This is a genomic window from Brevibacillus fluminis (assembly GCF_052072235.1).
In the GTDB taxonomy this organism is placed as follows: domain Bacteria; phylum Bacillota; class Bacilli; order Brevibacillales; family Brevibacillaceae; genus Brevibacillus_D; species Brevibacillus_D fluminis_A.
Genome location: NZ_CM125436.1, coordinates 17,501 through 75,171, shown reverse-complemented (window position 1 = coordinate 75,171; position 57,671 = coordinate 17,501). Strand labels below are relative to the sequence as shown.

At 51.6% G+C, this 57,671-nt stretch carries 55 protein-coding genes, 2 tRNA genes, 1 other RNA gene, 1 pseudogene and 2 other annotated features (1 of these 61 cut by a window edge); of the genes and pseudogenes, 8 read left to right on the top strand and 51 right to left on the bottom strand.

From position 1 onward, the window contains the following. The 5 genes from rsmA to metG all read right to left on the bottom strand — a co-directional run. Positions 1–278, bottom strand: partial view of a 16S rRNA (adenine(1518)-N(6)/adenine(1519)-N(6))-dimethyltransferase RsmA gene (gene rsmA / locus ACTID9_RS00360; protein ID WP_441069181.1) — the beginning only. 619 nt of this gene lie to the left of the window's left edge; 278 of the gene's 897 nt are visible here — the first part of the coding sequence; it begins with the start codon at positions 276–278; its stop codon lies off the left edge, out of view. Beyond that, positions 275–832, bottom strand: a complete 558-nt coding sequence (rnmV, locus tag ACTID9_RS00355) for a ribonuclease M5 (RefSeq protein WP_441069179.1) — start codon at positions 830–832, stop codon at positions 275–277. Before rnmV ends, rsmA begins: the two co-directional genes overlap by 4 nt. A 157-nt stretch (positions 833–989) precedes the next feature. Beyond that, entirely contained in the window at positions 990–2,036 is a 1,047-nt protein-coding gene (locus ACTID9_RS00350) for a ubiquitin-like domain-containing protein (RefSeq protein WP_441069177.1), read from the bottom strand. Positions 2,037–2,393: 357 nt separating this feature from the next. Beyond that, positions 2,394–3,161 (bottom strand): TatD family hydrolase, encoded by a 768-nt coding sequence (locus ACTID9_RS00345; RefSeq protein WP_441069175.1) that lies wholly within the window; start codon positions 3,159–3,161, stop codon positions 2,394–2,396. A 19-nt stretch (positions 3,162–3,180) separates the two neighbouring features. Further along, a complete protein-coding gene (metG, locus tag ACTID9_RS00340; RefSeq protein WP_441069173.1) occupies positions 3,181–5,211 on the bottom strand; it encodes a methionine--tRNA ligase in 2,031 nt (676 codons plus the stop codon). A gap of 50 nt (positions 5,212–5,261) precedes the next feature. Further along, positions 5,262–5,524: a binding site (T-box leader), on the bottom strand. Between the two features lie 429 nt (positions 5,525–5,953). Here metG and ACTID9_RS00335 point away from each other — a divergent pair. After that, a complete protein-coding gene (locus ACTID9_RS00335) occupies positions 5,954–6,220 on the top strand; it encodes an AbrB/MazE/SpoVT family DNA-binding domain-containing protein (RefSeq protein ID WP_122920236.1) in 267 nt (88 codons plus the stop codon). Positions 6,221–6,284: 64 nt separating this feature from the next. On the opposite strand, the gene rsmI is transcribed toward ACTID9_RS00335, so the two are convergent. From rsmI to ACTID9_RS00260, 15 genes are all read right to left on the bottom strand, one after another. After that, positions 6,285–7,166 (bottom strand): 16S rRNA (cytidine(1402)-2'-O)-methyltransferase, encoded by an 882-nt coding sequence (gene rsmI / locus ACTID9_RS00330; protein WP_441069171.1) that lies wholly within the window; start codon positions 7,164–7,166, stop codon positions 6,285–6,287. Beyond that, positions 7,144–7,491, bottom strand: coding sequence for a GIY-YIG nuclease family protein (locus ACTID9_RS00325; protein ID WP_441069169.1), 348 nt, complete (start codon positions 7,489–7,491; stop codon positions 7,144–7,146). Before ACTID9_RS00325 ends, rsmI begins: the two co-directional genes overlap by 23 nt. Continuing rightward, positions 7,421–8,188 carry a tRNA1(Val) (adenine(37)-N6)-methyltransferase gene (locus ACTID9_RS00320; protein WP_441069167.1) on the bottom strand — a complete coding sequence of 256 codons (768 nt, stop codon included), beginning with the start codon at positions 8,186–8,188 and terminating at the stop codon, positions 7,421–7,423. Before ACTID9_RS00320 ends, ACTID9_RS00325 begins: the two co-directional genes overlap by 71 nt. 90 nt (positions 8,189–8,278) lie before the next feature. After that, positions 8,279–8,674, bottom strand: coding sequence for a DNA replication initiation control protein YabA (gene yabA, locus ACTID9_RS00315; RefSeq protein WP_441069165.1), 396 nt, complete (start codon positions 8,672–8,674; stop codon positions 8,279–8,281). A 41-nt stretch (positions 8,675–8,715) separates the two neighbouring features. Beyond that, complete coding sequence (locus tag ACTID9_RS00310) at positions 8,716–9,528, bottom strand: PSP1 domain-containing protein (RefSeq protein ID WP_122920232.1); 813 nt, start codon at positions 9,526–9,528, stop codon at positions 8,716–8,718. Between the two features lie 2 nt (positions 9,529–9,530). Continuing rightward, positions 9,531–10,511 carry a DNA polymerase III subunit delta' gene (gene holB / locus ACTID9_RS00305; RefSeq protein WP_441069162.1) on the bottom strand — a complete coding sequence of 327 codons (981 nt, stop codon included), beginning with the start codon at positions 10,509–10,511 and terminating at the stop codon, positions 9,531–9,533. A gap of 19 nt (positions 10,512–10,530) precedes the next feature. Continuing rightward, the gene (locus ACTID9_RS00300; RefSeq protein WP_122920230.1) at positions 10,531–10,860 is read right to left on the bottom strand and encodes a cyclic-di-AMP receptor; all 330 of its coding nucleotides are present in this window, start codon (positions 10,858–10,860) and stop codon (positions 10,531–10,533) included. Between the two features lie 6 nt (positions 10,861–10,866). Then, positions 10,867–11,520 carry a dTMP kinase gene (tmk, locus tag ACTID9_RS00295; protein WP_441069160.1) on the bottom strand — a complete coding sequence of 218 codons (654 nt, stop codon included), beginning with the start codon at positions 11,518–11,520 and terminating at the stop codon, positions 10,867–10,869. A 14-nt stretch (positions 11,521–11,534) separates the two neighbouring features. Next, positions 11,535–13,007, bottom strand: coding sequence for an aminotransferase class I/II-fold pyridoxal phosphate-dependent enzyme (locus ACTID9_RS00290; protein ID WP_441069158.1), 1,473 nt, complete (start codon positions 13,005–13,007; stop codon positions 11,535–11,537). Positions 13,008–13,109: 102 nt separating this feature from the next. After that, entirely contained in the window at positions 13,110–13,292 is a 183-nt protein-coding gene (locus ACTID9_RS00285; protein WP_122920333.1) for a sigma factor G inhibitor Gin, read from the bottom strand. A 36-nt stretch (positions 13,293–13,328) separates the two neighbouring features. Then, complete coding sequence (locus ACTID9_RS00280) at positions 13,329–14,384, bottom strand: hypothetical protein (protein ID WP_441069155.1); 1,056 nt, start codon at positions 14,382–14,384, stop codon at positions 13,329–13,331. Then, the gene (locus ACTID9_RS00275) at positions 14,326–15,123 is read right to left on the bottom strand and encodes a glycosyltransferase family 2 protein (RefSeq protein ID WP_441069153.1); all 798 of its coding nucleotides are present in this window, start codon (positions 15,121–15,123) and stop codon (positions 14,326–14,328) included. The genes ACTID9_RS00280 and ACTID9_RS00275 overlap by 59 nt, the downstream gene beginning before the upstream one ends. Then, the gene (locus tag ACTID9_RS00270) at positions 15,083–16,597 is read right to left on the bottom strand and encodes an alkaline phosphatase family protein (protein WP_441069151.1); all 1,515 of its coding nucleotides are present in this window, start codon (positions 16,595–16,597) and stop codon (positions 15,083–15,085) included. The genes ACTID9_RS00275 and ACTID9_RS00270 overlap by 41 nt, the downstream gene beginning before the upstream one ends. Beyond that, positions 16,594–17,562, bottom strand: a complete 969-nt coding sequence (locus tag ACTID9_RS00265; protein ID WP_441069149.1) for a lysylphosphatidylglycerol synthase transmembrane domain-containing protein — start codon at positions 17,560–17,562, stop codon at positions 16,594–16,596. The genes ACTID9_RS00270 and ACTID9_RS00265 overlap by 4 nt, the downstream gene beginning before the upstream one ends. After that, positions 17,559–18,509 (bottom strand): NAD-dependent epimerase/dehydratase family protein, encoded by a 951-nt coding sequence (locus tag ACTID9_RS00260; RefSeq protein ID WP_441069147.1) that lies wholly within the window; start codon positions 18,507–18,509, stop codon positions 17,559–17,561. Before ACTID9_RS00260 ends, ACTID9_RS00265 begins: the two co-directional genes overlap by 4 nt. Before the next feature lie 204 nt (positions 18,510–18,713). Here ACTID9_RS00260 and ACTID9_RS00255 point away from each other — a divergent pair, with 204 nt between their 5' ends. Continuing rightward, positions 18,714–19,232: a hypothetical protein gene (locus ACTID9_RS00255; protein ID WP_441069145.1), complete on the top strand. Its 519-nt coding sequence runs from the start codon at positions 18,714–18,716 to the stop codon at positions 19,230–19,232. Here ACTID9_RS00255 and ACTID9_RS00250 read toward each other — a convergent pair. The 16 genes and pseudogenes from ACTID9_RS00250 to ACTID9_RS00175 all read right to left on the bottom strand — a co-directional run bounded on the left by ACTID9_RS00250 (position 19,229) and on the right by ACTID9_RS00175 (position 33,963). Next, positions 19,229–19,495: a pro-sigmaK processing inhibitor BofA family protein gene (locus ACTID9_RS00250; protein ID WP_441069143.1), complete on the bottom strand. Its 267-nt coding sequence runs from the start codon at positions 19,493–19,495 to the stop codon at positions 19,229–19,231. The genes ACTID9_RS00255 and ACTID9_RS00250 overlap by 4 nt on opposite strands. Before the next feature lie 136 nt (positions 19,496–19,631). Continuing rightward, a complete protein-coding gene (locus ACTID9_RS00245; RefSeq protein ID WP_441069141.1) occupies positions 19,632–19,862 on the bottom strand; it encodes a DUF2508 family protein in 231 nt (76 codons plus the stop codon). A gap of 25 nt (positions 19,863–19,887) precedes the next feature. Then, positions 19,888–20,862: a lysostaphin resistance A-like protein gene (locus ACTID9_RS00240; protein WP_441069139.1), complete on the bottom strand. Its 975-nt coding sequence runs from the start codon at positions 20,860–20,862 to the stop codon at positions 19,888–19,890. Between the two features lie 220 nt (positions 20,863–21,082). Beyond that, positions 21,083–21,856: a phosphate ABC transporter ATP-binding protein PstB gene (pstB, locus tag ACTID9_RS00235; protein ID WP_441069137.1), complete on the bottom strand. Its 774-nt coding sequence runs from the start codon at positions 21,854–21,856 to the stop codon at positions 21,083–21,085. Between the two features lie 28 nt (positions 21,857–21,884). Beyond that, positions 21,885–22,772 carry a phosphate ABC transporter permease PstA gene (pstA, locus tag ACTID9_RS00230; protein ID WP_441069135.1) on the bottom strand — a complete coding sequence of 296 codons (888 nt, stop codon included), beginning with the start codon at positions 22,770–22,772 and terminating at the stop codon, positions 21,885–21,887. Further along, the gene (pstC, locus tag ACTID9_RS00225; RefSeq protein WP_441069133.1) at positions 22,769–23,761 is read right to left on the bottom strand and encodes a phosphate ABC transporter permease subunit PstC; all 993 of its coding nucleotides are present in this window, start codon (positions 23,759–23,761) and stop codon (positions 22,769–22,771) included. The genes pstA and pstC overlap by 4 nt, the downstream gene beginning before the upstream one ends. Before the next feature lie 80 nt (positions 23,762–23,841). Next, positions 23,842–24,777 carry a phosphate ABC transporter substrate-binding protein gene (locus tag ACTID9_RS00220; protein ID WP_441069131.1) on the bottom strand — a complete coding sequence of 312 codons (936 nt, stop codon included), beginning with the start codon at positions 24,775–24,777 and terminating at the stop codon, positions 23,842–23,844. Positions 24,778–24,949: 172 nt separating this feature from the next. Then, positions 24,950–25,549, bottom strand: a complete 600-nt coding sequence (recR, locus tag ACTID9_RS00215) for a recombination mediator RecR (protein WP_122920216.1) — start codon at positions 25,547–25,549, stop codon at positions 24,950–24,952. 10 nt (positions 25,550–25,559) lie between these two features. After that, positions 25,560–25,871, bottom strand: coding sequence for a YbaB/EbfC family nucleoid-associated protein (locus ACTID9_RS00210; RefSeq protein ID WP_441069128.1), 312 nt, complete (start codon positions 25,869–25,871; stop codon positions 25,560–25,562). A gap of 20 nt (positions 25,872–25,891) precedes the next feature. Beyond that, positions 25,892–27,619 (bottom strand): DNA polymerase III subunit gamma/tau, encoded by a 1,728-nt coding sequence (gene dnaX, locus ACTID9_RS00205; protein WP_441069126.1) that lies wholly within the window; start codon positions 27,617–27,619, stop codon positions 25,892–25,894. A gap of 164 nt (positions 27,620–27,783) precedes the next feature. Continuing rightward, positions 27,784–28,830, bottom strand: a pseudogene (locus ACTID9_RS00200) (ATP-binding protein); the annotation flags it as partial. 273 nt (positions 28,831–29,103) lie between these two features. Further along, positions 29,104–29,368, bottom strand: an RNA gene (ffs, locus tag ACTID9_RS00195) — signal recognition particle sRNA large type. A 137-nt stretch (positions 29,369–29,505) separates the two neighbouring features. Continuing rightward, complete coding sequence (locus ACTID9_RS00190) at positions 29,506–30,492, bottom strand: sensor histidine kinase (protein WP_441069124.1); 987 nt, start codon at positions 30,490–30,492, stop codon at positions 29,506–29,508. Next, positions 30,489–31,190 (bottom strand): response regulator transcription factor, encoded by a 702-nt coding sequence (locus ACTID9_RS00185; protein ID WP_441069122.1) that lies wholly within the window; start codon positions 31,188–31,190, stop codon positions 30,489–30,491. Before ACTID9_RS00185 ends, ACTID9_RS00190 begins: the two co-directional genes overlap by 4 nt. 138 nt (positions 31,191–31,328) lie before the next feature. After that, on the bottom strand, positions 31,329–33,218 hold the full coding sequence (locus tag ACTID9_RS00180; protein ID WP_441069120.1) for an ABC transporter permease: 1,890 nt from the start codon (positions 33,216–33,218) through the stop codon (positions 31,329–31,331). Further along, complete coding sequence (locus tag ACTID9_RS00175; RefSeq protein ID WP_441069118.1) at positions 33,193–33,963, bottom strand: ABC transporter ATP-binding protein; 771 nt, start codon at positions 33,961–33,963, stop codon at positions 33,193–33,195. Before ACTID9_RS00175 ends, ACTID9_RS00180 begins: the two co-directional genes overlap by 26 nt. A gap of 164 nt (positions 33,964–34,127) precedes the next feature. Between ACTID9_RS00175 and ACTID9_RS00170 the strand changes: the two genes are divergently transcribed. Further along, positions 34,128–35,534, top strand: coding sequence for a DUF1254 domain-containing protein (locus ACTID9_RS00170; RefSeq protein ID WP_441069116.1), 1,407 nt, complete (start codon positions 34,128–34,130; stop codon positions 35,532–35,534). A 113-nt stretch (positions 35,535–35,647) separates the two neighbouring features. Here the strand turns inward: ACTID9_RS00170 and ACTID9_RS00165 are convergent. Beyond that, positions 35,648–35,739, bottom strand: a tRNA-Ser gene (locus ACTID9_RS00165). 133 nt (positions 35,740–35,872) lie between these two features. Here ACTID9_RS00165 and ACTID9_RS00160 point away from each other — a divergent pair. Next, entirely contained in the window at positions 35,873–36,598 is a 726-nt protein-coding gene (locus ACTID9_RS00160; RefSeq protein ID WP_441069114.1) for a pseudouridine synthase, read from the top strand. On the opposite strand, the gene tadA is transcribed toward ACTID9_RS00160, so the two are convergent. The 5 genes from tadA to ACTID9_RS00135 form a co-directional block, all read right to left on the bottom strand. After that, positions 36,595–37,068, bottom strand: coding sequence for a tRNA adenosine(34) deaminase TadA (gene tadA / locus ACTID9_RS00155; RefSeq protein WP_441069112.1), 474 nt, complete (start codon positions 37,066–37,068; stop codon positions 36,595–36,597). The genes ACTID9_RS00160 and tadA overlap by 4 nt on opposite strands. Before the next feature lie 126 nt (positions 37,069–37,194). Then, on the bottom strand, positions 37,195–38,664 hold the full coding sequence (locus tag ACTID9_RS00150; RefSeq protein WP_441069110.1) for a methyl-accepting chemotaxis protein: 1,470 nt from the start codon (positions 38,662–38,664) through the stop codon (positions 37,195–37,197). An 87-nt stretch (positions 38,665–38,751) separates the two neighbouring features. Next, positions 38,752–39,342: an HD domain-containing protein gene (locus tag ACTID9_RS00145; RefSeq protein ID WP_441069108.1), complete on the bottom strand. Its 591-nt coding sequence runs from the start codon at positions 39,340–39,342 to the stop codon at positions 38,752–38,754. 34 nt (positions 39,343–39,376) lie between these two features. Beyond that, positions 39,377–41,728 (bottom strand): FdhF/YdeP family oxidoreductase, encoded by a 2,352-nt coding sequence (locus ACTID9_RS00140; protein ID WP_441069106.1) that lies wholly within the window; start codon positions 41,726–41,728, stop codon positions 39,377–39,379. Between the two features lie 30 nt (positions 41,729–41,758). Continuing rightward, positions 41,759–42,640, bottom strand: a complete 882-nt coding sequence (locus tag ACTID9_RS00135; protein ID WP_122920202.1) for a YitT family protein — start codon at positions 42,638–42,640, stop codon at positions 41,759–41,761. 162 nt (positions 42,641–42,802) lie between these two features. Between ACTID9_RS00135 and ACTID9_RS00130 the strand changes: the two genes are divergently transcribed. The 3 genes from ACTID9_RS00130 (at position 42,803) to ACTID9_RS00120 (ending at position 43,843) form a co-directional block, all read left to right on the top strand. Then, positions 42,803–43,120, top strand: coding sequence for a hypothetical protein (locus ACTID9_RS00130; protein ID WP_441069104.1), 318 nt, complete (start codon positions 42,803–42,805; stop codon positions 43,118–43,120). A 91-nt stretch (positions 43,121–43,211) separates the two neighbouring features. After that, positions 43,212–43,682 carry a DUF2231 domain-containing protein gene (locus ACTID9_RS00125; RefSeq protein ID WP_441069102.1) on the top strand — a complete coding sequence of 157 codons (471 nt, stop codon included), beginning with the start codon at positions 43,212–43,214 and terminating at the stop codon, positions 43,680–43,682. Positions 43,683–43,769: 87 nt separating this feature from the next. Beyond that, positions 43,770–43,843: transfer RNA gene (locus ACTID9_RS00120), tRNA-Arg, on the top strand. A gap of 110 nt (positions 43,844–43,953) precedes the next feature. Here the strand turns inward: ACTID9_RS00120 and ACTID9_RS00115 are convergent. The 8 genes from ACTID9_RS00115 to guaB all read right to left on the bottom strand — a co-directional run bounded on the left by ACTID9_RS00115 (position 43,954) and on the right by guaB (position 55,209). Then, the gene (locus tag ACTID9_RS00115; protein WP_441069100.1) at positions 43,954–45,177 is read right to left on the bottom strand and encodes a saccharopine dehydrogenase family protein; all 1,224 of its coding nucleotides are present in this window, start codon (positions 45,175–45,177) and stop codon (positions 43,954–43,956) included. 504 nt (positions 45,178–45,681) lie between these two features. Beyond that, complete coding sequence (aceA, locus tag ACTID9_RS00110) at positions 45,682–46,962, bottom strand: isocitrate lyase (protein ID WP_441072333.1); 1,281 nt, start codon at positions 46,960–46,962, stop codon at positions 45,682–45,684. 26 nt (positions 46,963–46,988) lie between these two features. Next, on the bottom strand, positions 46,989–48,596 hold the full coding sequence (aceB, locus tag ACTID9_RS00105) for a malate synthase A (protein WP_441069098.1): 1,608 nt from the start codon (positions 48,594–48,596) through the stop codon (positions 46,989–46,991). Between the two features lie 345 nt (positions 48,597–48,941). Further along, complete coding sequence (serS, locus tag ACTID9_RS00100) at positions 48,942–50,234, bottom strand: serine--tRNA ligase (protein ID WP_441069096.1); 1,293 nt, start codon at positions 50,232–50,234, stop codon at positions 48,942–48,944. A gap of 55 nt (positions 50,235–50,289) precedes the next feature. Beyond that, positions 50,290–50,523: a binding site (T-box leader), on the bottom strand. Positions 50,524–50,604: 81 nt separating this feature from the next. Next, on the bottom strand, positions 50,605–51,198 hold the full coding sequence (gene pdxT / locus ACTID9_RS00095) for a pyridoxal 5'-phosphate synthase glutaminase subunit PdxT (RefSeq protein ID WP_441072331.1): 594 nt from the start codon (positions 51,196–51,198) through the stop codon (positions 50,605–50,607). Positions 51,199–51,210: 12 nt separating this feature from the next. Further along, entirely contained in the window at positions 51,211–52,095 is an 885-nt protein-coding gene (gene pdxS, locus ACTID9_RS00090; RefSeq protein WP_441069094.1) for a pyridoxal 5'-phosphate synthase lyase subunit PdxS, read from the bottom strand. 161 nt (positions 52,096–52,256) lie between these two features. Continuing rightward, positions 52,257–53,564 (bottom strand): D-alanyl-D-alanine carboxypeptidase family protein, encoded by a 1,308-nt coding sequence (locus ACTID9_RS00085; RefSeq protein WP_441069092.1) that lies wholly within the window; start codon positions 53,562–53,564, stop codon positions 52,257–52,259. A 184-nt stretch (positions 53,565–53,748) separates the two neighbouring features. Continuing rightward, positions 53,749–55,209 carry an IMP dehydrogenase gene (gene guaB / locus ACTID9_RS00080; RefSeq protein WP_441069090.1) on the bottom strand — a complete coding sequence of 487 codons (1,461 nt, stop codon included), beginning with the start codon at positions 55,207–55,209 and terminating at the stop codon, positions 53,749–53,751. Between the two features lie 165 nt (positions 55,210–55,374). On the opposite strand from guaB, the gene ACTID9_RS00075 reads away from it, so the two are divergent. After that, positions 55,375–56,391 carry a YaaC family protein gene (locus ACTID9_RS00075; protein WP_441069088.1) on the top strand — a complete coding sequence of 339 codons (1,017 nt, stop codon included), beginning with the start codon at positions 55,375–55,377 and terminating at the stop codon, positions 56,389–56,391. Between the two features lie 26 nt (positions 56,392–56,417). Here the strand turns inward: ACTID9_RS00075 and ACTID9_RS00070 are convergent, their stop codons facing one another. Then, on the bottom strand, positions 56,418–57,620 hold the full coding sequence (locus tag ACTID9_RS00070; RefSeq protein ID WP_441069086.1) for a putative glycoside hydrolase: 1,203 nt from the start codon (positions 57,618–57,620) through the stop codon (positions 56,418–56,420). Between the last annotated feature and the right edge of the window lie 51 nt (positions 57,621–57,671).

Here is a 57,671-nt window from a genome sequence, read left to right as displayed (position 1 = left end):
AATGTATCGGCGAGGATCGGCAGCAAGCGCTGGTCGATCTCTACCGCCGTCACACGGCCTGCAGCGCGGCACAGCTGCTCGGTCAGCGCGCCGATGCCCGGGCCGATCTCCATCACCGCTTTGTCCGCGTCCAAATCAGCCGACTCTACAATGTTATGCAAAATATTGGTGTCGATGAGGAAATTTTGTCCCAGGCTCTTTTTGAAGGTGAACCCATGGTTCGTTAAAATCTCCCTGGTTCTGGTGGGTGTAGCGATATCTTTGAGCTTCTCTGTCATGGCCGATCTCCTTTTTCGCTGTTCAACGCGGCTACTGCCTGCAAAAAGTCTTCTTTGCTGATCTGAAAAGCATTCAGCCGCTTGTGCATCTGTTTGACGTTGGCATAGCCGATCCCAAGCAGTTCGCCGAGCTTCAGCCGGCGCGCTTTGGAATCCGGTCCTGAGGAAAGCCCCGCTTCCACCAGATCCTCGAGAGATATCTCTCCCTCCGATTCGGTCATTTCCGTTCGCAGCTCGCTTAACGCCTTGATGATCGTCGCAGGCGAGGCATTCTCCACCCCGATATCGCCGTTCTTGGTGCCGTCCTCTTGCGTAATAAACGCGTGCTTTATGCCCGGTACCGCCCGGCTGATGATTTTGCGAATGCGCTCTCCCTGATAATCCGGGTCGGTCAGGACGATCACGCCCCGCTTTTCCTGGGCCAGACGGATTTTTTTCAGCACCGTTTCATTGATCGCAGAACCGCCGGTCTCGATCGTATCGGCATTGACGGCACGCTTGATGGCGACGGTATCGTCTCTTCCTTCGACAACAATCATTTCTTTTATCTTCATGGACGCATTCTCCCGTAAGGTTTCTTCCAGTATTTTATCCAAAAAAGAATACCATATCGATTTCAAAAACAAAATGTTTTACTTGGAATCGCTTCGCCATTTCCGTTATGAATAAAAAAAGACAGGGGATCGCCCCCTGCCATTTGCACAGCATTCATTATTCCGGTTTCTTTGGTCCAATGATGTAGACGACTTTCCCCCGCTTCAAGCCAAAGCGCCTCGCTTCTGCTTCACTGCTCAGAAAAACGTCAATCTTATGACCATTTACCGAACCGCCTGTATCTTCGGCCCGGCGATAGCCGATGCCTTCAATGTACACCCACCAGCCCATCGGAATTACGCTTGGATCGACTGCAATGGTCCGCCCAGCCTCCGCTTTGTGCCCGGATGCGGTATGCGTTCCGACATCTGGCGAATACGCGGTCAACGTAACGCCTTTCAATACGCTGTGAGGTCTGAAATTCTTGCCTCCGCGCGATACGAGCGATGCCGCCACTACGGCCTGGCTCCGCGGCTCCGCGCTGGCAATCGTCGCTTTCATCGTCCCTACTGCGACAATCCTGTCTTTTTTCGGGGTAATCACGTCACGCTTGACGAAATCGCGTGATACTTCCTTGCCATCCTTTAAAACGACCTTATACTGAGAAATCGCTTTTCCTTCTTGCCCTTCTTGCATGACTCGTGTCTGCCCTTTTGCCAACGTGTCGTCGGCTTTGCGCATCTCCTGATAAGGGACGCGTTCTTCCGTCTGCACCATCTTTTCATCAATCCGGGTAATCTGAATGGGCGAATCTTTGGTTATGCTTGCTGATTGAGCAGGTTCTACCTGATCCTTTGGCCGAACAGTAATCCCAGCTTCCTGCAATACATCCGCAACTTTCCGCTTTAACGTATGTATCACTTTCGTTTGCCCATCAACGTGTACGGGCACATCCCAGCTCGTGTCTAGTTGTATCGTTAGCGCGTCTTTCAACTCTGTCGATATCGTAGGTGTCAATGAATCCTGATCCGTGTAGGATATGTGCTGCTCAGCGAGAAAATCCTGAACAGTTGCTGCGTGTGTTTCATACGTTTTCGTAACGCCATCTACCACAAGCGTTACTTGCTTTGGCTGGTTGCTTAGGATCACGAAGTAGCAAACGGCGGACAACACGACCAGACCCAGAGCACCGAAACCGGCTATTATTCGAGCCTTACGCGTCATCCAAAACCTGCCTAACTCCATTCCCCACACTCCTTTACAAAAAATATGAAACAAAGCAGGATTGATTTTATGCTACTTTAGTCTTTTTGTCAAATTGACATATGCTGACGATAAGCATATTGACAAGACATTGGGCAGCATTTTTGGGAGAATCTTGAAAAGTTAAGATACACCTTACCAAAGATTTTCGGAAAAAACTAGGCCCTTTCTGTCGACCATATTTGTCGATCCTCTCTTTTTGTTCGACAATTCCAACAATATGCAATGCATCTCACCGCTAGAACGGCGAATATACTAGTAGAGAGAAAAAAGGCACCTATCCCTGCTCGGAATAGATGCCTTTGTAGGTGTTTTCCCTTATGGCAACCGGAACAATCGCTTTGCATTTTCCGTCGTAATTGCCGCCATTTCCTCATAGCTTTTTTCGTGCAGACGGGCCATTTCTTCGCAAACGAGTCGGACGTATCCGGTTTCGTTCCGCTTTCCGCGATACGGATGCGGCGTCAGATACGGGCAATCCGTCTCGACCAGCAGACGGTCGAGCGGCACCTTCACCGCAACCTCTTTCGGTACCCGCGCATTTTTGAAGGTCAGTGGGCCGCCGAACGAAATGTAAAAGTTCATGTCCAACGCCATTTTTGCCGTTTCCCAGCTGCCAGAGAAGCAGTGCATGATGCCACCCACTTCTTCCGCCTTTTCCTCACGCAGGATCGTGATGATGTCCTGGTGGGCATCGCGGTTATGGATCACGATCGGCAGCTGCAGCTTGCGGGCCAAGCGAATCTGCTTGCGGAACACCTCAGCCTGGACATCTTTCGGCGAGGTGTCCCAATAATAATCCAGCCCCATCTCACCCAATCCGACCACTTTCGGGTGGCGGCTCAGCTCTTCCAGCCAATCGAGATGCTCGTCGCGGAAGTCTTTGGCGTCCTGGGGATGCCAGCCGACAACACCATAGATGAAATCGTACTTTTCCACCAGCTCCATGCACGTCGGAATCGTCTCTGCATTGAAGCCGATGTTGACGATCGTGCTGACGCCGTTTTCGCGGGCCCGCGCAATCACCTCGTCCTGATCCTCGGCGAATTCAGGCGCATTCAAGTGCGCATGCGTATCAATAAGCACAGCTTTGCCCTTCCTTTCCTTACTTCACGATCGCTCCGTTCGGCATGCTTGGATCAACCGTGCTCAATGTCAGTTGATCGCCGACAGATGCTGCCAAAATCATTCCTTGCGACATTTCGCCGCGCAGTTTGACAGGCTTCAGATTCGCCACCACGATCACTTTTTTGCCGACCATTTCTTCCGGTGTGTAGTATTTGGCGATTCCCGACACGACCTGGCGCTGCTCATAGCCGAGATCGAGTTGAAGCACAAGCAGTTTGTCTGCGTTCGGATGCTTCGCGCAAGCGGTGACTTCAGCTACCCGCAGCTCAACTTTACCGAAATCGTCGATGCTGATTTCTTCTTTTGCATCCTCCGGTTTGGCTGCAGCCTTTGGTGCCTCAGGCGCGCTTTCCGGAGCCTTTCCTGCGGCCAACGCTTCCTGCTTCTTCTTGTTCTCTTCCGCCTGTTTGCGCGCTTCTGCCGTCGAAGCGTCGATGAACTCCAATTCCTTCTCCACATCATATCGCGGGAACAGCACTTCATCGCGGATCACGCGGCTGCCTGCAGGCAGGGCGCCCCAGTCAGCTGCCGATTCCCAACTGTGGACTTGCGTTTGATCGGCGATGCCCAGCTGACGCCAAATTTTTGCCGGCGCCTTGGTCAAGTATGGCTGCAGCAGGACGGACACGATCCGGATGCTTTCCGCCAGGTTGTACATCACCGTGCCGAGGCGTTCGCGGTTTTCTTCAGATTTGGCCAGGTTCCACGGCTGCGTCTCGTCTATGTATTTGTTTGTACGGCTGACCAGCTCCCACAAATGGGTGAGCGCATTGCTGAAACGCATTTCTTCCATATGCTCCTCAACGAGCGGTTTGGTCTTGCGAGCCAGCTCGATTAACGAATCGTCGAATTCGCCCGGCTGTGTCGGCTGCGGAATAACACCGTCAAAATATTTCTCGATCATGGCAACGGTACGGCTGACCAGGTTGCCCAAGTCGTTGGCCAGGTCAAAGTTGAGGCGCTGTACGAACGTTTCTGGCGTGAATACGCCATCTTGGCCGAATGCGATTTCGCGCAGCAGGAAGTAACGCACGCCATCGGAGCTGTAGCGGTCGATCAGGAATTTCGGATCGATGACATTCCCTTTCGACTTGGACATTTTTCCATCCGGCATGAGCAGCCAGCCGTGGCCGAATACTTTTTTCGGCAGCGGTTGATCGAGTGCCATCAGCAAAATCGGCCAGTAAATCGTATGGAAGCGGAGAATGTCTTTGCCGACCAGATGGATGCCCGGCCAGTAGCGCTTGTACTTGGAGTCGTCCTCCGACAAATAGCCGAGAGCGGAAATGTAGTTGGTCAAAGCATCGATCCATACATAAATGACATGCTTCGGATCGCTCGGCACCGGGATGCCCCAGTCAAACGTACTGCGCGATACGCTCAAGTCCTGCAGCCCTGGCTTCAGGAAGTTGTTGATCATCTCGTTGCGTCGCGATTCCGGTTGGATGAAGTCCGAGTTTTCTTCAATATATTGAAGCAAGCGGTCCTGGTATTTGGACATGCGGAAGAAATAGTTTTGTTCTTTTACCTTTTTTACTTCACGGCCGCAGTCCGGACAGAAATAGCCTTTGTCCGTCTTCGCCTGCGTTTCTGTCCAAAACGCTTCATCCGGCACGCAGTAATAGCCTTCGTATTCTCCCAAATAAATATCGCCTTGATCCAGCAAGCGTTGGAAAACTTTTTGTACAACATCCTTATGGCGCTGCTGCGTGGTACGGATGAAGTCATCGTACGAAATGTCCAGTCGATCCCACAGATCGCGAATCCAGTCGACAACCGGATCGATGAATTCAAGCGGTTTCAGTCCTTCGGTCGCTGCGCGTTCTTGCAACTTTTGACCATGTTCGTCCGTCCCTGTTAAGTAATACACATCGAATCCGCGCAAACGCTTGTAGCGGGCCATCGCATCCGCTGCGATCGTGGTATACGCATTTCCGATATGGAGCTTGTTGCTCGGGTAATAAATCGGTGTCGTAATGTAATACGTTGGCTTTGAAGCTTGTGACATGAAAAAACGCCTCCTTACGTGATGGGTAAAATAAAAAAACAGCCGATCCCCATTGGGACGAGCTGTTATCTCGCGGTACCACCCAAATTTTCCGTCCTTTCGCAAAGACGGACTCGACAAGTCACTACGGACCCTCCTGTAACGCAGGAATACGTTGCGCGCTTACCGATTGCAGCTCAATGCTGTGCTAGCTGCCGGCTCACATGCAATAACTCAGGGGCCATCTTCAGCTGTCGTCTTATGCCGGCTTTCACCTGACCCGGCTCTCTTTTGATAAGACTGCCAAGCTTACTCTTCCCGTCATCGTCATTTGTGGTCATATCGGGAAAAACATTACAGTTTTTATTTTACACGAACTTTTGCCTTTGTAAACGCAAGATGCACAGACTTTCATCCCAATTTTCTTGTCGAACGAACAAAAATATTATTCGACAAATCGTGTCGAATCGACAAAAACATACAAACCTATTTTTTATAGTAAAATACCTTTTATTGAAAAATCCGCCCCCTGTTAAATCATCTGCTATAGACAGCGAATAACCTGATGAGTTATTGTAGTTATCAAAACTAACGAAAAGATAGCGCAGATAGGAACATCCTAATATTCTAATAACTGTAAATAATATATTGACACCTTTGGGAATCGTTGGTATGATGAAAAAGAAGTAAATTGTCGAATATTGACGATAAAAAGAGTAAGAGATTTTCATAAAACATTGCTACTTTAGGGAGGAGACAAAAAATGTTGAAATCTACTGGGATTGTACGTAAAGTTGACGAATTGGGTCGCGTGGTGATTCCAATTGAACTCCGCCGCACTCTGGGCATCGCTGAGAAAGACGCTTTGGAAATTTTTGTTGATGGTGAGCGCATTATCCTGAAAAAATATGAACCTGCATGTATTTTCAGCGGCAACGCAGAAGACTTGGTTTACTACAAAGGCAAAATGATCAGCAAAGAATGCGTCCGCGAACTGGCTGAACTGTTGAACGAAAAGGCTGTAAAATAAGCTTTTCACATAGAGAAAGACCGCCAGCGCTCCCTTTTGGGACAAGCGTTGACGGTCTTTTGTTTCATTCTTCGCTGTGGTACAGTTTGTACACTTCGCGCTTCGCCATACCTCTGTCATCTGCAGTCGTCTTGATCGCGTCCTTTGTTGTCATGCCGTTCGCCACATAGTGCTCGACATGCTCGTTCAAGGTCATATCGCTCCACCATACGTCCGCTTCCCTGACAGGCTCGAGCGTTTCCGTAACGCCTTCCACCACGATGCAGAACTCGCCTCTCACTTCGCCGGACTCTACCCAATCAAGCAGTTCGCCCAATGTCCCGCGCACGAACTCCTCATACCGTTTCGTCAATTCGCGCGCCAGTACCGCTTGGCGTTCTCCCCATACTTCCCGCATGGCACCGAGCGTTTTGGCAATCCGATGCGGCGCTTCATAAAACAGAAGCGTTTCGGGGTAGAAGCTCAACCGCTTTAACTCCTTCTCCCGCTCCTTTTTGTCGCGCGGCAAAAACCCGACGAACAAAAATCGCTCTGTCGGCAGCCCTGATGAAATGAGCGCAGACAGCGCCGCATTCGCTCCAGGGATCGGTACGACCGCATACCCTGCGGAAACCGCATCGCGCACGAGATCCGCGCCCGGATCTGAAATGGCCGGAAGCCCCGCATCGCTGACCAGCGCGATCTGCTTGCCCTCAGCCAGCCATTGCAGCAGCCCGTTGCCGCTCGTCTCCTTGTTATGCTCATGATAGCTGACCAACCGTTTGTCGATTTCAAAGTGATTGAGCAGCTTGCGGGTTTGACGAGTATCTTCGCAAGCGATCACATCGACCTCTTTTAATGTATTCAACGCCCGAACGGTCATATCGTCCAGGTTGCCGATCGGTGTGGCAACCAGATACAGCACGCCGCTCTGCCGCTCCTTTTCAAAGCTTTTCTGCACTTGCACGCCCACGTGTGCCACCTTCCTTTATCAACCATTCCTTTTTTTCGCGGCTCAGCCTCTTGATTGCCTCTTCACGGCATAGCCCCCAGGAACGGTCGCTGCCTTCCTCCAAATAGACCAACTGAAACGGACCGCGGCCGCGGGTATATTTCGCCCCTTTGCCTTCTTCATGCTGGCGCAGCCGCCGCTTTGGCTCCGTTGTGTATCCGGTATAGAGCGATCCGTCTGCACAAAGCAATATGTAGACAAAATGCCCTTTATGCAAGGGAATCTCGCTTTCCGTAATACATTTCGTACAATTCCTCACAGTATTCCTCTCCCTGCTCATACACCACCAGCGGCGGCTGAATTCGCAGCTCCGGCTTCCCGCCTTTCATCCCTTCGATCAGCACCATGTTTGGCTCGGCGTCGCGCCGGGGATGAACCAGACGCATTCGTTTCGGCTCTACATCGTATTGGCGCATCAACGTAATAATATCGATCAGGCGCGTCGCCCGATGCACCAGCGCGATTTTCCCCCCGTTTTTCGCCAGTCGGCTGCTGACCCGGATGACATCCTCCAGATTCAGCAAAATCTCGTGGCGGGCAAGCGCCTTGTGCTCATTTATGTTTTTTTCGCCGCTGGTTGCCGGCATATAGGGAGGGTTGCACGTAATCAGGTCATAGCAGCCATGCCCCAACAGCTCTACGGCGTTCTTCACATCGCCATGGTGCAGATGAATTCGGTGTGAGAGGCTGTTCAGCTCCATATTCCGCTTGGCCATATCATACAGTCTTTCCTGAATTTCAACGCAATCGAACACGGCCTCTGGCGTTCGCGTGCTCATAATCAGCGGAATCGCCCCGTTCCCTGTGCACAGATCGACCACTTTCCCCCGCTTCGGCACAGAGGCAAAGCGAGCCAACAAGACTGCATCCATGGAAAAGCAAAAGACTTCATGGCTTTGGATGATTTTCAAATCGTGGGTCAATAAATCGTCGATACGTTCCGTTTCGTACAAAGGGACTTGCCTGCTTGCTTCCATCGCTGCTCTCTTGCTCCTTTTTCCTCTTGAATGATCCGCTATTTGAAAAAGCGACCTGCCTTTACACAAAGGTCAGGTCGCGCTACTTGCTTACTTATGGTTGCTTCCTCCGCCGCTCAAGAGCGAGAGGCAAAACAGGCAATCTTCCTTTTCTTTACGGAGGCTGCCGAAATGCACATTGCAAATGTGGAAGCCTTCCGCATACAGCCTGGCCAAGTTATCGTAACCTTCGCCAACCACTTTTTGCTGCTTCGACAGCGTGGCGGCGGCATGGGTCGCCGTTCTGGACGGTTTGCTTGTCTGTGCGCGTTGTGTTGGCTGCTGCTTATCCAAACGGTTGCGCAGGTGTTCGTTTTCTACAAGCAATTGTCCGTTTTCTTCTATCAAGGCGACAACGACATCTGTTAACTCGCCTATTTCCCGATACAAAGCGCCGATTCTCTCTTCGATACTCGCCATCTTGACGAAGATATCACGTCGATCCACTTCTCCACCTCTTCCCCGCTTACCGATCGTCAAGCGTTACTTTAGCCAACCGCATATCCGGTGGTAATTTCGTCGAGGGAAAACTCCATGACACGGCCTGCTTCAAACAGCTCGACCTGCACCGAATTCTCAAGGATGTTGACGCCCACTACTTTGCCAAGCCCCATCGGCGTTCCGACGCTCAGCCCGATTTCCGGCATCTCATCCTTGGTGCCTTCATAATTATCGTTTTCGTACTTCAAGCAGCACATCAAGCGGCCGCATAACCCGGAGATTTTCGCCGGATTGAGCGAAAGGCTCTGGTCCTTCGCCATCTTGATGGAAACAGGCTCGAAATCGCCCAAAAAAGTGGAGCAGCACAGCAAGCGACCGCAGGGGCCGATCCCTCCGAGCATTTTTGCCTCGTCGCGCACGCCGATCTGACGCAGTTCGATTCGGGTGCGGAACACGGAAGCCAAATCTTTGACCAGCTCGCGAAAATCCACGCGGCCATCTGCAGTAAAGTAAAAGATGATCTTGTTCCGGTCAAAGGTGTATTCGACATCGACCAGCTTCATCTCAAGATTGTGCTCTTTTATTTTGGTCTGGCAAACGGAAAAAGCATTCTTCGCTGCTGCTTTATTTTCATCGACCTGTCTTGCGTCCGTTGTGTCTGCAATGCGGATGACTTTCTTCAGCGGTAGAACGACATCGGTATCCGCCACTGTCTTGCGTCCAATCACGACCTTGCCGTACTCGATCCCTCTCGCTGTCTCCACAATCACGTGCTGGTCTTTCTCGACAGGAAGTTGTTCAGGGTCAAAATAATATATTTTGCCCGCCTTTTTAAAGCGGACGCCTACGACCTCATACAAGGTTATCCCTCCTGGATTTGGAGAACCAACCGCTCAAACGCCAATTGAGGATTAGCGTTACGCTCTATCCGATTTCTTGTATCCATGACCAACTCGATTCCATGCAAGAGCTCCGACTTGGTCCAAATCAAAGCTTGTCCTTGGAGCACATCCTGTTGGTCGCCATTAATGAGACGCTGTTGTCGGCCCGCTTGCACGTACAAGATATCGCGCAGCCAAAGGATGAGCAAATCCAGAAAGAGGGGCAGTGCCTCCTTAAATCTATCATGCTTCAAAAACAAATCTTGTATGGTAAACAGAGCCTGTGAATTGCGCTGTTTGAGTTCCTGCGTCAATTGTATCACTACATTTCTTAGCTGTGCAAACCAATCTGATTGGCAAAGCACACGCGCCTCGTCGAGATTGGCAGTGATCTGGGAAGCCACTTGCGCCAGACCCGATGCGATTCCTTCCGCTATCAACCTTTGCGTGATCACTTCCGGCTGCAGCGGGGCAAACGAAATGGTTTGGCATCTTGATAGAATCGTCGGCAGAATCGAATGCGCATTCTCCGTCAAAAGCAACGCGACGACGCCTGCCGGCGGCTCTTCCAAAAATTTAAGCAAACTGTTGGCTGCCTGCACCGTCATTTTATCGACATGCTCGATCACGTATACTTTGTGCGACGATTCGACGGCCCGCATCGCCATCTCTTTTTGCAAAGCCCGCACTTGATCAATTTTAATCGAAGCACCATCCGGTGAGATATAGTGAACATCTGGATGATTCCCTGCGTCGATGCGGCGGCATTGGACACACGCGCCGCAAGCGTCCGCAGAGAGATTGACACAAAAGATCGCTTTTGCCAAATGGAGGGCGATTCGCTTTTTGCCGACACCCTTGGGGCCGGCGAACAAATACGCATGGGCCAGACGGTCATGCCGCAAGCTTCCCGCCAGAAGATCGGCCACACGCGGCTGCTCCGTAAATGAGTCCCAAGTCATGATTCGTAACCTCTACTTTTTAAAAGGAATGAAAATCCTGAACATCCAAAACGAATACCGCCGCTCCGCCGACTTGCACTTCCATCGGGTACGGCATGAAAGAATCGACCGTGCTGCCAAGCGGCGAGACAGGTGTAACCATCTGCTTGCGCGATTTGCAGCTTTTTTGAATGATGTCGATGACATCCGGCACTTTTTCGTTATCGGTACCGATCAAAAAGGTTGTATTTCCTGCGCGTAAAAAACCGCCTGTACTCGCCAGCTTTGTCGCGCGAAATCCTTGCTTCACCAATGTTTGGGACAACAGTGCACTATCTTTATCCTGGACGACGGCAATTACCATTTTCATAGTCTCTCACCCTTTCAGTCTCGTTACAGGTTCATTCTTTTCCGTGAGCCAACGTGTGAAATCTGCAAAAATCTCTTCGGCCATCTCCTCGACCGACCGACTCGCATCGATTACGCGGATGCGCTGCGGATGCTCTTTGGCAATCTCCAGAAATCCTTGGCGGACGCGCTCGTGGTAAGCGGCTCCCTTTTGCTCAATTCGGTCCAGACCGGTGCGCGCCTTCAGTCGTTCGCGCCCGTCCGCTACGGAAAGGTCCAGTAAATAAGTCCGGTCCGGAATCAGACCGCCTGTTGCAAACTGATTGATTCGTTTGATTTGCTCCAGCTCGATTTCCAGGCCATATCCCTGGTACGCGATGCTGGCTTCGACAAATCGGTCGCATACGACGAATTTGCCGCTGTTCAAAGCGGGATTGATTTTTTCTTGCACATGCTGCGCGCGGGAAGCCGCGTAAAGCAGCACTTCGGCCGAATCGGCCATTTCTGTATGCGCCGGGTCCAGGATCAAGCTTCTGATTTTGTCGCTGATCGCTGTCCCCCCCGGCTCTCTTGTCAGAACCACTTCGTGTCCCATGCTGGCGAGCTTTTCGGCAAACGCCTTTACCTGCGTCGTTTTGCCAGCCCCATCCGGGCCTTCGAAGGTGATGAATAAACCTGTCAAAATTGCGTTCCCCCTCATGCGATGATCTCGATGCTGGCAAGACTCGGATCGTTCACTCCGTGAAATCTGGCGCCCCCGTCGCGAAGCTTGGAAATAAGCTGCAACACTTGCTCGTCAATCCGTTCACCCGGGACAAGAAGCGGAATGCCCGGCGGATAAGGGATCACCATTTCCGCGCAGATGTGTCCTTGCGCGTCTTCCAGAGCGATCTGCTCGCGAGGCCGGTCGACAGCTTCGTGCATGGCAATCACCTGCTCGCGCAAGAAGCTGGAGGCCAACACGCCTGGCTGCGTCCACTCATGCTCGACACGCAGCGGGCGCGCCGACATTGCCTCGACCGATTTCCATACTTGTTCTACATCTTCGTCGCGAGTTCCTGTCGATGCCGCGAGCAGAACATGCGTTAATTGTGCAAATTCGGGAAAAACGCCGCGATTCTCGAAATGTGTCTGAAGCTGGTATCCGTTCAGGTCGCTCGTGCGCAATGACAGCAGCAGCTTGAGCGGATCGCGTGTCGCGTATACGTAATGATCGGTCATCGCCGGAACAAAGAGCCACGGAACGTCAGACAGACGCTCCTGCAGCCAAGTCAGTCTCGGCAGCACCCGATCGATTTCTTTGCCCATTTCCAACATCGTATGTCGTCTGGCCAGATCAAGTGAAGCCATGAGTACATAGGATGGGCTGGATGATTGAATCATCGCCAACGCCCGATTCAATCGCTGCCTGTTGATCCGCGTGCCTTTTATATGAACCATGGACGACATGGTCATGGAAGTCGCCATTTTGTGCGTCGACTGCACGGCGGCATCCGCTCCGCACTGCATGGCGGAAGGCGGCAGAGCTGGATGGAACCCATAATGCGCGCCGTGCGCTTCATCGACCAGCAGAGGAATGTCGTGCCGGTGGACGGCCGCCGCCATTTTGACCAAGTCGATGCCCATTCCGTAGTAGGTAGGATTGGTCAAGAAAACCGCCTTTGCATCAGGATGTGCTTGCAGCGCGCGTTCGACATCTTCGCGGCGCAAACCGGCGGCCACGCCCGTATCGGGATCGACGGCAGGCACGATGAAAATCGGATTGGCCCGCGCCAGCATCAGCCCATGATACACCGACTTATGGCAATTGCGCTGCACGACGATCTTGTCACCGGGCTTACAGACAGCCATGATCAACGCCATGTTGCCGGCTGTGCTGCCGCCGACGAGAAAACGCGTCTCATCCGCCCCAAACGCCTCAGCAGCCAACCTCTGGGCCTCCGCGATCACTCCTTCGGGTTGATGCAGGTCGTCCATCCCTGTAATTTCCGTCACATCCAGCGCGAGCAGATCGGCAAATCGATGTTTGCCCACTTCATCAAAGCTGGCGCCGAATTTGTGCCCGGGCACGTGAAAGGAGTGCGGCCGGCTTTTTTGATGCGCGACCAATGCGTCATACAACGGCGTCCTTTTTTGCCGCTCCCAAAATGCATCTGTCCGATGTCCCACTACTGCGTCACGTCCTTTTATTCGTTGTGGGTCTATTGTAACACGCCGCGGACAGGCTTGTTAAAAGGAAACGGGCATCAGCCGTTTAGCCGATGCCACCGTTTACGCATCCATCTTGAACCAAATTTGCTTCATCTGTCTGATGAAAAACGGATATTTCGCGTCGTCCACATCCGTCTTCACCATCTCCTGTTCACAAGCCTGGCAAATAAACTGATCGCAAATCGCGATCCCGGCTGAGCGTGCTTCACCGCAGACGATGCATTGATGGGCTACTTGCATCATGACCACCGCCGACTCCCTTCCTTATTCTACCATCCATTATTTCCTTCCAGTATAATTTTCATTCCTATCGTTCGTGTTTTGCCCATACGTGATGTAAGTAATCCCGAATAGCTTCGCCTCTTCCACAGGAAACAAGGAAAGTGCGTCAATAACGGTCGGATGCTTCATTTGCTGTGTCAATCTCTCCAGATGAAGCTCTTCCAGCGCGCTGTCTGCGCCAGCGATGACCAGCAGCTCGGCATCGTGCAAAAGCTCCGGCAATGAACGGCGCATCAAGGTTTTGCCTTCCTCTTCATTCGTGTTTTCCGGAAAATCGACAGCATACGCGCATGTCTGAATTCGCGGTTCCTGTTCTGCCAGCCATGCGGTCAGGCTGTCAATTTGCTCGTACGATCCGCAAACGACCACGCGCTGCGGACGAAATCGCGTCAGCGCTGCTTTCATTTTATTTTGCAGCCACCGTTCGATTTCCTTCATGCGTCTTTTGCCCAGCCCGTCTTGATACAGCCAGCCTTGTCCAATTCGCTCGTCCATCCCGAGCGCTTGGGAGACAATCTCGAGGCGGGCCGATCCTGCTTCATACCGCCGCGCCATGTGCAAATAGAAGCGCTGTTTCAGCCGCAGATAGTTGTCCAGCTGCCAGGCGATCTCATCCACCTCGGTCCGCGCACAGACCAGGGAAATGATCCCCTCGCGTGCGGCAAGGCGGCGCAGGCAGGCAACCCAATGGCCTTCCGGCTCGCCGCCGATGATCGCCCGATTGCCGCTTGGCATAAGAAAAAAGCGCACCACTTCAACAGGATGCGCCGCATATTTTCGCTGGAGTTCATCTGCCAAGCCAGGCGGAATCGAATCGCTTTCCCCAAACACCAGGATCAGGAACGGGAGCTGCCGCTCCAGAACCAGGTCAGGCAAAAACACCGCCTCCACCTCTGCTCCCTCTCCACTTACCACCATGCCGTCTGCGGCCGCTCCATTGGCCTGCGTGGAGGAAATCAGCTCGATGTCCCATTTTGCAAACAGTCCCGTGAGACTACTTGGCGTTTTTTTGTTGGTTGTAGATGTAATCAGCCTCAGCTTCCGTTGACACAAGGAATGTGCGGCCCCCTTTTGCCGTACGCCGAATTCCCGGATGAACGGGACGTCTCATCTCGCGCCAGATTGCCGGAATCACTTTGGACAGATAAGCCCAAAACCGGATAAATGAGGTGCCTGTCGTCCGCACCTGGTAGCGAATCGGGATTTCCTTCATCCGATAGCCTTTGCGTACAAGATTAAGCGTCATCACCTGGGCGTAATTATAGTCATGGATGATCTCCAAATCAGCCAGTGCAGCCCGCGAGAATGCCCGCATGCCGGATTGCCCGTCATAAATAAAGCGACGCAGCAAAATCATCTGGATCAGGGTGAACACATAATTGCCCCAGCGCCGATGCACTTTCATTCCTTTTATTGTGCCCATAAAACGGGAACCCATCACATAGTCCGCCTCATCATCAAGCAACGGGGCAACCAACTCGGGAATCTGCTCTGCAGGATACTCGTTGTCCGCGTCGATCATCACCGCATAGTCGGCTCCGCGTTCGTACGCCTCCCGCAATCCGGAACGGACAGCAGCCCCCAGTCCGGTATTGGTCGGCATCGTATAAATGTCATCAGCCCCGGCAGCGCGTGCCACCTCGACGGTCCTGTCGGTTGAGCCATCGTCAACCACCATCACTTTCACATGCACAGCGGGGTGAAAGCTTCTCGGTACTTTACGAATTACTTCGCCGATCGCACCTTCTTCGTTACGCGCCGGAATGACGATGTAAAGAATCTGCTCTGCCATTCGTTTTCTCTCCTGTTTGCAAAGTGGAAGGTGCAATCGCATCGGTTAATACAGGCCCGCGGGCTTCTTTCGGATACGGAGCCCCCATCAGATAGGCGATCGTTGGCGCAACGCTGACAAGCGATTGCCAGGAATCCACCTTGACTCCTTTTGCGATCATCGGCCCATGCATGATAAACGGTACGAACCGCTCGCCTTCATCCAAATGGCCATGCCCTCCGATCCCATCGGATTGTCCATGATCGGCGCATACGATGAAAGCGGCATCCTCCAGCTCGCCGCGCGCTTTCAACCATTCATAAAAATCAGCGACCAGCGCGTCTGCCTCCGCAATTTTCTCCAAATACTCATCGTAAAATACGCCGCGGCTGTGTCCGGTCTGGTCGGTCGAGATCAGCTGCACGATCAGCAAATCCGGATTTTCTTCCTCAACGATCTGCTTTGCACGATTGATGATTTGGGCGTCGACCACATCGTTTTTGGTCACCGCCGTGTACGTGTAAACATCGTCGCCAAACGCGTCAACCAGATGGGCAACCGCCAACATGATTCCTTTTTTGCCGATCGCCCGCAGGCTGTCAAAAATACTTTCCGTATTGATGCCGTGCTTGTAGACCATGTTGCTCTTGATTCCATGATAGCGCGGGTATGTCCCGGTAAACATGGACGAAAAGCAGACAACCGTCCGGGCAGGGTAAACCGTCTCCATATTCCGGAACTCGGTCCCGTTCTCCTTGAGCCAGTCCAAAAACGGCGAGCTGGCCACCTCCAGACGGTCTTTATTGCAGCCATCTATGACTACCATATACACTTTTTTGGCCAAAGGTTTATCGGCCGGTGCATTTTGTGTGTATGTCTCATACTCTTTCGGCTTCCATGTAAAAAGCAGCCGGTGAACCAGGTAGCTAAACAGCGCAACCGCTGCCGCAAAATACAGGTAAACGAGCGATTCTGCCGCCTGATGTCCGGCTGCCTGCAGCCGGAACGCCGACTCAATGACCACCAGCAGCGTCAAAACTTTGGGAATCTGCTCCTGGGCATTGCCGCTGGTAGAATCGCTATTTTTCAAGACCAGCTTCCAAAACCGGGTGAAATTCCACAAGGTCGTCCCGATCCGCAAATGATAGTAAATCGTCCCCCAAAAGATGACGGTAAAAAAGAAATAAAGACCGATAGCCAGCCCGAACAGGCCAAATAAATCGCTGCCACCCCAGAGCCAGTAGGCCGCTGCGAACGGAACCCATAGAAACGTTCGCAAATGCAGGGGAAAATCATAGGTAAAATAGAGCGCGAGAAGCGGCAGCGTCCAGAGAAGCGCCATTCCTCCATCCTGCCAAAAGGAAAGCTGGCTCCACTCTCCCGCGTGATAAAGCAAAAAGAGGCCGATGATAAACACCGGCGTAAACGGCTTCCCTTCGTTGAGGACATTCCAACAGCGCGCGGCCACCTTTTCAAACCGGGATGCTTTTTTCATGAGACACCTCCCCTTTCTTCCTTCGCCTGACGGTATAGCTGAAGCGGTGAAAGCGACAGCCGCCAAGCCGCATATCCGCCCATCAGGAAGGAATACAAAAATTTAAAACCGTGCGACAGAATGGCCGCCTGCAGGGCAAAAACAAGCGTTTTGCCGGCAACCTGGACAAGCAAGGTCGACATGACCGCCTCATAGGTGCCGATGCCGCCCGGCGTCACATGCAGCGTTTGGCCCATGATCGTCAGCACGTGGACAAGCATGGCCTGAACAGCACTCAAGCTCCCGCCAAGACCAACCACCACCGACCCGATCACCACCGCTTCAAGCATCCAACCGAGAGTGGTGAAAGCAAACGCCAGCCACCATTCTTTTCCGTTTGCCCGCTGTGCCAGCAGCTTCCCGACCAATGGCGGGAGCTTGTCCTGATAGCGTCTAGCCATGCGTGTAACGGCGTAAACGAGCGCCAACGCCGCGAGCGGAGCGAACTGCGTGAAGCTGTTTTTCGTGCCGAACCACGTTGCGAGCAGCTCAGGCGCAATGGCAAACATCGTCACGCAGGCGATGACAAACAAGGCGCTCATGTCGAGCAGCCTGTTCACGCCGACCGAATAAAGCGATTGCCCCCAATCCAGCTGGTGCCTGGCTTTGAGCAAACCTGCTCTGGCCAGCTCACCGCCCTTGATCGGCAAAATATGGTTCAAAAATAACCCGATATGATGGTACAGCCACAATTGCTCGACGGTTACCCGTTTGCCTTCCGTTTTCCCCATTTGGATCTGCCATCCTACGCTCCGCAGCCAAAACGCGGCTGCATAGCATACAGCCATCAGCACAAGCAGCCACCAATGCTCCGCCAGCCGCTTTGCGCCTTCCCATAATTCCGCCCCGTTTAATTGGGTCACTGCCAAATATGCGGAGACCAAGATCAGGCACCAGGCCGCCCCAAAAAGAACGTTTCGCTTCATTGCCGCAACCACCACTCAACATACCGTCGTAATCCATCCGGCAAAGAAACCTCGGCGCGCCAACCCAATCGTTCGCGGGCTTGCTCGGTATTCGCCCATGTGCCGCTCACATCCCCTAGCTGTGCCCCGTGCCGCTGCATCTGTGCGTATTTTCCCGTCGTTTGCTCCAGCAGACGCACCAACTCCAACAGGCTAACCGGATGCCCGCTGCCCAAATTGTAGACTTGCCAGCCGTTTGCATGCTGCAGGGCGGCCCAAATCCCGCGCACGATGTCATCGACATACGTATAGTCCCGGACCGATTGCAGGTCGTATACGGTAATCGGCTTGTCCTCCATGATGCTTTTCACAAATTTGGAGATCGCCATGTCGGGACGCTGACCCGGTCCGTACACCGTGAAGAACCGGAGCGCCGTCACATGCATCCCATAGAGCTGCGTATATGTCCGGCAAAACAGCTCCGCCGCTGCTTTGCTGGCTGCGTAGGGCGAGATCGGATTCAAATCGGGTTCACTTTCGCGAAAAGAACGATCAACCGCCCTTTCGCCGTATACGGATGAGGAAGACGCTGCCACGATTCTAGCAATCCCGTGCTTGCGAGCCAGTTCGAGCATTTGTACGGTCCCTTTGACGTCAACGTCGACGTAACGCAGCGGATCATCGAGCGAACCGCGCACACCCGGAATAGCAGCAAGGTGGATGATGGCATCGGGTTTTTCCTTTTCCATCAGCTGACTCATCGCAGCCGTGTCCAAAATGTCTGTTTCAGCCAGGCAAAATCCGGGTAGCTTCTCCAGTAGAGCGATCCGTTTGCGTTTGATCGCCGGATCGTAGTAAGAATGGAACGAATCGACCGCGATCACTCGCTCCGCTTTGTGCTGCTCCAAAAGAAATCTGCATAAATTCGCGCCAATAAAGCCGGCTCCACCGGTAATCAATAGGTTCATACGATGTTTTCGCTCCATCATCCAAGACAAAGTCGATGGCAGTGCCACCGACCCGTTTTTATGATGAGTCTTGCTTCCTTTCTCCCGTAAACGGTACGATGGAGACAGAAGCAAACGCATCTTTCATTCATTTCTTGATAATCATTCTCATTTATGCACTCATTATAATTCCACTTTTCCGCTCTGTCAATGAAAGGGGGCCTTATGAAAGAACAGACGATTTACAGCTACAAGCTTCTTTTCCGACTGCGTTGGCGGCTGATCGGGCCAGCTATCCAATTTTTGCTTCTGCTCATCGGCTTGTTTGCGGCGGCGCGCTTGACGGCGATTCCGCTTGGCAAATTGTTCGTTTCCTTATCCGTTGTGGCGGCTGTGCCATTTTTGCACTTTTTTCTGTATCGTCTCTACGCCTACGCGCACTCGCATACCGCCAAGCTCTCGCTCGTCATGCTGTTCTCGCCGTGGTGGGGCGTATCGACGCCAGTGCCGGTATCCCTTTCCTTTTTTCGCGGGGTCGAGTTCACCGTCTGCGCAGGCAGCCTGCTTGCCGCTGCTGCGCTATACGTTTGGCTTCCGCCAGGCTACGGGATTGCGCTCGTGCTAGGCTCTCTTGTTCTCTGTATACCGCGCCTTGCCGCGCTAGTCATGTCGCTTGGCAAACCAAAACGCTGCCGGATCAAATACGACAGCGCCACCATTTCCTTTATGCTGACAGACGGCTAAACGAAATACAGCTTGATAACCACCATTGCCAAAACACCGGGAATGCGCAAAAAACCGGTCAAAAATGCGGTCACCGGATTAATCGGGATATGATACCCCGCCATCTCTCCGATGATATTGGCGAAAAACAGCAGCACGGCGCCGATGACGAATTGCAGAGCCAGCACGCCGGCCCAGCGCAGCGGTTTGGTCACCGATTTGCTCGCCGCGACGACCAACAGAAAACCAACGATCACAATCCCTATGCCCCATTCCAATCCCATACTGGCCCCTCCTGTACTGGATTGCTAAGAAAAACTTCTTTCAGAAGTCTTTTCAAGAAGCAGATCCTTCGATCTGTGGAAGTTTTTCTTCCGCTCCAGAATTTATAAGCGCAAGCACTTATAAATTCTTATACGATTACAACCCCCGCTCACGGCGCGCCTGCTGCAAAAGGAACATGTATCGTTTCTCCGTGAGCTTCAAGTAGTAAATGCCGTTGTCGATTTGGACATCCCGCTCAGAACCGTTGATGAAATGATGCGCATTTTGCCAATCGCGCTTTGCCTGCTCGACCGCTTCCGGCAGAGACCATAAGGGAGGGCGTTCCTCCCTGTGCGCCTCCGCATCCTTCCGCTTCCACCATTTCACGGTACCCCGCCCCTCTTATCGCCTTTTAGTTGAAATAAAAGATGACGCTGACCAAATTGTTCAAGCTATGCAGAATAATGGCGCCCCAAATGCTGTTGAACCGGTGGCGCAAATAACCGATTGCCAAGCTGATCGTAAACAGCGGCACAAACAGGGCGATATCGATATGCACTGAGGCAAACCAGACGCTGCTGATCGCAATCCCCCAGAAAGCACCCCATCGTTTGACAAGGCTCGTCTGGATTACGCCGCGGAACAAAATCTCTTCGGCGATCGGCACCAACACGCCTGTCATGAGAATGGACATCACGCCATGCACCCAGTCGTATGACTTGGCCTGCATGATTTCCGATTCAATCTGATCCTGCCGCTCCGATACGAGCGAAAGGTCAAAAAACTGGGAAAGCGGCGTTGTGATCAACATGTCCAGCACAAACAGAATGAATCCCATCAGCAAGATCAGCATCACAACCAGGCGTCCGATATTTTTCGGTTTGCGAAAACCCAGATCGGCCCATCTTCCCCAATACTGAAAAACAGCGATCAGCAGGATGCTGAGTTGAAACGATGCCGATTCGAGCAAACCTCCTACCGATCCTTCCGGAAAAATCGGAAACGCGACGAAAAAGCCGTACACCACATATTGAGCAACCAACAACACCTGCAGCCACGCGAGCGTATAGAGAAAATCGGTCCCCGTCAAACCTTGGCCCTGCCACAGGGCGCTGTGGAGGCGCTCCCTGCGAAAGAATCGCCAGACGAATCCGACGGCACAGACAAGTCCGAACAGCAAGGAAATGATCAATGCGGCATTCAGCCATCCCTCTGGGGTTTCCACCGTATAGGCCATCCATTGGCCATGCTCGTCCTTTGTAAAACGAATAAAGGCCCACTCCACAACGAATTGAAGCAGATAGGCACCGAGCATCCATACCGCCCATGTCACCGCCCGTTCCTTTCGCGGATGCAGCTCAGGTTGCAGCCCCAGTCGTACTTGCATCTCTTCACGCTCCTACTTCACTATATGTTTGTCCACGCAAAAAAGTCGCACTTTTTCCCGCGGGTCGTCTTTTTCGCAAAAAAGAGTCATCTAAATCTCGATTATATAACTCTCCGAGTCAGTCCGGTGAATATTATCTTGGAAATTTTGCTGAAAAATTATACTAATTCGCTCAAACCAAAAAAAAACACCGGCATCTTCTTGTGTGCCGGTGTTTCCATCAACCAAAACGTCCTGTAATATACTCTTCTGTTTTTTTATCCGCAGGGTTGGTAAACAGTGTTGACGTGTCGTTTACTTCCACCAGCTCCCCCATCAGGAAGAACGCCGTCTGATCGGATATTCGTGCAGCCTGATGCATGTTGTGCGTGACGATGACGATCGTGTACTCTTCCTTCAGTTCGGTAATCAGCTCCTCGATCTTCATCGTGGAGATCGGGTCAAGCGCGGACGCTGGTTCGTCCAAAAGCAGGATGGAGGGGCGAACCGCGATCGTGCGCGCAATGCACAGCCGCTGCTGCTGACCGCCTGAAAGCGACAAGGCGGATGCATGCAGGCGATCCTTCACTTCATCCCAGAGCGCTGCCTTGCGAAGGCTCTGTTCCACAATCTCATCGAGCTGTGCCTTCCCTTTGATGCCGTGGAATCGGGGCGCGAACGCGATATTTTCATAAATCGATTTGAAGAACGGGTTGGGCCGTTGGAACACCATGCCCACGATCTCGCGCAGCGCCTCGATATTCACCTTCGGATCGTTGATGGCAATCCCGTCGATTTCGATCGAACCGGTCACCTTGCAGGAAGGAATCAGATCGTTCATCCGGTTGATGCTGCGCAAAAACGTCGACTTGCCGCAGCCGGATGGGCCGATAAACGCCATTACCGAATTGCGCTGGATATCGAGATTGATATTTTTGACCGCCTTTTTTTCACCGTAGGAGACAGACAGGTCTCTTGCTTGAATGACAACATCTTTTTCGACAAGTGTGTTCATTTAACTTTCATCACCATCCCTCTCGATGTTACGCACCGGACGTCATTTTCCGATAAATCCATTTGCCGAACCATCGCGCGGACAAATTGAACACCAGCACAGCAATGACCAGAATCGCAGCAGCGCCATCAGCGACATCTCGCGCATCCGGCGTCAAGCCTTCGCTGTTTACTTTCCAAATATGCACCGCCAATGTCTCGGCTGGACGGAGCGGGTTGAGCGGTGATGTCGGGCTGCTGAAGCTCGGATCGTGGAAATTCAGGTCCGGCGAAGACATGCCGGCTGTAAACAGCAAGGCTGCCGCTTCACCAAAAATCCGGCCCGAAGCCAGAATCGTTCCCGTAATAATCCCTGGCAATGCTGCAGGCAGCACAACCGAAATAATCGTTTTCCACTTGGTGATACCAAGAGCCAGACTTGCTTCCTTCTGATTTTGCGGCACATTGCGAATGGCATCCTCAATGATCCGCACCATCAGCGGCAGGTTGAAGACGGTCAGGACAAGCGCACCGGAAAGCAGCGTATATCCCCAGCCTGTCATCGTTACGAAAACGAGGAGACCAAACAGACCGACCACAATCGATGGCAGCGAGGACAAAACCTCGATGCTAATGCGGATGAATTGCGTGAATTTGTTGTCTGGCGCATATTCCGCCATATAAATTCCCGCACCCAGGCCGAGCGGAAGCGAAATGATCATGGTCAGCACCAGCAGGTAAAGCGAATTGAAGAGCTGCGGACCGATCCCGCCGCCCGCATTGACCAAATCAGGCGCAGAGGTGATGAAATCGAGGGAAAGCTTATGCCACCCTTGTGTCAGGATAAAGCCGATCAAACCGATCAAAAGACCGATGATCAAAACCGCAAATGTCATCAGAATAACCGTCGCTACGCGGTCCATTGCTTTCGCACTCATTTATGCACCAACTTCTTTCTCCCCAGAATCCGAATGATTGCAATAAACGCAAAGGACATCAAGAGCAGCAGCAACGCCATGCTCCACAGGGCATTGTTGTAAGGCGTCCCCTGGATCGTATTCCCCATGTTCAGCGTAATTCCGCTTGTCAGCGTGCTGATCGGGTCGAGCAAAGAGCCGGGCAGCTTCAGCGTGTTCCCGATAACCATCTGCACGGCGAGCGCTTCACCGAATGCGCGAGCCATCCCCAGCACAACCGCTGTGAGCAAGCCAGGTCGTGAACTATGGAGAACAACATTCCAAATCGTTTGCCAACGGGTTGCACCGAGCGCCAGCGACGCATTGCGAATATCTTGCGGAACCGCTTCGATCGCGTCCGTTGCGACGCTCGTGATCGTCGGCAAAATCATGATCGCCAGGACGATACCCCCGGCCAGCAAGCTGAAGCCAAGCACTTCGAATCTATCACGAATGAAAGGTACCAAAACGGTAAGTCCTATATAGCCGTATACAACAGATGGAATCCCGACCAACAGCTCGATTACGGGCTTCAACACCTTTTTCCCAAACTTCGGGTAAATCTCTGTCATAAAAATCGCTGCGCCGATTCCCAATGGCGCGGCAATGATCGCTGCCAACGCAGTCACAAAAAACGAACCAAGAATAAACGAAAGCGCTCCATAGGAAGCAGGGTCATCCTCCGGGTCCCATTTGGTCCCAGTCAAAAATTCCGAAAAGCTTACCTTATCGACAAAAAACGTGGACAAACCTTTTGAAGCAATAAAATACGTGATGGAAAGTACGACAACGATTAAAAGTCCTGCTGCAACCATCGTGTACAACCGACCAAAGAAGCTTGCCATCTGCTGGCTTTTGTTTGCTGTCAGCAATTTGCGTTTCAACTCAGTCTGATTGACACTGCTGGAAATACCCCCGGCTTTACTGATGACACTCTTCTCTACAATTGTCCCCTGCTGAGAATTCATCATATTCCCCCCTTACCTGAACATGGAGAATGAGGGGTATGCTACCCCTCGATTCCCATTATTCCGCCTTCGCCAAGCATTGCTTATTTTTGTGTAACTTTCCCTTCCGCGTCACGTTCTACTTTCATTTCCGTGACTGGAATGAAGCCCAAGTCTGTTACTGTTTTTTGTTGAACTTCATCGCTCAGGATGAAATCGAGGAACGATTTTGCCGTGTCAGTAGCTTCGCCTTTTGTATACATGTGCTCATACGCCCAAACAGGGTACTTGTTGTCTACGATAGTTTCCTTTTTCGCTTCGACACCATCCAGCTTCAGCGCTTTTACCGAATCGTCAATGTAGGAGAGAGCCAGGTAACCGATTGCGCCAGGTGTTTCGTTGATGATTTTGCGAACGGTGCCGGATGCATCCTCCGTGATGCCTTCTGCTTCTTCGTTGCCATCGAGGGCGAATTTTTTGAAGACTGCGCGTGTACCGGAGCTTTTCGCGCGGTTCACCAGCGTCACTTTCATGTCTGCGCCGCCGACTTCTTTCCAGTTTTTGATTTTGCCTGTGAAAATATCGATCAATTGCTGTTTCGTCAGGTTATCGATGCCAACTTTTGGACTGACTGCGGCAACCATTCCAACAACCGCTACTTTATGGTCAACGAGTTCGTTCGCAGGAATTCCTTTTTTCTCTTCAGCGAAAATGTCGGAGTTGCCGATCGTCGCTGCGCCGTTCGCTACTTGGCTCAAGCCAGTACCGCTGCCGCCGCCTTGCACTTGAATTTGCGCGCCTGCGTTTTTCGCCATGAAGTCTTTGGCAGCTTGTTCAACCAAAGGCTGCAATGCTGTAGAACCGACTGCTGTTACCGGAGCACCCGCCTTAGCTGGTTCTGGTGCAGGTGTTGGTGCCGGAGTCGCCGATTGAGCCGGTGCCGACTCTTGGCTAGCTGGCGCAGGTGTATTGCCGCATCCAGCCAACAGTAAACCAACGGAGAGAACACATCCAAACAAAGCGGTTGAAAACTTCTTCAAGATAAAGCCCCCTTACAAGAGTGTTTGATTGCTTCTGCCTTTCACACTTGTAATAGTAGTTTGTTAGGATGAAGGTGAAGTTAAGTCGGTATTAAGAAATTGTTAATATTGCAGAGAACCACAGAGATTAAAAAAAGGACAAGGGATTTCCCCCTGTCCTTTTCCTTTTGTATTAGACTTCACGTCGTCCTTCCAAAGCTTTGGTCAATGTGACCTCATCGGCGTATTCCAGATCCCCGCCCACCGGCAAGCCGTGTGCAATTCGCGTGACACGAATGCCGAATGGCTTGATCAAGCGGGACAAGTACATCGCCGTCGCTTCTCCCTCGACATTGGGATTGGTCGCCAGGATGATTTCCTTGACCGTTTCATCGGCTCCAATCCGCTTCAGCAGATCGGGGATGCGGATGTCTTCCGGCCCGATTCCGTCCATCGGCGAGATCGCGCCCTGGAGAACATGATATTGCCCCTGGAATTCGCGCGTTTTTTCCATTGCCACCACATCCCGCGGCTCCTGGACGACGCAAATGATCGATGCATCCCGCCGCTTGTCGCTGCAGATGTGGCAAGGATCAACATCGGTAATGTTATTGCAAACCGAGCAATAATGAAGCTGGCGCTTGGCGTTGACGAGCGCTTTGGCCAAATCGAGCACATCGTCCTCCTTCATGTTCAGCACGAAGAACGCCAGTCTCGCCGCCGTTTTGGGACCGATCCCCGGCAGCTTCATAAAGCCTTCAATAAGCCTGGAGACGGGTTCCGGATAGAACATGATCGTTCTCCTAGAACAAGCCTGGGATGTTCATACCGCCTGTAAAACGTCCCATTTCTTTGGCAGTCAGCTCATCCACTTTACGCAGCGCTTCGTTTGTCGCGGTCAAAACCAGGTCTTGCAGCATTTCCGCATCTTCCGGATCGATGACTTCCGGCTTGATTGTGATCGCTACGATTTGTTTGTGCCCGTTGGCCTTCACCGTAATAGCTCCGCCGCCTGCAGATGCCTCTACAAACTGCTCTTTCAGCGCCTCCTGGGCTTTTTGCATATCTTCTTGCATTTTCTTAACCTGTTTCATCATTTGCTGCATGTTTTTCATGGTAAATTCCCCGCTTTCAGCTAGTCTTTGATTTCTAACAAATGCTCTCCTACAAGTTTAAGCGCCTCTGCGACAAAAGGATCGGGTTCATCCGGATTTTTTTCCTTGGCAGCCTCAGGCTCACCCACCTGCACCTGCAACTCCTGCCATTCTTCCTCCATGATGGACAAAAGCGCCAGCGGCTTGCCGCATACGAGCTGTACCGTTCGCTCGACGACGCTCCTCAGCTCGGCCTCCATCGTTTTCTCGCAGTGGATCGAGCTGGTAAAGACGACAATGAGCGCATCCTGGCTGGCTGCCACCGGCGTGCCGTTCACGATCCAAGCCTGGTATTGGATTTTGATCTTTTTGATCTCGTTCAAAATCTGGCTCCAGGAGCCGCGTACCCGCTGGGTCAACCCTTCATCGATCGAACGAACCGCGTCACGCACTTTGGCGATCGGCGCGCGCGCTCCGCCCAGTGAGGAAGCCGTTCTGCGCGGCTCACGCGTTTTCGCTTTTTCGGCTGTAGCCGGTGCTGCGCCTGCTCCCACCACTTGGCCGGAAAGCAGTTGCGTGATCTTCTCCTCAAGCATCGCCACCCGCCTGGTCAAAATCTGGACCTCATCCGACGATGCCGCTTCTGCCTGCGCGGACGCCTGCACCAAGCTTGCTGCTTGCTTCCCTGTCGGCTGACACAGCTTCACCAACGTCAGCTCGACCAGCACGCGTGCATAGGTCGACCACTTCAATTGGGTCAAGGCTTGACTCAACGATTCGATGACCTCGTACAGCAGCGGTACGGAATATTGTTCCGCGACCTGCATGAACTGTTCGTCCACCATCGCCCGCTCGACAATTTCCTGAAGCTTCGGCGCTGTTTTCGCCAACAGCATATCGCGATAATAAAACATGAAATCGTGCAAAAATTGCTCGGGGTCTTTCCCCTGCACCATCACCTGATCAAATTGCTCCATGACACCGGAGACATCCTGCTCGGCAATCAGCTTGGCCAGCACGGAAAAGTACGTTTGCGAGACCGTGCCCGTAATTTGGATAATATCGCCAAGCGTCACTTTCGTCCCGCTGTAGCTGATGGCTTGGTCCAGCAGACTCAACGCATCGCGCATCCCGCCCTCGGCCTTTTTGGCCACAAGCTGCAGGGCCTGCTCCTCTACTTCAACCTGCTGTGAATCACAGATATGCCGCAAACGGCCAACGGTCTCCCGCAAGGAGATCCGGTGAAAGTCAAAACGTTGACAGCGCGAAATAATCGTCGCCGGCAATTTATGCGGCTCGGTCGTTGCCAAGATGAACAGCACGTGCGACGGGGGCTCTTCCAAGGTTTTGAGCAGAGCGTTAAAGGCCTCCGTGGTCAGCATATGCACCTCGTCAATGATGTACACCTTGTAGGTCACATCGCTCGGCGCAAATTTTACCTTGTCGCGAATATCCCGAATTTCTTCCACACCGCGGTTGGAGGCTGCGTCAATTTCCAGGACATCGGTCACCGCGCCATCTGTAATCGCGCGGCATGCCCGGCATTCATTGCATGGCTCCCCATCCTGCGGCTGTTCACAGTTTACTGCTTTCGCCATGATTTTGGCCGCACTGGTTTTCCCTGTTCCACGCGGTCCATTAAACAAATAGGCGTGTGAAAGTCGTTCTTCACGGATCGCATTGCGAAGCGTCGTCGTTACGTGCGACTGCCCCACGAGATCCCCGAAAGTTTGCGGTCTCCACACCCGGTAAAGCGCTGTATACGCCATTTTTGCCACTTCCAATCTGTCCCGTTTGCTCGGTACAGCCAAGAATATATCTAATTTATTATACTATACCGTATGCCATTTTCAAACAAACGCGGTGGCGCAGCGCATGCTTTTGTGCGGACAACCGAAAAAAAATGCCCCTCCCGCGCGGGGAAGGGACATCGTCACAGATACGGCAGGAGAATATGAAAGGTCGTACCGTATCCCTTCGATGAGATGCGAATTTGCCCTCCGATATCGTGCACGATTTTTTGACAAACAGACAGACCCAAGCCCGTCCCTTCGTCTTTTGTGGTGAAAAACGGATCAAATATTTTATCGATGACGTAAAGCGGGATTCCCGGCCCATTATCATGAATATTGATGCTGATCCGGTCAGAATCCGGCTCGATATGATGATCGATCGACAGTACCCCTTCTTTCCCCATCGCTTCCAAACCGTTCTTGCAAATGTTGAGAAAAACCTGCTTCAACAGTTCGGTATCCCCGACCACCAGCGGCAAATCACCTGCCAGATACTGCACCTCGATTCCGTGCAGCAGCGCCTGGCTCTCCACGATCGGCAAAATCTCGGCAAACACCGTGTTCAGGTCTACCAGCGAGTATTGCACATCGCGCGGTTTGCTCAACAAAAGGAATTCGCTGACCAGCGCATTGATCCGGTTAATCTCCGTCAACATGATTTCCGTATAGGAACGCTCCCGCTCCATTCCGCTTTCCGTAAACGACTTGAGAAACATTTGCAAAAATCCTTTGATCGACGTGAGCGGATTGCGTATTTCATGCGCGGTGCCGGCGGCAATTTGGCCGATCATGGCCAGGCGGTCGCTTCTTTCGATTTTTTGCTCAAAAGATCGAAGGTTGGTAATGTCTTTAAACAGCACGTAAGCGCCGATGCATTCGCCCTCCTCGTTGTGGAGGGTATTGGAATCGACCAAAAGTTCATAGCGCTGATTGCTGTTGGTCCAGGAAATTGCTTGATTATGTACTTTGACTCCGGCGAGCAGCTCCCTCTGCACCAGGCGATTATCTTCTGGAATCCCGGCGAATGCCTGATCAATATGCTTTCCGATAACCTCAGCCCGGTTGATCCCCAAAATTTTACAAGCCATCTGACTGATTTCCACAAGATGCGCATCCTGATCAAGTAGCACTACCCCAAGATGTGGTGAAGCGGTCAACTTCTCGGCAAACCGTTGCTGCAAAGATTGTAACGAACGCATCCGTTGCCCCCCCAACTCGTATTCGAATATTCAGTCAAACTTTTCTTGAAAATTCGTCAAACGGTATTGTAAGCCCTTCCGCATCAAGTCTTGTGCGGCAGGAAAATGTTTCGGGGGCATCCGCCACAATCTAACAAAAAACGCCACGTTTAGTGGCGCATCGATGTTTTCCATGCCATTCGATGAAACTTTTTATCGATTCTTCAAAAATAAAAAACGGCCTGCCCAAAAGGACAAACCGCTTATCGTTCTAGTAGGATGCTGTGCACCTGCCATTGAAAAATCCCATCCAAGCGTTACTTGTAGGGCCAGCTCAGAGCAGGCACCCCTGCGGCACACGCGAAATACCACTTATGGCTGCTTCCTTCCGGACCTGACCAGGTTCATGGGTTCGCGTCGCACAGGACCCGCTCCTCAACACCGCCCCTACAAGGCAGCCTCACATGAGAACTCCTCTGACAGGAATTCAACCCTGCTATTGCGGATTGCAGGTTACAGGGCACCGCAACCTCCCCGTCTAGCACAGCAAAGTAATCATATCAAAGAAAGAGATGCTAAGCAAGCGATAAACCTATCCAGTTGAGGAAAGACAGCCCCCAAGTACACCTTTTCTCCATCAAATCATAAACATGGCAGAAAGTTTTCCTACCGGCATCCGGCGCATTATGACTCCATTCGCCGGAAAACGATGCGCACGGTTGTCCCCACGCCTTGTTCCGATTCCAATTCGACCGAATGTCCCAACCGGTCGCACACTTCTTTGACCAAATACAAACCCATACCGGTCGATTCGCTGAACTTTCGACCGTTTTCTCCTGTAAAGAAGGGGCGAAATACTCGCTTCAGGTCCATTTTGGGTATGCCGACGCCTCGATCACGGATCTCGAGGACCGTGTCGTCCCCGCGCAGATGAGCGGAAACCACAATGTTTTCCCGCGTCCCCGATGAATAGCGGATGGCATTGGTGATCAGCTGATTCACGATGAACGTCAGCCATTTCGCATCGGTATGAACCGTCAGCCCTTCTTCGATCTCCACTTTCGGATACACATAATGGCGAATAAACAGACGCTTGTTTTCGTGAATGACGTCGTTGGCGATATTTTTGAGACAGACAGACTCCACCCGGAAGTCATGCTCAAATGTATCCAGCCTGGACATATACAACACCATCTCCAAGCCTTTGCCAATCCGATCCGCCTCTTCCCGAATGCTTTCCAGACGGGGGTCATCCTCTTCCTGCACAGTGAGATGGATGACCGATAGCGGGGTCTTCATCTGATGCACCCATTGGTTCATAAATGTGACGTGCTCCCGTTGTTTGCGTTCATAGGTATGAATCTGCTCCTGATACCGTCTGTACTGGGAGTCCAGCAGTTCAAAAAGCGCCTGCGGCAAAGGCGCCGCCTCTTTCCGCCGATTGCGTTCCGTCCAGATTTCCATCGGCTCGGACAGACGTTTGTAAAACGATTTATGCGTGACATACCGGTACAACAAGTAGCCGGAAAGCAAAAAATAGCCAAAAAAGACGCTATACAGCGCCGTTGGCAAATTCCGATACCCATCCAGCCAATAGATCAGCAGGACAAAAAACAATATGACCGTTTGCAGCAGCAGCAACGGAAGATGCTCTCGCCAAAAAAGCTTCATGCATCCTCCCTCCACGTCACGACCAAACGGTAGCCTGCTCCCCGCACCGTCTCGATTGCCCCCTCAATCCCGGCTTCCTGCAATTTTTTACGGACGCGGGCCACATTGACATTGAGCGTATTTTCATCGACAAAGTTTTGGTCATCCCACAGCTTATCCAGCAGCGCTTCCCGGCTGGTCACGCGCGGAGAGCGCTTCATCAGCAGCTCCAGCAGCAGCGCCTCTTTTTTGCTCAACTCGAGCAGGTGGCCGCCCCAATGAACCTCCATCCGCTCCGGATAGAGCACCAGCCCCTCGACCTCAACCGTGCGTTCCTCCATCTTCGGAGCGTATTCGCCGACACTGCGCCGCAGCTGGCTGCGGATTTTGGCCATCACCAGCTCGTAGTGAAACGGCTTCGTGATGTAATCGTCAGCCCCGTTTTCCAGCGCCATCACCTGATCCATCTCCCCCGTGCGTGCGGAAATAAAGATGATGGGACAGGTCGACACGCGCCGGATCTGCCTGCACCAATAATACCCGTCAAAGCTGGGAAGATTGATATCAAGCAAAACAAGGTCGGGCCGAATTTTTTGGAACAGCTCGAACACCTTTCCGAAATCATCCGCGACTACAGCATGATAACCGTATTTTTCTATATGGGATTGCAGTAATTCTGCAATTTTGGCATCATCTTCCACGACCATAATCGTACTCATCGACAACCCTCTTTCTCTAGGTTCCCTCGTTTGCCCGTTGGGACAAGCCTTTTCCTTGTCTCAGCCGGCAACGCCCCAGTCGTCTATACTCGTATAGACGAGGCAATTCGCAAAAACCATGCACGCTTGCGCAAAATTCTAGGAAATGACCGCCTTCACATGCCGGAGGTAACGGGCTCGAATCAGCAGGAAATACATCACCTGTGCGAGCAGGAAGCACGCGAGCACCGTAATCGTATGAATCGCAATCGGATAATAAATCACACTTTGCAGCGCCACAAAAGCAAAGCCGCTGTGAATCATCGCCATCACGATCGGCACGAAAAACAGCAAAAGCAGCTGCCTGGTCACAATCTGATTCAATTCCTTCTCGGTTAGCCCGATCTTGCTGATCGCCTGGTATTGGCGCTGATCATGCTCCAAATCCGTGTACAACCGGAAATAAAGGAAGCTGCCCGCCGCGATGAAAAAGACGGCTCCCACCAGTACGCCGATAAACAGCATGGCGCCCGATGCCTGTTTCATCATCGTTACTTGATAGGCGAATGACGAAAAATATTCATGCGTGTCCGGCATCGGTTCTTTATTCGTGAGCATCTCGCCGAGTTTCTCCGTTTTTTTCCAATCCACTACATTGTAGCCGATGAAGGTTTCCGCTTCAATCGGTCGAGTAATCTGTGCAAAAACCCGATCGGAAACAAGCAGGATGTTGCCCCCCAGGACATAGGACGGCAGCACCGATTTTTCGACCCGCCCGGTCGCAATCACAGAGATGCCGGATTCTTTGAACGTCACTTCCTTGTTGTATTCGTCAAATTCCTTTGCGCTATATGGGCTCGGCGGAATGAATCGCGCTTCTCGTCCGTTCAGCTTTTCCTGCGGATACCCGAGCTTCGCTGCGATCCGGTTGAAGTCGGATTCTTTCACAAGCGTCACCCGGTTTCCTGTCTGGACGCTCGTTTGGCTTTTTGTATCGGCCCGGACTTTATCAAACGGCAGATTCGCTTTTTTCAGCCCGGCTTCAATTTCGCCGGGAATCGTGACTACCCCGAGCTTCGCCGTCTCCACGATGTAATTGAACGCGAATGGTGAATTATCTTTCGCCTGCTGTTCGAGAAAGGCAGTCGAAGCCAGCGTCCCTACCGCACAGAACGCCACGGTCGATACCATTGTGACGAGGAAAAAAATGCGCGCATTGTCCTTCATCCGGTATGCCAGATCAGAGAGTGTGACCAGATTGGTCTGCTTCCAAAAAAACTTCCGGTTCCGCTTCAAAAGGCGGATGCTGAACACGCTCAGCTGCGTGAAGAAGAAATAGGTGCCCACGATTACCATCAGCACCACCGGGATGAGCCGAATCCCGATCGTATATTCGGTGGTAGTCACCGAAAGATAGTAGGCAGACACGATCAAAACCGCGGACAGGAGCGAGAGAATGACCGAAGCCTTCGGTTCTTTCTTCGGCTTCACGCTTCCTTGCAGCAGTTCGATCAACCTGCTGCCCCGCACAAAAAATGCCGTGCAAAGCGAAATGACCAAAAACAGCAGCGAAAACGAAACGGCGGTCAGCAGGATCGCTCGGACCGGCATGTAAAATGGCAGCTGATCGAGGTTCAATACGCGCACACCGATCAACAGAATCAGCTTGGAGCTGATCATGCCAGCCCCGATACCGGTCGCCATCGATGCCAAGCCGATCAGCATGTTTTCCAGAAAAACCATCCGATTCAATTGCCCTTGCGACATGCCATGCATCATCAGCACGCCGAACTCTCTTTTCCGCGATTTGAAAAAGGCACCAACGGAATAAAGAATGAAGAAAAACGAGAACACATAGATGATCCCCTCGGCGACCCGCATCCCCTCGACCACCAGATCGCGCAGCGCGGTCTGTTCGATCTGGGGATGGTACATGAACATCGCATACACGAAGAAGACCATGACGGAAAAGGCGCTGCTCAAAAAATAAGCGGCATAGGTGCGCTTGTTCCGCAGCACGTTGTTAAACGCCAACTGTCGAAAGGTCATACGCATTCCCTCCCAACAGGGACAACACATCAATGATATTCTGGAAAAACGCCTGTCGGTTCTCCCCCCGGTGAATCTCATTGTACAGCTTCCCGTCCTTGATAAAAATCACCCGATCGCAATAGCTTGCGGCAAGCGGATCATGCGTCACCATCAACATGGTTGTGCCGCTTCCCCGGTTGATTTGCTGCATTGTTTCCAGTACATCGCGCGAAGCCTTGGAGTCGAGATTTCCCGTCGGCTCATCGGCCAAGAGCAGCTTGGGAGCGTGAATCACCGCGCGGGCCATGGCCGTGCGCTGCGCTTGTCCTCCGGAGATTTCATAGGTGCGGCGGTCCAATATTTCGCTGATGCCCAGCTTTTGTGCCACCCTCGTCACTTTTTCCTCCATTTCCTTCACGTTCACACCATCCAGGGTGAGCGGCAGCACGATATTTTCGCGGATCGTAAGCGTATCGAGCAGATTGAAGTTTTGGAAGACAAAGCCGAGTTCCCTGCGGCGAAACAGCGCCAGCTCATGTTTTTTCAGCTTATGCGGGTTCTTTCCGCCGATCAGCACAGTCCCCGAGGTTGGCGAATCGATCGTCGACACCATATTGAGAAAGGTCGTTTTTCCACTCCCGGACGGTCCCATGATCCCGACGAACTCCCCTTCATCGATTGTCATTGTTATATCGGACAAGGCACGGTACGACAGCTTTCCCTCGTACACCTTGGTTACGTTTTCCACTTCCAAAATGGCCATGACGCCACTCCCCCTATTTCACCTTATCGCTCCTACTTTATTTCATTACCTTTAGCATTCCCATCGATTCTCCTTACAGGAGTATTACAGGTTTGTAAGAATCCTGCATAAGATCACATCCACCTAAAAACAATACGACTAGCCGACAGTGGAGGGATGTACTTATGATAACAAAGAACAGGGGTATGCTTCTCGGCATTCTGCTGACAATCGTTTTCCTGACGACATCGGTAATGCCTGCCCCGATCCATGCGTCCGAGGAGCCGGCACAAGGGCAAAACAAGCCGCTCAGCCGTGAACAGCTTGCATATGTACTCGGCGTTCAGGCATACATTTACGGCTATCCGCTCGTTGTCATGCAGGCGACCAAAGCGGGTTCGCTGCAGCTGGCAGCCCCGATCAATCAATTTTATTATTCCGAGAATCTGGCATCACCCGATTTCAGAGGCGTCGTCTCCCCGAATACCGATACACTCTATTTCGCCGCCTGGCTCAATTTGAGTAAATCTCCTGTCACCCTGCATGTGCCGAGCAATCCAGGCAATCGGTACTATACGGTGCAAATGCTCGATCTCTATACCAATACGTTTCAAAATGTTTCGGTCAGGTCGACCAAACAGCAAAAAAGTGACTATGTCATCGTAGGGCCTGCCTGGAAAGGATCGCTGCCTGCATCGGCCTCCACGATCAAAGCGCCAACCAACACCGTTTGGCTGATCGGCAGGGTGGGTGTGAACGGCCCTGACGATTTGGCTGATGCCGTCCGGTTGGAAAAGCAGTTCACCTTGGAGTCGCCTGGCGACGCTGCTCCCCAGAAGCCGCAAGTCTCGCTCTCACCGACACTCTATCAGGACATTTTACAAAGCCCGCTTGCCTTTTTCACCGTGATGACGGAAGCGATGAAAAAAAATCCGCCGCCGCAAGCCGATTCCGCGCTACTCGATCAATTCGCGCCGATCGGCATCGTCCCCGGCAAAGGATTGGACTTGAAAAAGTGGGATGCCCCGGCCATCGCTGGTTTAAAACGCGCCTTGAAGGACGCCCCGGCGATTATCGCGGATAGCGGACCGCTTTTCGGCGAGACGATCAACGGATGGGCTCGCGACCTTTCTATCGGAACCTATGGCGATCGATTCCTCCAGCGTGCCTACATCGCCTATTCGCTCCTCGGGGCCAATGTGCCGAGTGAAGAGATCTATGCCCGCGCTTTCGTCGACGGGAACAACGCGCAATTAAACGGAGCCAATCGCTACGTCCTCCATTTCGCTGCGAAGCAGCTGCCAAAAGTCGATGCGTTTTGGTCGGTGACTTTGTATGGCGATGATTTTTTCCTCGTTCCCAACAGTATTGACCGGTATTCCCTCGGCAGTCTAACAAAATGCTTGCGATACAATAATGACGGCTCGCTCGATTTTTACATTCAGCAAACACCGCCAAAAGGCAGCGAAAGCAACTGGCTCCCTGCTCCAAAAGGCAACTTCAATCTGATGTTGCGCATGTTTGAGCCAAAACCGGACATGCTTGACGGCCGCTATCAAATTCCTCCTGTGCGGAGGCTGGACAGCGAATAGCACAAAAAAGAAGGCTGCATGTGCTTGCCTTCTTTTTCTATGCAAAAAATAAGAGCATATCCCCGCCTGTTCGGCAAAAATATGCTCTGGTTCGTTTTTAGTAAGGTTGATAGTGGCGGAGAGAGTGGGATTCGAACCCACGCACGCCTCACGACGCCTAACGCATTTCGAGTGCGTCCCCTTATGACCACTTGGGTATCTCTCCGTATTACCTATCAGTAGAATTTAATATAGCAAAAATCATTTCAACACGCAAGAGTAAAATTTTGTATCGCTTGATTTTCCCGTCCCAATCCGCCAATATGGATTACAGTATCTAAACAAAGCGAGGAAATCGAATGAAACGTGAACGTCTTGATAAAGTCATCGCCAATATGGGGGTCGGCACACGCAAGGAAGTGAAACAGCTGGTCAAGCAACAGTTGATCACCGTCGACGATGTTGTCGCGACAGACCCCGGGATGCATATTATTCCCGATACGCAAGTCATCAAGCTGGACGGACATGTCCTCTCCTTCAAACGGTGGATCTATGTCATGATGAACAAACCTCCAGGGGTCATCTCCGCTACGGAGGATTCTCGCCACGAGACTGTCGTAGACCTGTTGCCGACCGAATGGGCCGTGAAGGTGCATCCTGTCGGCCGATTGGACATCGATACCGAAGGGCTGCTGCTTTTGACCAATGACGGCCAGCTCTCGCACAACCTGACATCGCCGAAGAAAAAGGTCGATAAAGAATACTTCGCACGCGTTGATGGCCGCGTAACCGACGAACACGTCGCCGGCTTCGCCAAAGGTGTTGAGCTGGAAGATTTCACGACGCTTCCGGCCAAGCTGGAGATTTTGTCCGCTGACGAACACCAATCGGAGACAAAAGTCACGATCATGGAAGGAAAATTCCATCAAGTGAAGCGCATGTTCGCTGCGTTCGGACTGACCGTGACGTATTTGAAACGGCTGCGCATGGGCACGCTGATCCTCGACGAATCCCTTGCCCCCGGCGAATACCGCGAGTTGACGGAAACCGAGCTGGAAAATTTGCGCGGACCCAACAAGGACTAGCCGCGTCGCGCGCGCAACGCGCGGAAAAAATCTTTCAGCAATGCCGCACACTCCTCTTGCAAAGTGCCGCTTATGACCGGAACCTGATGGTTAAACCGGGGCTCGTCCAGCAGATTCATCAGCGTCCCGGTGCACCCTGCCTTCGGATCAGGCGCGCCAAACACAACCTGCTCGATGCGGGATTGAACGATGGCTCCTGCACACATCGGGCATGGCTCCAATGTCACATACAACGTGCAGCCGAGCAGGCGCCATCCGCCAAGGCGCTCGCTCGCTTCGCGAATCGCGATCATTTCCGCATGAAGTGTCGGATCTTTTTTCGTTTCCCTGAGATTATAGCCGCTGCCGATGATTTCATCATTGCGCACGATAACAGCACCGATGGGTACTTCTCCTATCCGTGCTGCTTTTTTTGCCTCTTCAATCGCCGCTTGCATGAACCGTTCATGCTTTTGTGCTTCTGTACTCACGCTCTGCTCCCCTTTCCACCTATGACCATTGTACCCGCTATTGCTGTTGCGTAAAAACATGGTGCTGCCGCCTTTGGACAGGAAAAGACGGCTCAATCAGAGAGCCGTCCATCTCTTTTGCAGTTCCTATTCCAACGTTTTCTTCAATGTGTTCGACAACTGGTTCAATCGCTGGATTTCCTCCGCGATCTCTTTCACCTGTGCTCGCTGCTCCTCCGCATTGGCGAAAAGCTCCTGCATGCTGGCGACCGATTGTTCGGTGATGGCCGTGATGTTGGACATTTCCGCTGCGACTTCACCTGAACGTCGCTGCACTGCATGCATGCTGCTCAACACCTTCTCGACGGCGTGACGGAAGCTTTCCATCCCTTCTTTTACCTGGGCCATCGATTGCACCGTCTGCGTCGCGAATTGCTGTCCTTTGACAACGGACGACTCGCCTTCCTTCGTCTGCCGAACGGCATTTTCGCTTTTTTCGCGAAGGCCGCCCAGAATTTCGGCCACTTCCTGCGTCGCCTGCGCGCTCTGTTCAGCCAGCTTGCGCACTTCGTCCGCTACCACCGCAAAGCCTCTGCCATGCTCGCCCGCTCTTGCGGATTCAATCGCCGCATTCAGCGCGAGCAAATTGGTTTGGGCCGCGATTTGGTTGATGGCGCCAATGATTTGCTCGACTTTTTCGGCGCTTGTATTCAATTCATAGATCGTTTCCGATGCGGTGCGCACGGTTCTTACAATCTGGTTCATCTGCTCGGAAAGCTGCTCCATCATCGTAATGCCTGTGATCAGGACGCGGTTGTTTTCTTCCGACGATTCTTTCATTTGATTTGCCCGATGATTGACCTCCGTAATCTCGCGGTCGATAGACTGAATATCAAGCTCAATTTTGTTGGTCGACACCGCTTGCGACTCCATGCCGGTCGACACCTCGCGGAATGCCGTCATCATCTCATCGGTGTACTGACGGGTCTTGCCAGCCGCACCATTCACATGGCCGGACGCACGATCCAGCTTTTCGGTCACCTGCGCGACCTCTTCAAACAGCTTGCTCAATCGCTGGCCGTTTTCCTCCGCGATCTGCCGTGCCCCTTCCGCCTGCTTCAAGGAAGCTTGTCCCGACAAGCACAAATAGGTGAGGCCGATATTCATCAAAACAAGAGAAACGGCTTCCAGCAAATAATTCGCAATCGCATGCGTATCGAATACATCAATATAGCCGGAAAAGAATCCGCCTGTAATGGCCGCGAAGAAAACGACGGTGGAAGCGGTGACCAGCTTCCAATCGAGATAAGCGGCAAGCAAGCCGAGAATGATGAAGATATGATATTTCACTTCCGTCTGTTCGGTAATCAAGTCAAAGGCGATCGCATAATGGATCAAGCCAATGGCCACCAAATACCGAATCAGTTTACTTTGTTTATGGATAAAGTAGTACGGGGATACAGCAAGCGTGATAACCAGCCCTACGGAAGAAATCTTCCAAAATGAAACCTCAGGGAGAAAAAACGATAGCAAGGCGGCTATCGCCAGATGATTCCACAGGATAAAAATCATAAAGCCGTTTTTGTTCGTTAACGTATTGCGGACAAGCTGGATCATCGCACATCCCCTTTCTAGCAAGTATGAAATCGAGCTTAGCTTATTATATCATTTTTTGGCACAGAAAAGAGCAAACGCCCTTGCCGTTTAGCAAGAGCGTAAATAACCTTTTTGGATTGAATCAGCAATCAATTCTTCCACGTACATGCCCAGCGGTTCCGATACATCGCGGATAAATCGATTGCGGGCGATCACTTTGTCAGCGGTCACATTGTTCTTTTTCCATGAGGTGCCCTCTGTTACATAATTGTGAATGAGCGGCTGCAGGCGATCGATGACGGCTGCAAACCGCGCTTCAGGCGTTTCCCGTTGCTCGAATTCATCCCATAATGCGCGCAGCTCGGAAGCCTGGTCAGCAGGCAATATCGCAAAAATCCGATCGGCCGCCGCCTGCTCCCGCTCCGCTTTATCAAGGTTTCCCTTCTCGTCGTAAATGAAGGTATCGCCTGCATCGATCTCGACCAAATCGTGGATCAATACCATTTTGATCATTTTGAGCAGATCAAGGCCAGGTTCGTTGGCATGCTCATGCAAAATCATCGCGAGCATGGCGAGGTGCCAGGAATGCTCCGCATCGTTCTCCTGCCGCGAGCCATCAATGAGAACGGTCTGTCGAAACACATGCTTCAGTTTGTCGATTTCAATCAAAAAGTCGATTTGTTGCTTCAATCGCTCCATCTCTTATTCACGCTTCCTTCTGTAAACAATAGGCTCATCCGATGTCCAGCTCAAGCTCCTCGATCCGCTTTTCTTTATACTTCCGATCCTTTTGAGCATAAAACGTCTCGGCCTTCTCCACAATCGCCGAAGTGTTGTAGGACGGAATGCCAGCATGCTTTTCAAAAACACCCTTGGGCATCAGGCAATTGCCCTCCGGCCAGTACAATTGTATGTTGCCCGCGAGCACATCCGCATATTTGGCTTTTCCATAAAACGTGCCGTGCTGATTGTACACGATGATGGCATCGCCTTCTGCGATCATCAATTTGGATGCATCCCTCGGGTGCATCAGCACATGCGTCCGCTCCGCTTCGTTGAACGGATCTTTGCTGCCATATACCATGGAATTAAACTGCTTGCCTCGCCTTGTCGTCACAAAAAATTGCCCTTCCGCTTTGCGGAACTCCGGCAATGCGATAGCGAGCAGCTGCCCTTTTCCATCAGGTGTGGGACATACCCCGTCCTCGCATAAATAGGCGTTGCCCCACTGAAAAAAATCGCCTCTGTTTTTCAAATGCTGAATCCCGTCATAGGCAGGTGCTGCCTTGGCGATCTCCTCACGTATTTGGCTCGCATCGTCAAACCAGATCCGGTGCTTCTGCTCGGGTTTGACCCGGGCGGCAAGGTCAACGAAAATTTGCCATTCTGCCCGCGCTTCCGCGATCCGTGGCCCCTCGATCTCGGGTGAAAAGTAGACCATTCGCTCGGTTGACGTGGACGTCCCGCCACCCGGTTGTTCGTAGCGGGTCATTGCCGGAAGCACGATGACCGCCTCTTTGGCATCGACCAATGTCGAGGTGTTCAACATGATGTCCTGGTGAACGCGCAGCTCGATTTGTTCAAGACATTGCCGCACATGGTCAGGGTCAGGCATCGTCTCCAAAAAATTGCCGCCGGACGTGTAGAACACTTTGCATCGCCGTTCATGATCATCGGGCAGCAGCGCATTCTCCAGCGTGACGCCGACGATGTCGCCCTGCCATCTCGGCAGCGAAAAGCCCCAAAGCTTCTCCAGCCTGCGGATGTCTTTCTCTTTGCAGTCCCCACCCGGCAAGCTGAACGGGTCTGCTCCCATCTCCCCTGCCCCCTGCACGCCGGAATGGCCGCGGATCGGCATCAATCCGCAGTTTTGGCGCCCAAGAAAACCGCGCAGCAGCGCGAGATTGGCCACCTGCGAGATGTTGTCTGTCCCAAAGCGATGCTGGGTCAGGCCCATGCTCCAGACAAACACGGCGGACTTGGCTTTTGCCAGCAGCTCTGCGAACTCGCGCATCCGTGCCTGCGAAATGCCCGAGGATTTTTCGAGCGCAGCCCAGTCCTGCTGCTTCACATGCTTTTGCAGCTCTTCATACCCTTTGACATGCTCCTCTACAAACGCATGGTTCACCGCACTCCCGCGCTGCTTTTCCTCCATCTCGAACCAATGCTTCATGACGCCGTTCATAAATGCGATGTCTCCGCCTATGTTTACCTGGTAAAAATCATCGGTCAATTTGGTGCCAAACAAAGCTGATTCGGGGATTGAGGGGATCCAGTAGGAGTCCATCGAGGGCTCATGATACGGATTGATGCAGATGACTTTCGTTCCTTTTCGCTTGGCGGCATACATATACTTGGTCGAGACCGGCTGGTTGTTTGCGGCAACGCTCCCCCAGAACACCAGCACATCCGTGCCGATCCAGTCGCTATAGCTGCAGCTCGATGCAGCAATTCCCAGCGAACGCTTCAAGGCCGTTTTCGAGGGCGAATGGCAAATGCGCGAGGCATTGTCGATATGGTTGGTCCCGAGAAAACGGGCTACTTTTGCGGCAACATAATACGATTCATTCGTGATTCCCCGCGCAGTCATGTAAAAAGCCAATTGCTTGGGCGATACCCGCCTGATTTTGCCTGCGACGGCATCCAGCGCATCGTCCCAGGATAACCGGCTAAAACGGGTTTCCCCCTTCCGCCGGATCAGCGGGTACGGGATGCGCCCGAGCTTGCGCAAATCGGCGCTGCTCAACTTGCAAAGCTCTGTTATTTCGCTATGTAAAAGGTCTGGTTTGATCGGAGGCATGGTATTGAGGCGAAGGACATTAAGGCGGGTGCTGCATAAATGGGGACCGTCCAGTGTTTGATCGCGCAAGCCTGATACGCCTAACGCGCAGCCATCGCAAACACCTTGGGTCAAAATCCGGTACGCATACGGCAAATTATCCCGGTTTTCCCAAACCGCTTTCATGGTGTCAAGCGCGTGATGCGGTTTGACCTTTCCTACTCCAAATGGCAGTGGGCTCACCCACAATGACGGATCTGGTATGCGAGGCAGTTTGGTCGGACCGGAATGCACTGTTTTCCCCATAAGCTCCCCTTCCTTCTCGCCAATTTTTCGTTAGTGAATGTCCTTTTTCTTGAAGCGACCGCCTCGGACGTCGTGAATATTGCCGATCGCCAGAAACGCAGCAGGATCGATTTCTTCCACGATCGACTTCAGCTTCGCTTCCTCCAGACGAGTGATTACGCAAAAAATCACCTTTTTGTCGTCACCGCTATAGCCGCCTTCTCCGGTCAAATACGTCACTCCGCGTCCCAGCCGCGCCAAAAGAGCATCCCCGATATCGCGGAACTGTTCGCTGATAATCCAGACCGATTTGGACTCCTGGAAACCTTCGATCGTCAGGTCAATCATTTTGAAGGCAATGTAATACGCAATCAGCGAATACATGGCGTGGTCCCATTCGAACACAAAGCCCGCACTCGATAAGATAAAGATATTAAAGCCCATGACAATTTCGCCCACGGAAAACGGAACTTTTTTGTTGATCAAAATAGCCACGATTTCCGTGCCGTCGAGTGAGCCGCCGTTCCGAATGACCATTCCGACGCCGACGCCCAAAATAATGCCGCCGAACACCGCAGCAAGCAGCGGGTCATCCGTTAGACTATGTACGGGGTGCAGCAACGTCGTTCCGACCGACATCACGATTACCCCGAACAAAGTGGAAAGTGCGAATGTTTTGCCAATTTGTTTGTATCCTATGATGAGAAACGGCAAGTTCAGCAGAAACAAAAATAATCCCAAAGACCAACCGGTCACATGAGACAGGAGAATGGAGATCCCGACAACCCCTCCATCAATAATACGATTGGGAACCAGAAATATTTCCAGTCCGATTGACACGAGAGCGGCTCCGATCAGGATAAAAATCATCCGCCTCGTGATTTTTGTGAATGACGCCTTTTGGTGAGTGGTTTTGATTGTTGCTTCTGTCATTATTCCCTCCCGAAAGTTATTCAGACTTGTATATATAATTGTAACATTATTTCCGTTCACATGCTCTTGTATGAAACAGTTTTTGCAAAATCAGAACTTTCCCCCTGTTAGTCTATATATATGGGTGATACAATAAAGCAAACACTACCAATGGTGAGAAACGTGAATAATCTTGAAAAACACCTTTTACAGCTAGCTACCGGCCAACTGAAGGAACGTCTTCTCCAACACCGCCTCAAACCTTACCTGCCGATCTGGGGAGAGCTTTATTGTTCGCTGCGCGATATCCGCCGAATTTCCCTCCAGCTGTCACAACATACCGTAATTTACGAGCTTCAACCTACTGGACGGTTAGTATATAATTTCGAAACGGACAAGTTTCGGGCAGAAGTCGAGGAACTGCATTTCACGCTTTCCATGAGCATGGACGAATTGCTCGAGTCACTCCTGCAAGGCCGATTTGCCCCGAAAATGGAATAATTGTCCACACCTTCTCTTTTTCATGTAATTTTCAGGTTCGCGCTTTACGATGGACTTGTACAAATACTTGGAAAAAAGGAGCTGATTTGTCATGCTTACGGAAATGCCCATTCACCCGTTTTTGGTGCACTTCCCTATTGCCTTATTCTTGATCGGTACGGTTTTTCAACTGATTGCCTTGAAGAAAAAACAGCCGTTTGATACGGCGGCGACCTATCTTTTCCTCGTTGGTTTTCTGGGAGGTATCGCTTCCTATCTGACCGGCGACGGTGCCGAGCATTTTGTTGAACGTCACTTTAACGGCAATCTGGAAGATTTCGTCTCGCCTCACGAAACATGGGCACTTGCCTCGCTTGTTGTTTTCGGCCTTATCCTCGTGTTGAAGCTCTTGCCGTTTCTGCGCAAGTGGTCTTCGGTTCTCGTGCCGGTCGTTCTGCTTCTCGCCATTGTCGGCAGCGGTCTGATTATTGAAACGGGCCATACCGGCGGAAAGATCGTTTACAACAGCCAACTGGGAAATGCAAGCACAGCCGCATCCGATGACCATGAGGATAACGACTGATTCACGCTCGGATTGATTTGCCAAAATTTTATTCGACACATATAATAAAAGGTAGCGAAAGCAGCATGTGTGCCGCTTTCGCCCCCTGTCCCCGTAGCTCAGCAGGATAGAGCGTTAGTTTCCTAAACTATGCGTCGGAGGTTCGAGTCCTCTCGGGGACGCCTTTTCCAAGCCTTACACTTACAAGCCCTTTTCGTAGGAAAAGGGTTTTTCATTTGCGACGAACTGCCACATAAAAAGCGGCCCCCACAAGGAGCCGCTTTTTCCAACCTTATATATTCGATGCCATTTTTAATAGTGGACTCGTTTTCGTAATAACGTTCCATTCCATTCCGCGCGCCTTGAGACGTTCAAAGAACGGAACTGGATCGATCAGCTCGGATGGGATGCAGCCTTTCAGCGTCAATTTCCCTTCCGCAATCAAATCGACAGCCGCAATAGGCGGAACCCCTGTCTGCCAAACCGTTGCCTGGAATTCTGTTTTCTGGAACACTTCGTCGTGGTTCGCCATTGTGTAAACGAACATCTCCAGCTTGTGATTGCCCTGGGTTCCTTTCACAAAAGCGCCTACGCACGAATATCCATGAATTTTACCAGCCAAGTCAGCGGGCTTCGGCATGGTGGTAACAACCACATCTCGCGGTGCCACGGAAACGCCCTTGACGTTGATTTTTTCATCGTCGTCGAGGCCCAGGTAGCTCAGTACCTGCAAAGTATTCACGAAATCAGGGTGCAATGCGTACTTAAAGTCAACATATTTGCAACCTTTCGCTCGTCCAATCGTTTCACCGAGGGTAGTTGATTCCTCATGCTCTACGTTATAGGTGTCCAGCCAGCCAATTGGCTCTGGGAATTCGAACTCCTCTTTATTCGCAAAGGGAGTCGGGTAAAATTGTTCGCCATGTTCGGCGGTCCAATAGTTCGGCTTTGCCAGGCATTCGCTGATCGCCGTCTGTGGACTGAAATAGGTGCAAAAACCGTCGTAATCAACCTCGGAGTTGTCTCCGTCACGAATCGAAATCGATTCCACGGTGTCCATCTGATCCACCGCATAGCGTGCTGCGATATTGGAGAATCCGGGATCGCAGCCCAGTCCCATGATGCCCAGAATGCCGGCATCCTTGAATTTTTGATCCCAAGAGAGCTGCTCCTTCAGTCCGGCCGGACTTACAGAGGCCATGTCAATGTAGCTTGTTTTCGTGCGCAGGCATGCCTCCATCACATTGAAATTGAATTCAGGCAATCCCGCATGAAGGACCAGATCGATATCGTGTAAAATGGAAGCCACGCTATCCGTATTGCTCGCATCTACTTGGTATACCTCAATGGTGGCACTGGTAAGACCACGCAGCTCATCTGCCAACAGCTCGGCCGGGCCTGTTGCGATATCGCCCAAAACCAGCTTGTCCAGATAGTCGCTTTTCACCAATTCATCCGCACATACCTGTCCTACGCCACCTACGCCTAATACTGCTACCTTTAATTTTGAACTCAAACAGTCGTCCTCCTAAATTATTGTTTGTACCTAGACCCGAATTCGAAACAGCCATTTTTCAAAGCTAACGACGTTCTCCGATTTGCACACCCCCCACCGTACAGCTTCACGCATAGTCCTCACCTCCTTTCAGTGTTTGAATTAAGTTATTGCAACATGTATGCCAATAGATACATACGCGATTCCGCGCCAAAACATTTCTCATCTTGTCGAATTTATTTGGTAAAACGTGATGTTGATGCTCACGAGCAAACCAGTGGGCTCGCATCATTTTCCATCTATTCTCATTTTTCAGAATCATCATTATTCCTAATGAGAAACTTTCCACATTTTTTGTACAGATAAGAATTTATAAAATTCTTATCCAGTATAAGTGCAACCGCGGCTACGCCAAAAAGCTTGGCGTAGCCAGATTTTCTAATATGGTTATCAATTAGTTTACCACAGCTCTGAAGGGAAAAACAGGACATCCAGCCCAACAGCCGGATGCCCTGTGTCAATTGTTTATGAATGAGAGAACTGTTCTTCCTCTGTCGAGCCGGAAAGCGCGGTCGTGGACGAAGTTCCGCCTGTAATCACTTGCGCTACCTCATCGAAATAACCTGTTCCCACTTCACGCTGGTGTCTTGTCGCTGTATAGCCGTGAACCTCGCTTGCAAACTCTGCCTGCTGCAATTCGGAGTATGCAGCCATGCCGCGATCCTTGTAGCCACGCGCCAATTCAAACATGCTATGGTTAAGGGCATGGAAGCCTGCCAGCGTAACAAATTGGAATTTATAGCCCATTGCGCCCAATTCACTTTGGAACTTGGCGATGGTTTCATCATCCAGTTTCTTTTTCCAGTTGAACGATGGGGAGCAGTTGTACGCCAGCAATTTGCCTGGGAATTTCTCATGGATCGCTTCCGCAAAACGTCTTGCTTCCTCGATATTTGGCTCAGAGGTCTCGCACCAGATCAGATCGGCATATGGCGCATAAGCCAAACCGCGCGCAATCGCCGCATCCAACCCACCGCGCATTCTGAAGAATCCTTCGGACGTACGCTCCCCTGTCAGGAACTCCCGATCGCGCTCGTCAATATCGCTTGTAATCAGGAATGCACCATTGGCATCCGTGCGAGCAACGATCAGCGTCGGCACGCCCATCACATCGGCTGCCAGGCGAGCCGAGACCAGATTGCGAACAGCAGCTTGCGTCGGGATCAGCACTTTTCCGCCCATGTGGCCGCATTTTTTCTCGGATGCCAGCTGATCTTCAAAGTGAACGCCGGCAGCCCCTGCCTCAATCATCGATTTCATCAATTCGAATACGTTCAGCGGTCCGCCAAAGCCTGCCTCTGCGTCCGCGACAATCGGTGCGAACCAATAGGTATCATCGTTGCCTTCCGAGTGAGAGATCTGGTCAGCACGCTGCAGCGCTTGATTGATCCGCTTGACGACATGCGGAACGGAGTTAGCCGGATACAAGCTTTGGTCCGGGTACATTTGCCCCGACAGATTCGCATCGGCTGCCACTTGCCAGCCGCTCAAATAAATGGCTTTCAGCCCCGCTTTCACCTGTTGGATCGCCTGGTTCCCCGTCAGTGCGCCCAGCGCATTGATGTAATCCTCCGTATGCAGCAGATTCCACAGACGTTCGGCACCCAATCGTGCCAATGTTTGCTCAATTTGAACCGAACCGCGCAGACGAACGACGTCTTCAGCGGAATAAGGACGCTCGATCCCTTTCCAGCGATCATCTTTCCAGCTTGCCTCTACCAGTAATACATCTTCTCTTTTACTCATTTTCATGTCAGTCCTCTCCACTTTTTTTATGTTAAAAGGTGATAACCCGGGGTTGTCAGGAACTCTTCAAATTGCTTGGAAATGGCGAGTTCCTCAAACAGCTTGCTTGCTTCTTTAAATTTGCCGGAGGTGTATGCAGCCTCCCCAATCGCTTGCCTGATGATGGCCAGCTCCTCTGCGAGATACCGTCGGACGAGGTCGATCGTGACTTTGCGCCCGTCTGCCAGCACGCCTTTCGGATGGCGAATCCATTGCCAGACTTGCGCTCGGGAAATTTCGGCTGTTGCCGCATCTTCCATCAGATTGTTGATGGGGACGGCACCGAAACCCCGGAGCCATGCTTCAATATATTGAACGCCCACGCTGATATTGGTGCGCAATCCCGCTTCTGTAATCTGCCCCTCTGGAACAGCCAGAAGCTCCTCTGCAGTCACCTGGACATCGCTGCGTTTGTTGTCAATCTGGTTAGGGGTCGGCATGATTCGATTGAACACCTCCATCGCGACCGGCACCAAGCCCGGATGCGCAACCCATGTGCCATCGTGGCCATCACGCGCTTCCCGCTCTTTATCCGCCTTCACTTTGCTCATCGCTTCTTCGTTGGCTTCCGGATTGTTGCGAACAGGAATTTGCGCAGCCATCCCGCCGATCGACGGTGCATTCCGCCTGTGGCACGTCTTGATGGCAGCCTGCGTGTATGCCCGCATGAACGGTACCGTCATGGAAACGACAGCGCGATCAGGCAAAATCACATGCGGCTGGTTGCGCAGCTTTTTAATGTAGCTAAAAATATAATCCCATCGGCCGCAATTGAGCCCTGCGCTATGCTCACGCAGCTCATATAAAATTTCATCCATTTCAAAGGTTGCGAGGATGGTTTCAATCAAAACCGTCGCCTTGATGCTGCCGCGAGGGATGCCCAGTTCCTCCTGCGCGAATACGAATACGTCATTCCATAAACGCGCTTCCAGATGGCTCTCGAGCTTCGGCAAATAAAAATAAGGTCCGGACCCTTTCTCCAGCAAAACACGCGCATTATGGAAGAAGAACAGTCCAAAATCAAACAAACTGGCGGAAATCGGCTGGCCATCGATCAAGACGTGCTTCTCAATCATGTGCCATCCGCGCGGGCGAACGATCAGTGTGGCAGTCTGCTCCTTCAGCGCGTATGATTTACCTTCCGGGCTGATAAAGCTGATCGTTTTGTTTACCGCATCCCGCATATTGATTTGACCCTGGATCGTATTTTCCCAGGTTGGCGAGTTGGCGTCTTCAAAATCAGCCATGAACATTTTGGCGCCGGAGTTGAACGCATTGATCACCATCTTGCGGTCCCCGGCGGGTCCTGTAATTTCTACGCGGCGGTCTTTTAAATCGTCCGGGATCGGATCGATGGTCCAGTCACCGTTGCGAATCGCCTCTGTCTCAGGCAAAAAATCCGGCAGCTTTCCCGCATCGATCTCTTTTTGGCGCTCCACTCGTCTTGCCAGCAAGCTTTCCCGTGTCGGGGCAAACTCACGCGCAAGCTTCGTCACGAATTGCATCGCCTGTGGCGTAAGGATTTCAGCAAATTCCGGTGTAACAGTTCCCGTCACCTCAACGCCAGCCGGGAATGAATGAGCTTTTGTAACCATGGTCAAATGCTCCCCTTCACCATATGTTTCCCTCTCTGTTATGTTTCACAATCAAAATAACCAAATTATTATAGTACAGATCGGTTTTAAAAAAAGGAAAGATTCACACTCCTCTCTCCACACCCACCTATTTTTATCTTTTTTCAGTCTGTTTTTTGTTATAATACAGACTGTAGTAATACATACTTCTGTGTTGGTACTTATTATATAACAGTATTTCTTTGTTTTGCAACACAATTTGGAAAATTAATTCCCAGTCTTTTTTTCGCGTATTCCTGCTCTTACTCTTGCCCAATAAGAAACAGCCCTCCATCAAGAAGGGCTGCTGTTCTCAAAACGGTTTATTTATTGTTTTGGCGCTTTTGGCGTGATTTTTTCCAACCCGCCCATGTATCCGCGCAATACTTCCGGAATGACAATGGTTCCGTCCGCTTGCTGATAATTTTCCAAGATCGCTGCAACTGTTCGGCCGATCGCCAAGCCGGAGCCATTCAGCGTATGCACGAATTCCGGTTTGTTTTTGCTGTCACGGCGGAAACGGATGTTGGCACGGCGCGCCTGGAAATCTTCAAAGTTGGAGCACGACGAAATCTCCCGATACGTTTCCGAGCTTGGAATCCATACTTCGATGTCATATTTCTTCGCCGCATGGAAGCCCAGGTCGCCGGTGCACATGCTCATGACACGGTATGGGAGCTTGAGCAGCTGCAACACTTTTTCAGCGTTATTCACCAGTTTCTCCAGCTCATCATACGAGTCTTCCGGCTTCACGAACTTGACCAGCTCCACTTTGTTGAACTGGTGCTGGCGGATCAAGCCGCGCGTGTCACGGCCAGCAGATCCTGCCTCCGAACGGAAACATGCGCTGTAAGCCGCATAGTACAGCGGCAACTGGTTCACATCGATGATCTCATCGCGATGCATGTTCGTTACCGGCACCTCAGCGGTTGGGATCAGGAAGTAATCGACGCCTTCCAGTTTGAACAAATCCTCTTCGAATTTAGGCAGCTGCCCCGTTCCGGTCATGCTGGCGCGGTTGACCATGTACGGCGGCAAAATCTCTTCGTACCCGTGCTCGGTCACATGCAGATCAAGCATCAGGTTCATCAAAGCGCGCTCCAGACGTGCGCCCAGTCCCTTGTAGAACACAAAACGGCTTCCCGTTACTTTTGCCGCCGCTTCGAAATCGAGAATGCCGAGGTCGGCTGCCAGCTCCCAGTGAGGTTTCGGAGTGAAATCAAAGCTGCTTGGCTCGCTCCACGTGCGGAACAATACGTTATCGTCTTCACTTGTTCCGATCGGTGTGCTTTCATGCGGCAAGTTCGGCAGGGAAAGCAAAATCTCGTCGAGCTGCTCGTCGAGCTGGCGAAGCTCCTCATCCAACACCTTGATCCGATCGTTCACTTCTTTCATTTCGGCAATCAGATGGTCAGCGTTCTCTTTGTTGCGCTTCAATGCTGCGACTTGATCCGATACGGTGTTCCGTTTATTCTTCAGTGCTTCTGCTTCTTGAATGACGAGGCGTCTGCGCTCATCCGTCGATGCGAAGTGATCCAATGCGGAAATATCCTCATTACGGTGTGCGAGACGCTGCTTCACACCCTCCAGATCAGTACGCAAAATCTTTACATCCAACATCAGCGATCCCTCCATTATTACTGATAGACAAAAATAAAAACACCCATCCCCTCACGTAAGGGACGAGTGCTATCACCCGCGTTGCCACCCTTGTTGACACAAAGAGTACCGTTATTTCGGTACGCCAAGCGCCCACTTTACACGTGATAACGGTACAAATACCGGACCTAGTCTTCCTATGTCACTCCGGGATGGATTCATCTGCTCGTTGGATCGATTCGCACCTGCCATCGACTCTCTGCACCTGAACGAAAAACCTCAGATTACTACTTCCCGTCAGCGTATTAAGCGATTATATGTTCTTCCTTTATTTTTCAAATGTACTACAAAAACTATACATATGTAAAGGACAGCACAGAGAAAAAGCACCCTAAACGGATGCTTTTTCTCCACGATATTCTTTTACCATTGCCAAAAAGTATTGATGCAGGCGAATATCTTCCGTCAGCTCGGGATGAAACGATGCTGCCAGGTAGTGACCTTGGCGAGCCGCAACGATTCGATCCTCGAACTTGGACAGCACTTCACTGCCTGCTCCAACTTCCATGATATGCGGAGCGCGGATGAAAACGGCTGGATAATCGGCTGCCACGCCTGCGATCGGCAATGTTACCTCGAAGCTGTCCTTCTGGCGACCAAACGAGTTGCGGTCTACCTTCATATCCATCAAGCCAAGGTGTACATCGTCCTGACCGTTGATGCGGGTTGCCAGCACAATAGCCCCTGCACAAGTTCCGAACATCGGTTTTTTGGCTTGGCCAAATTCCCGCAGCTTCTCGATGAAGCCATACTTGTTCATCAGCTTGCCGATCGTGGTGCTTTCGCCGCCTGGAATGACCAAGCCGTCGAGTTCATCGAGTTCCTCCACTTTTTTGACTGCAACAGCGGTAGCACCCGCTTCCTCCAGCATGCGGATATGCTCGGCTACAGCCCCCTGTAAGGCAAGTACACCAATTTTCATGATTACCTCACCTTTTTACCAACCACGCTCTTGCATGCGGTCAGCTTCACGGATTTTGGAGATTTCAATGCCTGTCATCGCTGTACCCAAACCTTTGGAAACGCGAGCGATCAATTCATAATCAGTATAGTGGGTGGTTGCTTCTACAATGGCACGGGCGAATTTTTCAGGGTTTTCCGATTTGAAGATACCGGAGCCAACGAAAACGCCGTCAGAGCCAAGGTGCATCATCAATGCAGCGTCAGAAGGAGTCGCTACACCGCCCGCTGCAAAGTTAACCACTGGCAGCTTGCCGTTTTTGTGAACGTACTCAAGCAGATCGTAAGGAGCTCCCAGATTTTTTGCCTCCGCCATCAATTCTTCGTAGGACATGTTTTGAACTTTGCGAATTTGGGACTGCATGGTACGCATATGGCGAACGGCTTCCACAATGTTGCCTGTTCCCGGCTCGCCTTTTGTACGGATCATGGAGGCACCTTCTCCGATACGACGCAGCGCTTCGCCCAAATCGCGCGCTCCACAGACAAATGGAACGGTGAATTCTTTTTTGTTGATGTGGAACACTTCGTCCGCTGGTGTAAGAACTTCGCTCTCATCCAGGTAGTCAACGCCCAAAGATTCGAGGACACGTGCTTCTACGTAGTGACCAATGCGTGCTTTTGCCATAACCGGGATCGAAACCGCACCCAGTACCTCTTCCACGATGGAGAGATCCGCCATGCGTGCTACGCCGCCTGCAGCGCGAATATCGGATGGTACGCGCTCAAGCGCCATAACTGCTACCGCTCCTGCCGCTTCGGCGATTTTCGCTTGCTCAGCATTGACAACGTCCATGATGACGCCGCCTTTTTGCATTTCAGCCATACCGCGCTTTACACGAGATGTTCCTACTTCTACCATTTTTCACAAGCCTCCCACAATTATGACGATTTTTTAAGTGAATGCTGAATAAGGCTGTTCCATATTCCCCATTGTAACTGAGTCGCCTTTAAAAGGCAACCATTATACTGGGGAATTAAAACAACCTTGAGTTAGTTTTTATTCACTTTTTTTGTTGCTGGTTATTTGCCGATGATGCTGCTGAACAAGTTGCTGAAGAACGTACCGATGCTGCGGAAGAACAGTCTGATCCAGCTTGCTTCTTCCACATCGTTTGCGGCAACCAAATCAATGCCGCCCTTTTGGAAATCGGCAGGCTGCAAGTAATCAGCCTCAACCGCGTCTGCCGCCTGATACATGACTTTTCCGATGACTTGTCCTTTTTTCACCGGCGCTGTCAGATCCTGAACGGTTACTTTCGGTTTGAATTGCCCTTCTTCGCCTACTTTGGTCAATACCGTCACATCGCTTGCCGGTACAGCCGGAACATTCAGTTCAACGCCTTTTTTCACAGGAACCGATTCGAAGCCCGCTACCGGTGTGTTCGCTGCTTGCTTTTTGGTCAGCTTAAAATTGCTGAAGCCGTAATCGAACAGCTTTTTGGTTTCCGCAAAACGCTTCATCTCTGTTTCAGCACCCATTACGACGCTGATCAAACGCATGCCATCGCGCTGTGCGGTGCCTGTGAAGCAATATTTCGCCTGCTCCGTCGAACCTGTTTTCAGACCGTCTGCCCCTGGATATTCAGCAGGCAAACCTTTCAGCATCCAGTTGTAGTTGGCTTTTTTCAACTCGTTTTTTTGCCCTGGACGGAACGTCAACCGCGGAATTTGCGAATATTTCAGTGCATCCGGATAATCGCGAATCAGCGCTCGCGCCAAAATGGCTGCGTCGCGTGCGGTCATGACGTTGTCGTTGGACGTATCCGCCGGTGCGTATGGACCCAATTCGGATGCCGGCAGTCCCGACGATGTCAGGAAGTGCGTATTTTTCATGCCCAATTCTTGCGCTTTTTTGTTCATCTCTACGACGAAGTTCGGTTCGCTTCCGCCGACGGTTTCCGCCAGCAGGACGGTTGCATCATTCGCTGATACGATCGCCATCGCCTGATACAGATCGCCTACCGTAAATTCCTCGCCGCTATTCAGATAAACGCCGGAGGAATCCGATTTTTTTGCAATGTAAAAGGCGTAATCAGATACTTTTACTTTTTGGTCCCACTTGATTTTGTTTTCCTTAATGGCTTCCATTACGAGGTATTCGGTCATCATCTTGGTCATACTGGCCGGTGGCAATGGAACATCGGGGTTATTTTGATACAGGATTTTCCCTGTGGAGGCTTCCACCAAAATTGCCGATTTCACCGCTAGATCGAGGTTTGCCTGCGGTACAGCGGCACTCGCTGTCGTTGCAGTACCCGCTACCATTGTCGTGGTGAGAAATGCGACAGCAAGAACCGCTTTTCCGATTTTGTTTTTCCATCTGGACATCACTATCTATCACTCTCCCATTTCGCTTCTATGTTTACTCTTGACCGAAACCCATACCAGTTTACCACAAATGTCGGCGCCAAACGAACGCCAAACAAACAAAATCCCTTTCCAGATCATGCTGGAAAGGGTCTTGTTATACAACCGCGGCTCCGCCAAAAGCTTGTCTACCCAGGTTTTCTAATTACGAAAGGGAGTAGTTTGGCGCTTCCTTGGTAATTTGTACATCGTGCGGATGGCTTTCGCGCAAGCCAGCTCCGGTGATGCGGATGAACTGGGAATTGTTTTGCAAGTCACTGATGGTTTTCGAACCGCAGTATCCCATACCTGCACGCAGACCGCCGATCAGTTGGTACACAACATCTGCGAGAGGCCCTTTATACGGCACGCGGCCTTCGATACCTTCTGGAACAAGCTTTTGTTCGTTCTCTTGGAAATAACGGTCCTTACTGCCTGCCTTCATCGCACCGATCGAGCCCATACCGCGGTATACCTTGAAACGGCGGCCTTGGAAAATTTCGAATTCGCCCGGGCTTTCTTCCGTTCCGGCAAACAGGCTGCCGATCATGATTGCGGATGCTCCCGCTCCGATTGCTTTTGGCAAATCGCCGGAGTATTTGATACCGCCGTCCGCAATAATTGGTACGCCGTATTCGCGTGCCACGCTCGCACAATCGTAAATCGCGGTAATTTGCGGTACACCGATACCGGCAACGACACGGGTTGTACAAATCGAACCAGGTCCGATCCCTACTTTTACAACGGATGCGCCTGCTTCAATCAGATCACGCGTCGCTTCGCCAGTCGCTACGTTACCTGCAACGATCACCAGGTCCGGATACTTGGAACGGAGTTCTTTGACGGTGTTGAGCACGCCTTTGGAATGCCCGTGCGCCGTGTCGACTACCAGCACGTCTACGCCTGCCTCAACCAGTGCAGCCGCGCGCTCGAATGTGTCAGCCGATACCCCGACTGCAGCGCCGCACAGCAAACGTCCTTGCGTATCTTTTGCCGCGTTCGGATATTGAATCGCTTTCTCGATATCTTTAATGGTGATTAAGCCCTTCAGCACGTTGTCTTCGTCAACCAATGGCAGCTTTTCGATCTTATGCTGCTGCAGAATCGCTTCCGCCTGCTGAAGTGTGGTTCCAACCGGGGCAGTTACAAGGTTTTCTTTTGTCATCACTTGGGTGATAGGAGTTTCGAAATTATGGACGAAACGCATATCACGGTTGGTAATGATCCCGATCAGGTGATTGGCCTCGTCCACAATTGGAACGCCGGAAATGCGGAATTTACCCATCAACGCATCGGCATCCGCCACGGTATGGTCTGGAGTAAGCGAGAACGGGTTGGTGATTACGCCGCTCTCGGAACGTTTTACACGGTCAACCTCGCTTGCTTGCTGCTCAACCGTCATGTTTTTATGAATAATCCCGATTCCGCCCTGGCGCGCCATTGCAATCGCAAGCGCAGATTCGGTTACTGTATCCATTCCGGCACTGATCAGCGGGATGTTCAGCTTTACATTTTTGCCCAAAGTGATTGTAACATCTACATCGCGTGGAAGAACCTCCGACTTCGCTGGTACGAGTAGCACATCGTCAAACGTAAGGCCTTCTTTCGCAAACTTATTCTGCCACACAGGTTGTTTCCCCTTTCGCCCAAAAATGTTTTATCGCAAGTTTAACAAACCGCTCAATTTAATGTCAAGGAATGCTTATAATGTTCGCCTATAAAGGAAATTATACCGTTAAAGAATGTATAATCACGATAAATTAATGATATTTTCCGAAAATTCTCTGATTGTGTGGTGAATAATTTGACATTTTCCCCTTGGGATTTTCTACGTTTTTTAGAAACAGAACCTACTGCCCGTCGCTTGCTGGCATCCTCTTACCAAAAGCATGGCTTCGAGCCGTCCGATAAGCTCGCCTTTCAGCAGAGCACCCGGCTGCTGTATACGGTCAAACATGCGCGCCAGTGTTATGAAGCCGCAGCTGCAAGCGATCTCTTGATCAAACCTCTGCTGCTGTTTTACGGATGCACTCATTTATTGAAAGCTGTAATTTTGTGCAAAGATCCCACTTATCCGCAAAACAGCCGTATGCTCCAGCACGGGGTCACGACCCGGAAAGTGAAAAGGACTCCATACCACATCCTTGACGATGAAGTCCGCCCGCAAAAGGAAGGGTTATTCGCTCACGCTGCCAAGCTGCTTCGCATCCCGAATCTGCAAGAGCGCTACACCATGGGAGAGCTTTTCTCAGTATTGCCTGAATTGACGCCGACCTATGCGGAACTGGTGGGGCCGAATCATTGGGATAAAGTTACATACAACGAAGCCAACCGCTTGCTTTCTTTCCCTCGGGGCAAACGCGGTTCGCTTTTGTATTCAAGTGAAACATTCCTGGATTATTTGACGAGGCATAGTGGCGGTAACGTAGCTTTTTCCTTGCATGACGACGGCATCTCCAAAGGCTCGCCGGCAGGTACCCAGACGCATGTGCAGGTTACGCTGAAAAACGACGCTAATCTGGAAGTACATCCACTGTTTGCGAACACTCCGCAAGGCTATTATTTTTGGAATGTAGATGGTGATGACGTTCCTCCCCCACAGTGGGCTGCCCATTTTTTGCTGCTCTACCTGCTTGGTATGCTTTGCCGGTATGAAGCCGAACTATGGGGGGATTTCGTCTACTCACACTCCTACGGTGAACTCGTCCTGGTCGAGCACTTTTTCTCCGAGCATCTTGTGAGATTTCCTGTGCTGATCGGCGAGCTGATCCAAAAAGAACCTGTAAAAAACCCCCGTCTCCCGTCATGATTTACCGGGAACAAGGGGAGGGGACGTTACTGTTCCTTTTCTCTTTTCCATGCCGCTTCACTGTATGTGTTGCTTGCATCCCAAATCAGATACTGGTCGACACCCAGTGCCCGTCCAGCCTTGATTTGCGCAGCGACCTCGCGCGGGCCATAGACAATGTGGCCCTTTACCCATCGGGCTGTAAAATCTTGATACCAAGGTCGGATCGTGGCCGGATTTGCCGCGCGCTTTTGCAGCCGGGCGTCTTTTTTTTGCGCATCCTGCAATGAATGAAATATCGTCTCATATGGCTGGGCGTCGGGAACCCTCAATCCGTATGTGCCATTCGCGTAATGGGAAGGATACATCATCGGGCTCAAATAATCGACGGTCGGGCTCAGCAGGTCCCATCTTTGGCCGATCCCCATATCATCCGGGACCGATGGGACCAGCCCGAACACATCAGCGGACACGTACACGTGATAAGGCTCCAGCTCTTTTTTTGCATAGGCCAGAAAGTCTGCGATCAACTGGTGCTTTGCAATACCCGCTTGCTGATAAAAATTAACCTCCTCATCGACGCGCTTTCCGTTGTCGGGGAACCGCACATAATCGAACTGAATTTCCCGGAAGCCTTTTTTGGCCGCTTCTTTTGCAATGGCCACATTATACTCCCAAACCTCTTTCCGGTAAGGATCAATCCAGGCCACCCCCTTTTTGTCGGTCCATGTCCCCCCTGTCTTTTTTTGCATCGCCCATTCTGGCATTTTTCTGGCTAACAACGGATCTTTGAAGCAGACGACACGTGCGATCGTGTAAACATTGTTCGCCTGCAGCGTATGCATCACATCATCGAGATCCGGTATAAATTTGGTTTGGTCTGATTGGATCTCTTTGACCAGCGGAATTGCCGATTGATATGTCACTCGCCCCTCGTCTTCTTTTATATCGATGACCATCGCATTCAATTCGGTTTCATTCGCCAGCTTGAGCAACCTCGAAAATTTGCTGTTGCTGACTGTTCTGCCGGTGATATAGATGCCTTTTGCTTTGACAGGGATTTTGATTCGCTCAAGTGCAGAAGGAGAAGCGAGCACTGTATCGGGCGACCACTCTTCCGTTTTTTTGCTGGATGGATCTCCTGAAGACGTTGGTTGCTGAGAAAACGCTTCGCCTGGCACCCATCCGAGAGAACCGACAACAAGCGCTGCCAACAACGCTGTAACGTTACCTCTTGTTGGTTTTCGCATGTTCCCTCCTTCTGATTTTCCGCCATTCTCGTGTGTTTAGTATCCCGTCAC

Coding starts and splice junctions, on each gene's coding strand:
- rnmV (WP_441069179.1), bottom strand. CDS start 832: ATGAAGATAAAAGAAATGATTGTTGTCGAAGGAAGAGACGATACCGTC.
- ACTID9_RS00350 (WP_441069177.1), bottom strand. CDS start 2,036: ATGACGCGTAAGGCTCGAATAATAGCCGGTTTCGGTGCTCTGGGTCTG.
- metG (WP_441069173.1), bottom strand. CDS start 5,211: ATGTCACAAGCTTCAAAGCCAACGTATTACATTACGACACCGATTTAT.
- ACTID9_RS00335 (WP_122920236.1), top strand. CDS start 5,954: ATGTTGAAATCTACTGGGATTGTACGTAAAGTTGACGAATTGGGTCGC.
- ACTID9_RS00325 (WP_441069169.1), bottom strand. CDS start 7,491: ATGAGCAGGGAGAGGAATACTGTGAGGAATTGTACGAAATGTATTACG.
- ACTID9_RS00320 (WP_441069167.1), bottom strand. CDS start 8,188: ATGGAAGCAAGCAGGCAAGTCCCTTTGTACGAAACGGAACGTATCGAC.
- holB (WP_441069162.1), bottom strand. CDS start 10,511: ATGACTTGGGACTCATTTACGGAGCAGCCGCGTGTGGCCGATCTTCTG.
- ACTID9_RS00300 (WP_122920230.1), bottom strand. CDS start 10,860: ATGAAAATGGTAATTGCCGTCGTCCAGGATAAAGATAGTGCACTGTTG.
- ACTID9_RS00285 (WP_122920333.1), bottom strand. CDS start 13,292: ATGATGCAAGTAGCCCATCAATGCATCGTCTGCGGTGAAGCACGCTCA.
- ACTID9_RS00275 (WP_441069153.1), bottom strand. CDS start 15,123: ATGGCAGAGCAGATTCTTTACATCGTCATTCCGGCGCGTAACGAAGAA.
- ACTID9_RS00270 (WP_441069151.1), bottom strand. CDS start 16,597: ATGAAAAAAGCATCCCGGTTTGAAAAGGTGGCCGCGCGCTGTTGGAAT.
- ACTID9_RS00265 (WP_441069149.1), bottom strand. CDS start 17,562: ATGAAGCGAAACGTTCTTTTTGGGGCGGCCTGGTGCCTGATCTTGGTC.
- ACTID9_RS00260 (WP_441069147.1), bottom strand. CDS start 18,509: ATGAACCTATTGATTACCGGTGGAGCCGGCTTTATTGGCGCGAATTTA.
- ACTID9_RS00255 (WP_441069145.1), top strand. CDS start 18,714: ATGAAAGAACAGACGATTTACAGCTACAAGCTTCTTTTCCGACTGCGT.
- ACTID9_RS00250 (WP_441069143.1), bottom strand. CDS start 19,495: ATGGGATTGGAATGGGGCATAGGGATTGTGATCGTTGGTTTTCTGTTG.
- ACTID9_RS00240 (WP_441069139.1), bottom strand. CDS start 20,862: ATGCAAGTACGACTGGGGCTGCAACCTGAGCTGCATCCGCGAAAGGAA.
- pstB (WP_441069137.1), bottom strand. CDS start 21,856: ATGAACACACTTGTCGAAAAAGATGTTGTCATTCAAGCAAGAGACCTG.
- pstA (WP_441069135.1), bottom strand. CDS start 22,772: ATGAGTGCGAAAGCAATGGACCGCGTAGCGACGGTTATTCTGATGACA.
- pstC (WP_441069133.1), bottom strand. CDS start 23,761: ATGATGAATTCTCAGCAGGGGACAATTGTAGAGAAGAGTGTCATCAGT.
- recR (WP_122920216.1), bottom strand. CDS start 25,549: ATGTTCTATCCGGAACCCGTCTCCAGGCTTATTGAAGGCTTTATGAAG.
- ACTID9_RS00210 (WP_441069128.1), bottom strand. CDS start 25,871: ATGAAAAACATGCAGCAAATGATGAAACAGGTTAAGAAAATGCAAGAA.
- dnaX (WP_441069126.1), bottom strand. CDS start 27,619: ATGGCGTATACAGCGCTTTACCGGGTGTGGAGACCGCAAACTTTCGGG.
- ACTID9_RS00190 (WP_441069124.1), bottom strand. CDS start 30,492: ATGAAGCTTTTTTGGCGAGAGCATCTTCCGTTGCTGCTGCTGCAAACG.
- ACTID9_RS00185 (WP_441069122.1), bottom strand. CDS start 31,190: ATGAGTACGATTATGGTCGTGGAAGATGATGCCAAAATTGCAGAATTA.
- ACTID9_RS00180 (WP_441069120.1), bottom strand. CDS start 33,218: ATGACCTTTCGACAGTTGGCGTTTAACAACGTGCTGCGGAACAAGCGC.
- ACTID9_RS00175 (WP_441069118.1), bottom strand. CDS start 33,963: ATGGCCATTTTGGAAGTGGAAAACGTAACCAAGGTGTACGAGGGAAAG.
- ACTID9_RS00170 (WP_441069116.1), top strand. CDS start 34,128: ATGATAACAAAGAACAGGGGTATGCTTCTCGGCATTCTGCTGACAATC.
- ACTID9_RS00160 (WP_441069114.1), top strand. CDS start 35,873: ATGAAACGTGAACGTCTTGATAAAGTCATCGCCAATATGGGGGTCGGC.
- ACTID9_RS00150 (WP_441069110.1), bottom strand. CDS start 38,664: ATGATCCAGCTTGTCCGCAATACGTTAACGAACAAAAACGGCTTTATG.
- ACTID9_RS00145 (WP_441069108.1), bottom strand. CDS start 39,342: ATGGAGCGATTGAAGCAACAAATCGACTTTTTGATTGAAATCGACAAA.
- ACTID9_RS00140 (WP_441069106.1), bottom strand. CDS start 41,728: ATGGGGAAAACAGTGCATTCCGGTCCGACCAAACTGCCTCGCATACCA.
- ACTID9_RS00135 (WP_122920202.1), bottom strand. CDS start 42,640: ATGACAGAAGCAACAATCAAAACCACTCACCAAAAGGCGTCATTCACA.
- ACTID9_RS00125 (WP_441069102.1), top strand. CDS start 43,212: ATGCTTACGGAAATGCCCATTCACCCGTTTTTGGTGCACTTCCCTATT.
- aceA (WP_441072333.1), bottom strand. CDS start 46,962: ATGAGTAAAAGAGAAGATGTATTACTGGTAGAGGCAAGCTGGAAAGAT.
- aceB (WP_441069098.1), bottom strand. CDS start 48,596: ATGGTTACAAAAGCTCATTCATTCCCGGCTGGCGTTGAGGTGACGGGA.
- serS (WP_441069096.1), bottom strand. CDS start 50,234: ATGTTGGATGTAAAGATTTTGCGTACTGATCTGGAGGGTGTGAAGCAG.
- pdxS (WP_441069094.1), bottom strand. CDS start 52,095: ATGGTAGAAGTAGGAACATCTCGTGTAAAGCGCGGTATGGCTGAAATG.
- ACTID9_RS00085 (WP_441069092.1), bottom strand. CDS start 53,564: ATGTCCAGATGGAAAAACAAAATCGGAAAAGCGGTTCTTGCTGTCGCA.
- ACTID9_RS00070 (WP_441069086.1), bottom strand. CDS start 57,620: ATGCGAAAACCAACAAGAGGTAACGTTACAGCGTTGTTGGCAGCGCTT.